Raw genomic sequence first — 41,344 nt, forward strand, 5'->3', positions numbered from 1 at the left:
ACCATTACGCCGAGGTTGGATTCGGCGGCTTCGCCGACCTGGTCGACGCGCTGGGTGGGGGCAGCGTGTGCCTGAGCGACCCGATCCGCGATCCATTGGCCGGTGTCGACCTGCCGGTCGGCTGTCAACAACTGGACGGCCGACGGGCGCTGGGTTACGTCCGGTCTCGCGCCACACCGCGGGCCGATCTGGATCGGATGCTCAACCAACGCCAGTTCATGGCAGCGCTGCTGCACCGCGCCGCCAGCCCCGCGGTATGGCTCAACCCATGGCGTTGGTACGCGGTGCCACACGCAGCCGCCCGGGCGCTGACCGTCGACCAGGCCACCCATGTCTTCGACCTGGCACGCCTGGTCTGGGCGCTGCACGGGCACACCACCGCGCTGACGGTTCCGATCGGCGAGTTCACCGACAGCGACGTCGGCTCGGTGGTGGTATGGAATCACGACGCGGCCCGGGAATTGTTCGACGCGCTCGCGTCGGATGCTCCGGTGCCGACTTCCGCGATCGACGGGCAACCATAGTGACTTCACCGGGTGTGCAGGACGCGTCGAACGTGAACCGGCCGCGACGACACGCCGGTGCTCAGCGCCCCCTGTTCACGCTGGGCGCGAGGAAGTCGTGGCGCCCCGTATCGTTTGTAGCGACAGCCACCCGCAATAACGCCTAGCGGAATTATTTCAGTTAGGCAAACCTGGCCTGATAAAGAGCGTTATTGACGGCCCCGGAACACTTAGGAAACGCTGTCCTCACTAAGTGATGCCTTTGTTGCGGACCAGGTCCTACCTGCATTAATCTGACCTCATGACTGACTACGACGGACACAAGACCAAATTCCACGCGTTAATGCAAGAGCAAATCTTCAACGAATTCACCACCGCACAGCAATATATTGCGATCGCGGTCTATTTCGACAGCGAGGACTTGCCACAATTGGCGAAGCATTTCTATGGCCAGGCGGTCGAAGAACGCAATCACGCGATGATGCTGGTGCAACATCTGCTCGACCGCGGCCTTCGCGTCGAAATACCGGGCATCGACACCGTCCGAAACCAGTTCGACAAACCGCGTGATGCGCTGGCGCTGGCACTCGACCAGGAACGTGCCGTCACCGACCAGGTCGGCCGGCTGGCGGCGGTGGCCCGCGACGAGGGCGACTTCCTCGGCGAGCAGTTCATGCAGTGGTTCCTGCAAGAACAGGTCGAAGAGATGTCGCTGATGTCCACCCTGCTGCGGATCGCGGACCGGGCCGGATCCAACCTGTTCGAGCTCGAGAACTTCGTCGCCCGCGAGGTGGGCCGGGCGCCGTCCGCCTCAGGCGCCCCGCGCGCCGCCGGCGGTAGTCTCTAGCCGCCGGCCTGGCCGGCGCGCCCCTGCTGTAGCCAGGCCTTCGTGCGGGCGGGGTGGTGAGTGGCCATCCACGCCACCCCGACCTCACGGCAGAATTCGACGTCGTCGTATTCGTCGACGTTCCAGCAGTAAACCGCCCGTCCCTGGGCCGCCGCACGGTCGACGAGTTGCGGGTAGTCCTTCAACGCCGGCAGCGACGGTCCCACCGCGGTCGCCCCGACGGCGGTGGCCGCGCTGCTGGCCAGGTACCGTCCGGTCTTGCCGAGCAGCACCGTCGGCAACAGCGGCGCGGCCCGCCGGATCCGCCAGACCGCCGCGGCCGAGAACGACATGACGACGGCGCGCGACCGGTCGGCGGAGGCCGGCGCGGCAATGCCGAAGCGGTGCAGAAGTGCCAGCACCTTGTTTTCGACCAGCGATCCGTATCGGACCGGGTGCTTGGTCTCGATGAAGATCTTCACCGGCCGGTTCCAGTCCAGCACCAGCGCGACCAGCGCATCCAGGGTCAGCAGGCTGGTGTCGCCGTGAGTGCCGTCCGCACGCCAGCTTTCGTGCCAGGCGCCGTACTCCAGCTCGCGCAGCTCGGCCAGCGTCATCGTGCTGACCAGCCCGACTCCGGTCGAGGTCCGGTCCAAGCGCCGGTCGTGTACACAGACGAGGTGGCCATCGCGGGTTAGCCGCACGTCGCATTCCACGCCGTCGGCGCCCTCCTTGAGCGCCAGGTCGTAGGCGGCCAGCGTGTGTTCCGGTCGAGCAGCGGACGCGCCACGGTGGGCAACCACAAACGGATGCCCGGCGATCACCTCGTCGGCCCAGGTCATGCCCATTATGCTGCCGGTTCTTGGCCTTGCAGCTCAACTGCCCCGGCAGCAACCGGGGCGGGTTGCGGGGGCGGGCCATCCGGGCGCACCACGAGCCACCGGTGCGCCGGCCGTTCGACCGGTTTGCGCTCCAACCCTTCGAACACCCGCCCGGCAGCGGCCACGGCGGCCGCGGCCAACGCGTAGCCAACGACCGTCATCACCGTGTTGTTGGCGATGCCCTGGGCGTCGCCGGCAAAGCTGGTGGCGATGGCGAAGATCGACACCGCATTGCTGACCCCCCAGGTGATCCACCACACCACGATGGGCCGGCGCAGCCGGTGGTAGTGGTCTTCGACCACCGCGAGTTCGATGACGTACACCGGCGCCCACAACACGTTGGCCAACGGCAGCAGACAGCCGGCCCACAACTGCCGCGCCGAGCGGTGCTCGGGCAGGCCGTGATGGGCGAACGCGGCAGCCCGACGAGCGATCAGCCAGCGAATGAGCACGACGAAACAGCCGATCGTCGCGACGAGCGCGGCAATGCTGGCCAGCACCCCCAACCACAGCGCGGCCCCGGCCACCAGGGAGTTAAGCAATAGGCTGCGGTTGACGATGAGGAGCACGTATCGCACCGCATAGACCAATGCGGCGATACCGAGCACCACGATCGTGGCGAACAGCGCGGCGCGCACCGTGGGTGCGGCCGGCCCGGACTTTTCCGGTATCGCCGCCGGCGACGGTGCGGTCGAAGGGAGTCGGTCCGCCAGACCCCAACGCGGCATCACGGCATAGCGCGGCGTGGGCCCGCGGAATCGTCGCCAGGTCCGCGGTGGCGGCGGGGCGCCCGGGCGTACCGCGATCCAGCGAAACCCGGGTGGGAGCCGCGGCGGAGTGCGCTGCATGAGGTGAGGCGCCGGCTGAGGGCCCACCGCCGAAGGCCACCGCGGGTCACCCGCCGACGGGTCGGCCAGCGGCGCCATCAGGGTCCCCCGGCAACGTGGACACCACACCCGCTGACGATCGCGGACGTTCCACCGAGTGCCGCATTGGGAGCACACCTGGATCACCGGACCAGCCTAATAGCCTGCCGACACCACGGCACAGCACGGCGTCAAAGCGGATCGGGGAAGCACCTTGCGTGCGCGGGGCGGTGCGGGACCGCGGCGGCCCGGGCCCCCGGCGAGGCAGTCTGCGCGACCCCTGGACGGGACCTGGCCAGAACCTGGACAGCTACTAAGGCCCAACCGCGACCTATCCACAGTTTCCACAGCTTTATCCACAGTCGGCTGTCCGTCTCGATGCCGCCTCTATCGGCCCGGTTCGCGTCGAACTGTGGATAACATGGCGCTCCCGGGACGCGCCGATCGACAGCCCGGAGGCGCCGCGAGCGAAGTGCGGGGCTGCGTCGGGCCAAGCTTTTCCGCGGTCCGGTTAACGACTTGCCGGCGCTGCGGTGGCGAACCGTCAGAGGTTGTCCGGCCCGGCTCGGTCGCGCGGCCGCAGGCAGTGGTTTTCGACGGCCGGCTGGTGCGGTCTTGCCATCATCTGGCCATCACCCGGCGACACTGCCGGCGTTGTTCGTCGCGCAATTTTTCAACTAGTGCACCAGGCGTTATGATCTGCGACGCGATGTTCATTGTGACTCACCTCACTGAGGCGGGATGACCATGCCGGGGGAAGGCGTTTGATGGCGACACACTCCTACGGTCCGGGGTCGCCGCCACCGTCGAATTCGCGCTCGGGTTCGCCCGCCTGGAACCACGCCTATGTCATCGCCGCCCTTCGTGCCGGACTGATCGCGCTCGCGCTGCTCGCGGTGCTGGTCTTCCTGGTTGTGTATTAAGTCCCCGGCGCCCGGGTATGCCCTGAGAAATTCAAGGAACTGCTCGAGCCGTTCCGGATGATGGGGGCTGTTCTTGCGGCACGCGCGGTCATGCAGCAGGGTTGACTACGTCAGCCCGCCGCGTGGCGGAACCCACGCGAATGACGTGTCAGACGATTGAAGGAGGGAACGCCGTGGCCGAATACGCTTTGCCCGATCTGGATTGGGACTACGGGGCGCTGGAACCACACATCTCGGGTCAGATCAACGAACTTCACCACAGTAAGCACCACGCCACCTACGTCAAGGGCGCCAACGATGCGGTCGCCAAACTCGAAGAGGCGCGCGCCAAGGAAGACCACTCGGCGATCTTGCTGAACGAGAAGAACTTGGCCTTCAACCTCGCCGGCCACGTCAACCACACGATCTGGTGGAAGAACCTTTCTCCCAACGGAGGCGACAAGCCGACCGGCGAACTCGCCGCGGCCATCGACGAGGCGTTCGGGTCCTTCGACAAGTTTCGTGCCCAATTCCACGCCGCCGCCACCACGGTGCAGGGGTCGGGCTGGGCGGCGCTGGGCTGGGACACTCTCGGCAACAAGCTCCTGATATTCCAGGTCTACGACCACCAGACGAACTTTCCGCTCGGAATCATTCCGTTACTGCTGCTCGACATGTGGGAACACGCCTTCTACCTCCAGTACAAGAATGTCAAGGTCGACTTCGCCAAAGCATTCTGGAATGTCGTGAACTGGGCCGATGTGCAGGCGCGCTACGAGGCGGCCACCTCGAAAACGCAGGGCCTGATCTTCGGCTGACTCCAGCATTTTCAGCGCCTGGGCGCCGCGCAGTATTGCGCGGCGCCCAGGTCTTTGGCCGGTTTCGATATCGCGACTTCTCGACGACACCGCGATCGTGGCGAGGGGTTAGCCGTGTCGGGTTGCGCAGCGCCAAATCCCCGCGCATGCTTGATTATTGAAACTAGACGGTTGTTCGAGCTAGCAGCGCGGTTATTTCGGATGGAGGCATCTCGGAGGGCGGCATGAATGCTGGGTCAGATAGACCGATAGGGGTTGCTCCCTTTCATTCTCGTGGTGCCCTGAAAGGGTTTGTCATCTCTGGACGCTGGCCTGATTCGACCAAAGAATGGGCGCAGCTGCTGATGGTCGCCGTCCGGGTCGCGTCGTGGCCCGGACTGCTTTCCACGACAACCGTATTCGGTGCCCGCGAAGAATTGCCCGACGAACCCGCGCCCGGAACCGTCGGCCTGGTGCTGGCCGAGGGCACGGTGTTCGGCGAATCCGCCATCCGACCCGGATATTTCGCCGATCATCAGCCCCCGGCATTGCTGATGTTGCATCCGCCCTCGGAAACAACGCCGTCGCTACCGGAATGCACCGGCGCGGCGTCGGGCTGCGTCCTACTGCCCGGGTTGCCGCATCTGGGTCTGGAGCACCGGGCCGCCTGGGTGGAGGCCGAAGCGGACGGCACCATCACATCAATGGTGAGTCGCGTCGGTGTCGACCCCATCAGCCACCCCGACACCGCAATCCTGGCGATGCTGCTTGCCGCATAAGCCAATTCGAAACCATAGTTTCGGCCAGCGAATCCGAGAATGCGACTGGCCGAACTCTGTCGTCGCCCTGGCGCGCCCGGAAACCGGCCGCTAGCCTGGGGTTCGTTAGCGAAGGGGAGTAGCCCCGAATCGTCGGGTCGACATACTGGCGAAAGCCCGGCCGGCGAACCGTCGTGCAGACGGTGGGCGAGACCTTCGACCGATGTTCGATGACCACGGCGTCATCGGCCACGTGTCGAAAGGTCGTCCCCAATGCTCGCAGCCACACTCCTGAGTCTCGGAGTCGTTTTCGTCGCCGAACTCGGCGACAGATCCCAACTCGTGACCATGACCTATGCGTTGCGGTTTCGCTGGTGGGTGGTGATGGCCGGCGTGGCGATCGCGTCTTTCACGGTGCACGGGGTCTCGGTGGCGATCGGCCACTTCCTGGGCGCCACGCTCCCGGCGCGGCCGATGGCTTTCGCGGGCGCGATCGCGTTCCTACTGTTCGCGGTGTGGGCCTGGCGAGAAAGCGCGGCCGGTGACGACAAGCCCGCGACCCCACCCCATCCACGGTTCGCGCTGCTGACCGTGGTGTCATCGTTCGTGCTGGCCGAGCTCAGCGACAAGACGACGCTGGCAACGGTGACCCTGGCCAGCGATCACGACTGGGTCGGTGTGTGGATCGGCTCCACCCTGGGCATGATCTTGGCCGACGGCCTGGCAATCGGTGCGGGACTACTGCTGCACCAGCGGCTGCCCGAGCAGCTGCTGCATGTGCTGGCCAGCCTGTTGTTCCTGCTGTTCGGCTTGTGGATGCTGTTCGACGGCGCCCTCGGGTGGCGCTCGGTCGCCATCGGTGTGACGGCGGCGGTGGCGATCGTCGCGGCGGCCGGGGTTACGGCGCAAACTCTTCGCCGGCGTCGCAGTGCCTCCGCGGTGACCACCAGGTCCGCCCAGCCCGGTTGAACCTCTGCTGAACGGCGGCTACCGGACCCCGTACGGTTCGGCGATGCGGACGACAGGTCGCGGGCGGCTCCGGTGCACCGGCGGCGACGTCGCCGGTGCGCGCCGCCCCCCGCAGTGGAGCTCGACAGCAAAGGAGCGGCCGAGCATTGCGCCGTTAGGGGTTGGTTGCCCGACTTTGAATGCATTCACCTGGCGAGGTGCGCGTAAACCGATCCCGGACGGCCGGCCTGATAGCTCGCCGAGCACCGCCAGGCAATGTATTCTGCGGATAGCCTGTGAAATCCGTTCATTCTGTGGACACCTCACCGAATCGGTTGGACGCTCGTCAAGGGCATCCTGATCGCGCCTCCAGCACGCCGGTACGCAATCCGCTCAGGTTTGCACTTGGTTGTGGACATAACTGTCGCTACCATGATCAGCAAATAAAGATAGGTAACCGTTCGATCTTGCAGCCCGGTGGAGGTCATATCGATGAGCACGACGTTCGCTGCCCGCCTAAACCGTCTGTTCGACACGGTGTATCCACCCGGACGCGGGCCGCACACCTCCGCGGAGGTGATCGCCGCGCTCAAGGCGGAGGGCATCACGATGTCGGCTCCCTACCTGTCCCAGCTACGCTCGGGCAACCGCACCAATCCGTCGTCGGCGACCATGGCCGCCCTCGCCAACTTCTTCCGCATCAGGGCGGCCTACTTCACCGACGACGACTACTACGCAAAAATCGACAAGGAATTGCAGTGGCTGGCCGCGATGCGGGACGACGGCGTGCGCCGCATCGCGGAGCGCTCCCATGGATTGTCGGCGCAGGCGCAGCAACAGATCGTCGACCGGATCGACGAACTGCGCCGCGCGGAGCGGCTCGACGCGTAACAGCCGGCAGCCACCGACCTGACGGGTCGCCCGGGCCCAACGCGGATTAGGGTTGGCCCAACGATCGCGCACGCACCGCGATAGTCCACGAGAACCGGGAGGCGGCCGGGAATGGGCCTGTTCCGCAAGCGAAAGAGCCGGGTGATTCGTCGCGCCGAAGCCCGCGCGATCAAGGCCCGCGCCAAGCTCGAGGCCAAGCTGTCGGCGAAGAACGCGGCGCGTCACCTCAAGTACGAGCGCAAGGCGGCGGACAAGGCCCTCAAGGCACAGCTCAAGGCGCAGCGGGACAGCGATCGCGCGGCACTCAAGGTCGCCGAGACCCAGCTCAAAGCGGCACGCGAGGGTAAGTTGCTGTCGCCCACCCGAATCCGCCGGGCGCTGACGGTGTCGCGGCTGTTGGCCCCGATATTGGCGCCGGTGATATACCGGGCGGCCATTGCCGCGCGCGGGCTGATCGATCAGCGTCGTGCCGACCAACTCGGGGTTCCGCTGGCTCAGGTCGGACAATTCTCCGGGCACGGCGCCCGGCTGTCGGCCAGGATCGCCGGTTCGGAGCAGTCGCTGCGGATGGTCCAGGAAAACAAGCCGAAGGACGCGGAGACCAAGCAATTCGTCGCGGCCATCAGTGAACGGCTCACCGAGCTGTCAGCGGCCATCACAGCCGCGGAGAACATGCCTGCGCAACGGCGCCGGGCCGCCCACACCGCGATCTCCGCACAGCTCGACGGCATCGAGGCCGACCTGATGGCCCGGCTAGGGCTGACCTGAAATGCGGCGATCATGAAGCAGCTGCTCGGTCTCGCATGGTCGGCGCTGCTGCTGATCGCCCTGACGCTCACCGCGCCCTCGACGGTGGATGGCGCCAGCGGTGACCCCGTCCGCGCGTCTGCGGGCCCGACCCGGATGAGCCTGACCGGCATCCAGCGTCCGGGCACCGGGTGGCCCACCGCCGAGCCGGTGACGACCGGCCCGGCCGTCACCGGGCGGCCACAGCTGCTGCGCGCCAGCTACCCGGTGACGGTAGCCCGGGCCGACACCGACGCCGACATTCCTACCTGGCCTTTCGCCGTCGGTGCGATAGCCGCGGTGGCCGCCGGAGCACTATGGGCGCTGCGGCGCCGCCCCTAGCCCGCCCGCGCGCCCAGGTAGCCGAGACGGCGGCATACCGGGTCCTGGCATGATGGGACCCGAATGCTTCGCGACCCAGTGAGCGACCCCACGCAAACAGAGAAGCTGCAAAGGAGCGGCCGCATGGCAGACCCGCAGGATCGACCCGACGGCGAACCCGACGGCACACCGAGACCACCGGCCAAGAAGCAGCCCGCCAAGAAGGCCGCGAAAGCGCCCGCCAAAAAAGCGCCCGCCAAAAAAACCCCAGCCAAAAAAACGCCGGCCAAAAAAGCCCCCGCCAAGAAAACGCCCGCCGGCAACCCGGAACCCGCGGCCGCCGCGATGGCCGCCCAGCCACCCGGACTCGAGCAGCACGCGAAATCCAATGGTGAACTTGCCGCCGCCGCCAAAGACGCCGCAGCACAAGCGAAGTCAGCTGTCGACCGGGCCAACGACCCACTTTCCCGGGACGTGGAGCAGGCGTCAAACAACTTCACCGTTCCACTGCTGGTCGCCGTCGTGCTAAGCCTGCTGGCGATGCTGCTGGTCCGGCAGCTGCGCCGCCGCTAGGTCGATGCACAACGTGTCGTTTCGGCCGACGGCCGATTTGGTCGACGATATCGGGCCCGACGTGCGCAGCTGCGATCTGCAATTCCGCCAGTTCGGCGGGCGCCCGGAGTTCGCCGGGCCGATCAGCACGGTGCGCTGCTTTCAAGACAACGCCCTGCTGAAATCCGTGCTCTCGCAGCCGGGTGCCGGCGGCGTACTGGTCATCGACGGCGCCGGTTCGTTACACAGCGCGCTGGTCGGCGACGTGATCGCCGAATTGGCCCGATCCAACGGCTGGGCGGGCCTGGTGGTACACGGCGCGGTACGTGATTCGGCCGCACTGCGCGGCATCGACATCGGCATCAAGGCGCTGGGCACCAATCCCCGTAAGAGCACCAAGACCGGCGCCGGGGAACGCGACGTCGACGTTACCCTGGGCGGCGTGACATTCGTGCCGGGCGAAGTCCTCTACAGCGACGACGACGGCATTGTCGTGGTCTGCCCGTGAAAACCTAAACCCGCACGGGGGCACGCTTTTTGGAGAAGCGCAGCCCTTCGTCGTCGATCTTGCCCCTTCTGATCAGATGGATGTCGCGCAGATAGTTCTGATTGAGCCGCCACGGCTTTCGTGAGCCCTGCTTCGGCAGTTCGTCGATCGAGCGCAGCACGTAGCCCGGAGTGAACTCCATGAACGGCCGTTCCTCGACATCCGGACCCGGATGCTCGGCCATCACCGTGTCAAAACCATTGGCGTCCATGTAGTTCAGCACACGGCAGACGAACTCCGACACCAGGTCGGCCTTCAGGGTCCACGAGGCATTGGTGTAGCCGACCGTGTACGCCATATTGGGAATCCCGGACAGCATCATGCCCTTGTAGGCCATCGTCTTGGTGAGATCCACCGGTTCGCCGTCGACGGAGGCGGTCGCCCCGCCGAAGAGTTGTAGATTCAAACCCGTCGCGGTGACGATGATGTCGGCCGGAAGTTCACGTCCGGAATTCAGCCGGATTCCGGCAGGGGTAAACCGATCGATGGTGTCGGTGACCACCTCGACCTTCCCGTGGCGAATGGCACGGAACAGGTCGCCGTTTGGCACCAGGCACAACCGCTGGTCCCACGGATTGTAGTGCGGGCCAAAGTGCTTGCGTACGTCGTAACCTTCGGGCAGTTGGCGCGCAGCCAAGCCCATGAACATCTTGCGCATCCGCCGCGGCCACTTCTGGCAGGCCCCGTACACCGCCGCCTGACGCAACACGTTCTTCCACCGGACCGCGAAGTAGGCCAGGTTTTCCGGCAGCCACCGGTTGAGCCTGTCGGCGATGCTGTCACTGTCCGGTTGCGAGACAATGTAGGTCGGCGAACGTTGCAGCATCGTGACGTGGTTGGCACCCGAATCCGCCAGCGCCGGAACGAGAGTGACGGCTGTGGCGCCACTGCCGATCACGACGATGTTCTTGCCTTCGTAGTCGAGGTCCTCGGGCCAGTGCTGTGGATGGATGATGGCACCGGTGAAGTCCGCCGCGCCGGGGAATTTCGGCGAATAGCCTTGGTCGTAGTTGTAATAGCCGCTGCACAGAAACAGGAACGAGCAGCTGAGCTGGCTGCGGGTGCCATTGGTCTCGATGTTGACGGTCCAGCGGTTTTCGGCCGTCGACCAGTCGGCGCTGACGACTTTCTGGTTGAACCGGATGTGCTTGTCGATGCCATACATGGCCGCGGTGCCCTTGACGTAGTCGAGGATCGGCTTGCCGTCGGCAATGGCCTGACGCTCGGTCCAGGGGCGGAACCTGAAGCCCAGGGTGTGCATATCGGAGTCGGAGCGAATGCCGGGATAGCGAAACAGGTCCCAGGTGCCGCCCATGGCGGAACGCTTTTCCAGGATGGCGTAGCTCTTGGTGGGGCAGCGGTCCTGCAGATGCCAGGCCGCACTCACGCCGGAAATCCCCGCGCCCACGATGACGACGTCAAGATGCTCGGTCATGGAACCACGCTATCAACGCGATGTTGAGTGCGTCAACGTAGTGTCGAAATTATCGACACACGGTAAGCTGCGGTTCGTGGCCACTTCCCCGACCGGTCAGGCGTCGTTGCATCGCGGCCGGCGCACCGCGCGGCCATCCGGCGACGATCGAGAACTGGCCATCCTGGTCACCGCTGAAAAGCTGCTGGAATCGCGTCCCCTGGCCGACATCTCGGTCGACGACCTGGCCAAGGGGGCAGGAATCTCCCGGCCGACCTTCTACTTCTATTTCCCCTCCAAGGAAGCGGTGCTGTTGACGCTGCTGGACCGGGTGGTCACCGAGGCCGACACCGCGCTGGAAAACCTGATCCAGGCCCCGGACGCCGACCGCGACACCATGTGGCGTACCGGGATCAACGTTTTCTTCGAGACGTTCGGTTCGCATAAGGCGGTCACCCGGGCTGGTCAGGCCGCTCGGGCGACCAGCGCCGAGGTCCGGGACCTGTGGTCGACGTTCATGCAGAAATGGATCTCCTACACCGCCGAGGTGATCGAGACCGAACGCGACCGCGGCGCCGCGCCGGTCACCGTGCCCGCCATGGAACTGGCCACCGCGCTGAATCTGATGAATGAACGGACGCTGTTCGCGTCCTTTGCCGCCGAACAACCCTGCATCCCGGAAGCGCGCGTGCTGGACACGCTGGTGCACATCTGGGTCAGCAGCATCTACGGGCAGGGGCGTTAACCGCGGCGGTCAATCGTGGCGTAACCGGTTCCGCACGGTTGTGATGGCGTCGTGAATGCCGCGGCGGGTTCGGCCCGAGGCAGGTCCGGCCAGCTGGTCCAGCAACTGAGCGGCGACATCGCGCAATTTGGTGATGGTGTCCTGCGACAACGTCACCAGCATGTCGAAGGCTTCCTGAGCGGTAACGCCGAAGCCGTGCATGAGCGCGCCCTTGACTTGCTCAATGGTCGCCCGGCTCTCCACATGCTGGTCGTTCTGCGGTTGTGACCAGCCGTCGTCGTCACAGTCGGCGGGCAGCTCCAGTCGGACGCGGGCGAAATCGAGCACGCCGAAGAGGCGGATGGCAGCGGATTGGTCGGTGCGCAGCAGCACATCGCGGTTACCGGAGCGCGCGCAGCGATCCAGGATGTCCAGCTGGCGGTGGCTGCTGAATTCCAGCCCTTGCGCGTCGATGACCAACGTGTCGTCGCCGGTCAGCGGCCAGGTGCGGTGCAGCGTGGCGGCGAAGAGCGACTCGCTTGCGGCATCGATCTCACCGGCCAGCGCAAAGCCGCATCCCGGCGCGGCGTAGAGCCGGAAACTGGGCCCGTGCGGACCCATGTAGGGGTGCAGGCACATCAGTTCGGCCGCATCGTTTCTCACCTGTCCGGTGTCGTAGGCGCACAGCGCAGACACCGGAAGCACGGCCATCTTCTGGTCGATCAGGAACTCGAAGCAGGCGAACGCGTCGAGTTGGTCGGGCCTGCGTGCCACCGCGGTGCAATCCACGACGGCCCCGGAAGCCCGAGTAGCCGTCGGCGAGCGCCTTCTCGACCGCCTCGACGCGCTGGGCCATTGAAGCCCCGGGATCCACCACGTCAGTGCCGGGCCGAAAGGTATAGAACTCTGCGACCGGCGTCACGCCGATGCCGTCGATATCGGATCTCGGACAGGGCGGGCATGGCTGCGAATTCGGAGCGCAATTCGTCGCGGCTGCGGGCGCCGACGTACTCGACCCATTGATTCTGCAGCCGTCCGTCCACGATGTATTCGGCGGCACGTGCGCGAAATTGCGCTTGCTCGCTGTAACCCCACCCCAGATGCCCGAAGGGGACCAGGCCCGCGGCCGATGCGACGACACCATGTTGTCGGATCATGCGATCCCCCGTTTCGATGAGTCCCTCCGCAGGCACGCCTGGATAGTGGTGCCGCTGACGCCGTTATGGGTACGCACCAGATCGGCCAGGGCGTTGACCAGAAACAGGCCGCGGCCCCCGGCGACGCCGCGGACCGGAGGACGCCGCCCGGCCAGAGGATCGGCGAACCGGCCGCGGTCGCTCACCTCGCAGACCACATACCCGTTGTGCTGCCAGAAGGCCGGCCGGCATGCGCTGCCGGCGTGTTCGAGGCTGTTGGTAGCCAACTCCGTGGCGATCAGCTCGAGATTGGCTATCGTCGCGGCGGGCAGGCCCAGCCCGTTCCCATACCAGGAAGCGACCGAGCGGGCGGGTCGAAGATCATTGGCGGACCGAATCGTATAGGTGACCGCTATCGGGTTGGCGGGCAGCGGCCGGTTGTAGCGCGCCAGCGCGTCATCCGGCGCATACTCGGCACTTCGGTCCGCCGAACCGTCCGACCACACCAGCGGGTGGGTCATCCGGGCGTCGGCGACCACGTCAGCGCTCAGTCCGCGGGCGTCGTAGGGGCACAGCACCGTCGCGTCGCGTCCGGCAAACGCCGCATTGACCAACGCCTCGTGCTGCACGCATGCCGGATATTCGTCGTCGGTGCGGCCCGGCCATCCCGGCTCACCGACGATCCGGACCGGGCGGCCCTCGTGCCCGGCGGCGAAAGCACTCTCCACCCCGAGAATCCGGCCGGGGTTTTGGCCGACGTCGGTCAAGTCGGCCAACGCCCCTCTTGGCAGGCGCGGGCCAACGTGGTGCGTAGCACAGCAAGCTTGCGTTCCGGGACTGCGACCAGCACCGGCTCGTCGTTGACCAGTCCGTCGAGAACAAACGGCACCACCGCGTCGAGGTACTCCGGCTCAGAGCGATAGAACAGCGCGAAATGCGCCAGGCCGGGAGGCTTTGCATGGGTGCTCGTGGTCATGCGGCCATCACCTTGATCCGCTAGAGGTCCTCCCCGTCCCCGACTGCCGATGCTACCGCGACGCGGCCGGCGTGCCGGCCGCGCCACCTTCGGCTGTCATACCCGGCTGCGAACATATGCTCGTGCGGAATGAGGCTTCCATCCTGCACGCGGACCTGGATTCGTTCTACGCCTCCGTCGAGCAGCGTGACGACCCCGCACTGCGGGGCCGCCCGGTGATCGTCGGCGGCGGAGTCGTGCTGGCGGCCAGCTACGAGGCCAAGGCCTACGGCGTGCGCACCGCGATGGGTGGCGCTCAGGCGCGCCGGTTGTGTCCACACGCCGTGGTGGTGCCGCCGCGGATGAGCGCATACACCCGGGCCAGCGAGGCGGTGTTCGCGGTGTTTCGCCATTGCACACCGGTGGTGGAACCGCTCTCGGTGGACGAGGCGTTCCTCGATGTCGGCGGGCTGCGCCGGCTCTGCGGGACCCCGGTCGAGATCGCGGCGCGGCTGCGCGCCGACGTGCGTGAGCAGGTCGGCCTGCCCATCACCGTCGGAGTGGCCCGGACTAAGTTCCTCGCCAAGGTCGCCAGCCAGGAGGCCAAGCCCGACGGATTGCTCCTGGTGCCGCCGGATCGGGAACTGGCATTTCTGCATCCGCTGCCGGTGCGCCGGTTGTGGGGTGTGGGCGCGGTGACCGCCGACAAGCTGCACGCCCACGGCATTCATACAGTCGCCGACGTCGCCGAGCTCAGCGAGTCCACGCTGGGCTCGATGGTCGGCGGCGCGATGGGCCGCCAACTGTATGCCTTGTCGCGCAATATCGACCGCCGCCGGGTGACCGTCGGCGTGCGGCGACGCTCGGTGGGCGCCCAACGAGCGCTCGGACGAACCGGCAGCAGCATGTCATCCGCCGAGATCGACGCGGTGGTGGTCACCCTGGTCGACCGGATCACCGGCCGGATGCGCGCCGCCGGACGCGCCGGCCGAACCGTGGTGTTGCGCCTGCGATTCGACGACTTCAGCCGCGCCACCCGGTCACACACGCTGCCGTGGGCGACGGCGGCGACGCAGCCGATCCTGGCCGCCGCCCGGCGGCTGGTCGCGGCGGCCGCGCCGGACATCGCCCGGCGGGGACTGACCCTGGTCGGCTTTGCGGTCTCCGGTATCGACCCCAGCGGCGCCCAGCAGCTGATGCTGCCGTTTGACGGCGAGCCGCCGGACGTACTCGACCAGGCGGTGGACCAGATCCGGCGGCGCTTCGGCAAATCCGCGCTGACCCGCGCGGTGTTGATGGGCCGCGACCCGGGCGTGGAAATGCCGCGGCTACCGGATTGACACCCACTCCAGCAGCTGATCGGCCGGCCAGGCGTTGATCACGCGGTCGACCGGAACACCGGCATCGAGGGCACGTTGCGCACCGTAGCCAAGGAAATCCAGCTGGCCGGGTGCGTGCGCATCGGTGTCGATGCTGAACACGCAACCGATCTCCAAGGCCAGATTGAGCAACCGCGTCGGCGGATCCCGGCGCTCGGGGCGGGAGTTGATCTCTACCGCGGTGCCGTGGTCGCGGCAGGCGGTGAACACCGCCTCGACGTCGAACTTCGATTCGGGCCGGATACCGCGGTTGCCGGAGACCAGCCGGCCCGTGCAATGGCCCAGTACGTCGACGTGGCCGTTGCAAACAGCACGGACCATCCGCCGGGTCATCGCGGCCGCATCCATCGCCAGCTTCGAGTGCACGCTGGCCACCACGATGTCGAGCCGATCCAGCAGCTCCGGCTCTTGGTCGAGGCTGCCGTCCTCCAGGATGTCGACCTCGATTCCGGTGAGGATGCGCATCGGGGCGAACTTGTCGCGCAGCTCGTCGATGACGTCGAGTTGTTTGCGCAACCGTTCCGGGGACAGGCCGTTGGCGATCGTCAGCCGCGGCGAATGGTCGGTCAGCGCGCAGTATTCATGGCCCAGGCCGGCCGCGGTGGCCATCATCTCCTCGATCGGAGCCGACCCGTCCGACCAGTTCGAATGCAGGTGCAAATCGCCCCGCAGTGCGGCGCGCACCGCTCCCCCACCGAGATCCTCAGCGGCTGAACGTAATTCGATGAGAAGGTCGGGTTCGCGGCCGGACCAGGCCTGGTCGATGACCTTGGCGGTTTTCGGCCCGATGCCCGGCAGCGACTGCCAGCTGTTGGCCTGACCGTGCCGCTCGAGCGCGGCGTCGTCCAGTTTCTCGATGACGTCGGCGGCGTTGCGATACGCCATGACGCGCCTCGGGTCATGACGGCTTCGGTCCTTGTAGTAGGCGATCTGGCGCAGCGCGGTTACCGGATCCATCTAACTCAACTGCCCCGCGATGAAGCCGACGAAAACCACGGCGAAACCGCCGATTTCGCCGAGAATGAGCAAGGCCATCCCCAGCCGGGTTCCCGGCGCCGGAGGGTCGAATTGGTTTTCGGTGTCGCGCCGGGCGCCGTGCCAGACGTAACTGCCGATCGCGGCGACGAAAAAGAACACCACCACCATCGCTGCCGTCAGGTTGAGCCACGCCGGCCAGACGCTGAGTTCGACGAAGACCGCGATCAACAGCGTCGCAAACGCATACAGCAGCGCCGCCCGGTGAGCGATGTCGACGTAAACATGCGCCCGGCGGTCATCGGAGATCATGATCTGCCGGTACTTCCACACCCCGAGGACAAGCGCCAACAAGAAGATCAGTCCGGCCGCCAGCAGGGTGAGTTTGGTGTCGATTCCCGGGGCGTAGCACATCGTTGCCTCGAGTGTAGTTGCGCTTCCGGACGCTGGACTACCGTCAGCCTCATGCGATTCGCATTCAAGACCTCACCGCAAAACACCACGTGGGCACAGATGCTGGCGGTCTGGCAGGAAGCCGACGGCATCGACGTCTACGAATCCGGATGGACCTTCGATCACTTTTACCCGATCTTTTCCGACCCGAACGGCCCGTGCCTGGAAGGCTGGACGACTCTGACCGCGCTCGCGCAGGCCAGCGGAGGCTGCGCCTGGGCACCCTGGTCACCGGCATCCATCACCGGCACCCGGCGGTGCTGGCCAATATGGCCGCCGCCCTGGACATCATCTCCAACGGACGGCTCGAATTGGGCATCGGCGCCAACCGCGCGCTATGCCCAGCACTGGAATTTCGTCGGCGTTCCGCCCGAGGAGTTCCACCCCCCGACCCCGCGGTCCTTCAGCCGCTGGCGGAGGCGATCCGGGAATCGGGGCTGCTTTCGCAATGCGGGCCCAGATAACAATTCGATATCGTTGAGCAAACTCGTTGCGCCCGAGCGGGGGCAACAGCTGGCGATCACATCGCGAAGCGGAGCAACTCTTCAGCGGTGACCAGACGCTCGTTTCTTGCGGGAAACTCGTGACTCTTTACCGGGTGACGAAACCACGACCAGGCGATTCGCCCCACCCGTGACCGGGGTACTGGGTTGCTACGCACAGCGACACTCCCTGCGATCGGACAACTCGGGCGGAACTCCACAACGCATCGCTGTGACGGAGCCCACAGAGCCCCATTAGACACCCGGCGTCTGGCAAACAACAGACGACGCGCCGAGCAATCAACGGCGTGTTTCTGGTGTTACTGGTGTGGTTATTGAAGCGGCACAGCCGTCGGCTTGATCGGTGCCGGAAGCGCGGTGGAGCCCATCAGATAGCGGTCCACACCCGCGGCTGCGGCCCGGCCTTCGGCGATCGCCCACACGATCAACGATTGGCCTCGCCCCATGTCACCGGCCACGAAAACACCCGGAACCGAGGTTTCGTAGTCGTCGCCGCGCGCCACGTTCCCGCGGTCGGTGAACTCGACCCCGAGATCGCTGAGCAGACCGGGCTTCTCCGGGCCGACGAATCCCATCGCCAGCAAAACCAGATCCGCCTCGAGTTCGAAGTCCGAACCTTTGACCTTGACGAACTTGCCGTCCTGCATGGTCACCTCGTGCGCCTTGAGCGCGGTCACATGCCCATCGACACCGACGAATTCCTCGGTGTTGACCGAAAACACCCGCTCGCCGCCTTCTTCATGGGCCGCAGAGACCCGATACATCAGCGGGTAGGTCGGCCACGGGGTCGAGGGCGCGCGGCTGTCCGGTGGGCGCGCCATGATCTCGAACTGGTGGACGTTGACCGCGCCTTGGCGATGCGCGGTACCCAGGCAGTCGGCCCCGGTGTCGCCACCGCCGATGATGACGACCTTCTTCCCCTTGGCGGTAATCGGCGGCTGCCCATCGGGCCCCAGGACGTCATCACCCTCTTGGACCCGATTGGCCCACGGCAGGTATTCCATCGCCTGGTGGACGCCATCCAGATCACGACCGGGAATGGGCAGGTCGCGCCAGGCGGTGGCGCCACCGGCCAGCACTACCGCGTCGAACTCGGCGCGCAGCTGCTCGGCGGTGATGTCGACCCCGACATTGACGCTGGCGCGGAACTCGGTCCCTTCGGCCCGCATCTGCTCCAGCCGCCGATCCAGGACACGCTTTTCCATCTTGAACTCGGGGATGCCGTAGCGCAGCAGGCCGCCGATCCGGTCGTCGCGCTCGAAGACGGTCACTGTGTGTCCCGCACGGGTGAGCTGCTGCGCGGCGGCCAGGCCTGCAGGGCCCGAACCGACGACGGCAACCGACTTGCCGGTCAGCGTGTGCGGCGGCAGTGGCTCGACGAAGCCTTCCTCGAAGGCATTGTCGATGATCTCCAGCTCGATCTGTTTGATGGTCACCGGATCCTGGTTGATCCCGAGCACGCATGCCGGTTCGCACGGCGCCGGACACAGCCGGCCGGTGAAGTCCGGGAAGTTGTTGGTGGCGTGCAACCGTTCGATCGCGTCGCGCCAACGGCCCCGGCGCACCAGGTCATTCCATTCCGGGATCAAGTTGCCCAGCGGACAGCCGTTGTGGCAGAAGGGAATACCGCAGTCCATGCAGCGAGTTGCCTGCTGACGCAGCGTCTCGTTGTCGAACTCCTCGTAGACCTCTTTCCAGTCGCGCAGGCGCAGCGGAACAGGTCGACGCTTCGGCAATTTCCGGTGTGTGTATTTGAGGAAGCCGGTCGGGTCAGCCATGCGCAGCCGCCATGATCGCCTTGTCCACATCCACTCCGTCACGCTCGGCCTCGGTGATGGCTTGCAACACCCGTTTGTAGTCGCGGGGCATCACCTTGACGAAATGCCGCTGCTGCCCATGCCAGTCGGCCAAAATGCGTTGGCCGACCGGGGAATCGGTGGCGTCGACGTGCGCGGCGATGATGCCCTGCAGGAAGTCCGCGTCATCGGTGTCGAGCGTCTCGACGTCGACCATCTCGGTGTTGAGGTTGTCGGGTAGCTCGCCGTGCGGGTCGTAGACATAGGCGATCCCGCCCGACATACCGGCGGCGAAGTTGCGGCCGGTACGACCCAGGATGACCACCCGACCGCCGGTCATGTATTCGCACCCGTGATCGCCCACACCCTCGACCACGGCATGCGCCCCGGAATTGCGGACCGCGAATCGTTCACCGACCACGCCACGCAGGAAGACCTCGCCGTTGGTGGCGCCGAACAGGATCACGTTGCCCCCGATGATGTTGTCCTCGGCGACATAGTCCGGCGGCGCGTTGTCCGACGGCCGCACCACGATCCGGCCGCCGGACAGACCCTTGCCAACGTAGTCGTTGGCATCGCCGTAGATGCGCAATGTGATCCCCTTGGGCACAAACGCACCGAAGCTGTTACCGGCTGACCCTTCGAATGTGATGTCGATGGTGCCGTCCGGCAAACCTTGGCCACCATAGGCTTTCGTCACCTCGTGACCCAGCATGGTGCCCACCGTGCGGTTGACGTTGCTGATGGTGGTCGAAAAACGAACGGGCGAACCGGAATCCAGCGCCTCGCGGCTCATCACGATCAGCTGCTGATCGAGCGCCTTGTCCAGACCGTGATCCTGACGCGAACTGCAGTACAGGTCCTGGTTCATGAACGCCGACTCGGGCTCATGCAGCACCGGCGTCAGATCCAGGCGGTGCGCCTTCCAGTGGGCCCGCGCCAGCGTGGTGTCCAGCGATCCGACCTGGCCGACGGCCTCGTTGAAGGTGCGGAAGCCCAACTGCGCCATGTATTCCCGCACTTCTTCGGCGATGAACATGAAGAAGTTCTCCACGAACTCGGCCTTGCCGGTGAACCGTTCCCGCAGCACCGGGTTCTGAGTGGCCACACCGACCGGGCAGGTGTCCAGATGGCACACCCGCATCATGATGCAGCCCGCCACCACCAGCGGCGCAGTGGAAAAGCCGAATTCCTCCGCGCCGAGCAGCGCCGCGATCATCACGTCACGACCGGTCTTGAGCTGGCCGTCCACCTGGACCACGATCCGGTCACGTAAACCGTTGAGCAGCAACGTCTGCTGCGTCTCGGCCAGACCCAATTCCCACGGCGCACCAGCATGCTTCATCGACGTCAACGGGGTCGCCCCGGTACCGCCGTCGTGCCCCGAGATCAGGACCACGTCGGCGTGCGCCTTGGAGACACCCGCGGCCACGGTGCCGACGCCGTTTTCGGAGACCAGCTTGACGTGCACCCGCGCGGACGGGTTGGCGTTCTTCAGGTCATAGATCAGCTGCGCCAGATCCTCGATGGAGTAGATGTCGTGATGCGGCGGCGGTGAAATGAGGCCCACACCGGGCGTGGAGTGCCGGACGTCGGCCACCCACGGGTACACCTTGTGACCCGGAAGCTGGCCGCCCTCACCGGGTTTGGCGCCCTGGGCCATCTTGATCTGGATGTCGGTACAGTTGGTCAGATAGTGCGAGGTGACACCGAAACGGGCCGAGGCGACCTGCTTGATGGCGCTGCGGCGCCAATCCCCGTTGGCATCGCGCTCGAAACGGCGGACGTCCTCGCCGCCTTCACCGCTGTTGGAGCGGGCACCCAGCCGGTTCATCGCGATCGCCAGCGTCTCGTGCGCCTCAGCGGAGATCGAGCCGTAGCTCATCGCCCCTGTCGCGAAGCGCTTGACGATCTCGCTGGCGGGCTCGACCTCCTCCAGCGGCACCGGAGGCCGCACGCCCGCGCGGAATTTGAGCAAGCCGCGCAGTGAGGCCATCCGCTCGCTCTGATCGTCGACCAGGCGGGTGTACTCCTTGAAAATCTTGTATTGCCCGGTGCGGGTGGAGTGTTGCAGCTTGAACACCGTCTCCGGGTTGAACAGGTGGTATTCGCCTTCCCGGCGCCACTGGTACTCCCCGCCCACTTCGAGCTCGCGATGCGCCCGTTCGTCCGGCCGGTCCAGGTAGGCCAGCGAGTGACGAGTGGCAACGTCTGCGGCGATGTCGTCGAGGGTGATGCCGCCGGTAGGGCAGGTCAGCCCGGTGAAGTACTCGTCGAGCACGTCCTCGGAGATGCCGACGGCCTGGAACAATTGCGCGCCGGTATAGGACGCCAGCGTCGAAATGCCCATCTTGGACATCACTTTCAGCACACCCTTGCCCGCGGCCTTGATGTAGTTGTTGAGCGCCTTCTTGCGGTCGATGCCGTCCCCGAGGCCTTCCAGGGCGCCCCGGTCGAGCATGTCTTCGATCGACTCGAACGCCAGGTAGGGGTTGACCGCGGCGGCCCCGCAGCCCAGCAGCATCGCCATGTGGTGGACTTCGCGGGCGTCACCGGATTCGACGACCAGGCCCACATGGGTGCGGGTCCGTTCGCGCACCAGGTGGTGGTGCACCCCGGCGACGGCGAGCAGCGACGGTATCGGCGCCAGCTTCTCGTCGGAGTTGCGATCGGACAAGATGATGACCCGCGCGCCGTCGGCAATGGCCGCCGACGCCTGGGCACGCACGTCTGCCATGGCGGCCGCCAGCCCGCTACCGCCCTCGGCCACCGGGTATAGACACCGAATGACCTTGGAGCGCATGCCGTGCGGGCGTCCGTTGACCTCGGTGTCCGGGTCGAGGTTGATCAGCTTGGCCAGCTCGTAGTTACGCAGAATCGGCTGGGGCAGCACGATCTGGTGACAGGAGTTCTCGTCCGGGTTCAGCAAGTCGCGCTCGCCGCCGGTGGTGCCCTGCAAGCTGGTCACCACCTCCTCACGGATGGCGTCCAGCGGTGGGTTGGTCACTTGGGCGAACAACTGGTGGAAGTAGTCGTACAGCATCCGCGGACGCCGGGACAGCACGGCGATCGGTGTATCGGTGCCCATCGAGCCGATCGGCTCCGCGCCGGTCCGGACCATGGGCGCCACCAGCAGGTTCAGTTCCTCGTAGGTGTAACCGAAGGTCAACTGCCGCACCACCAGCCGGTCGTGGGGCATCCGCACGTATTTGCCCGCCGGTAATGCGTCCAGCGGAACCAGGTTGCGGTCCAGCCATTCCTGATATGGGTGCTCGGCGGCCAGCTCGGCCTTGATCTCCTCGTCGGAGACGATGCGGCCCTGCGCGGTGTCGACCAGGAACATCCGGCCCGGCTGCAGCCGCATCCGGCGGACCACCGTCGACGGGTCGAGATCCAGCACGCCGGCCTCGGAGGCCATCACCACCAGGCCGTCGTCGGTAACCCAGATCCGCGACGGCCGCAGGCCGTTGCGGTCCAGCACCGCGCCCACGATGGTGCCGTCGGTGAACGTCATCGACGCCGGGCCGTCCCAGGGCTCCATCAGCGAGGCGTGGTACTGATAAAACGCCCGACGAGCCGGGTCCATGCTCTCGTGGCGCTCCCAGGCCTCGGGAATCATCATCAGCACGGCGTGCGCCAGGCTGCGCCCACCCAGGTGCAGCAGCTCGAGCACCTCGTCGAACCGCGCCGTGTCGGAGGCTCCCGGGGTGCAGATCGGGAACAGCTTTTCCAAGCTATTCGCCGAGTCGGACTCGGCCTTGAACACGTCGGTCTTGATCAACGCCTCGCGGGCGCGCATCCAGTTCTCGTTGCCGGTGACGGTGTTGATCTCGCCGTTGTGAGCGATCCGCCGAAACGGGTGCGCCAGCGGCCAGGACGGAAAGGTGTTGGTGGAGAACCGCGAGTGCACGATACCCAGGGCGCTCGTCAGCCGGTCGTCCTGCAGGTCGAGGTAGAACGCCTTCAGTTGCGGCGTGGTCAGCATGCCCTTGTAGACGAACGTCTGGCCGGACAGGCTGGGAAAGTAGACGGTCTCCCGGCCGGGGCCGTCCTGGCCGGGGCCTTTGGTGCCGAGTTCATGCTCGGCCCGCTTGCGAATCACGTAGGCACGGCGCTCCAGCGTCATGCCGGAGGCGCCCGACATGAAAACCTGACGGAAGGTGGGCATCGCGTCGCGGGAGAGGGCACCCAGGGACGAGTCGTCGGTGGGCACGTTCCGCCAGCCCAGCACGTGCAAGCCCTCGGCCTCGGCGATCTTCTCCACCGCTGCACAGGCAGCCGACGCATCCTTGGACGACTGCGGCAAAAAGGCGATACCGGTGGCGTAACTGCCCGGAGCCGGCAACTCGAAGTCGACGACTTCTCGCAGGAACGCATCCGGCACCTGAATGAGGATGCCCGCGCCGTCGCCGCTGCGCGGCTCGGCGCCGGCGGCACCGCGATGTTCGAGGTTCAGCAGCGCAGTGATCGCCTTGTCCACAATGTCGCGGCTACGCCGGCCGTGCATGTCGACGACCATGGCTACCCCGCACGAATCGTGTTCGAATGCGGGGTTGTATAGCCCGACGCGCTTGGGCGCCATACCCACCTAACCCTTCAGCAGACTTCCTGCGCGGCCTCACCAGCAGCTCCGACGGCGCCATGCCGTGACGTTGCGGGCGTTGACCCCTCCGGTCTTGTCGATAGGCTGTCCGTCCAGCGGAATGATCAGGCCGGTGATTCGTCCGTGCAGCGCTGAACGGTGCCCCGGTACCGATCTCGACAAGTCGTAAAACGATATGACAATACCCGCCTGACATGCCAACTTCCTCAATGGTAACCCGCCCACCGGCGGTGCCGTGGGTACCGCCGGACCGGCCTCCGAGGACATCCTCACCTGCCGTTTTGGGAGCGCGAACCCACGCCCTCGCCAGCCTCGGAAGTGCTGCCGGTGGCCACAGTAACTACTTAGACTAATTTGCTGGTGCGGCCGGTCAGCAGCCGCAGGGGCCACGGTTAGGCGCTCACACCGCCGTCACACCGGTAACACGCTCGGTGATAAAGCATGGCAGCCATGGTGCGGAAACCGCCGGGTCGGGCGTCGACGGCCCGAGGAGAGCGCTGCCGCCATGCCAGGGTGGCCCGGCGCCGAGTTTGCACAATATTAATAGGAGTCTAAAACCGCTTGTGACAGGCCGGCCGACCGCAAGCCCGGTCCACCAGGTGAGGCAGCCCGGCCGGTGCCCGATACTGGGACGGATACTGGTCGGTGTCCGGCGTTGGTGGTCCGACTCGACTGAGGAGCTTATGAACGAGCGCGACGAATTCCTTCGGGATCGGATGCGGCCGACTCGGCCCGCCGGCCCGGGCAGTAGCCAGACCGGTCCGCAGTCCGAAGTTCCGCATTCGGCACCCTCGCGGGCCCCGGTGGCGCCTCCTCGCGTGCCTGGGGCGCATCCACCCGCTGCGCCGCGCCCGCCGACATCTGCGCCGGCGCCATCGCAGCCGCCGGCCCCTCATCGCGTGGCTGGCCCGCATTCACCCGCTCCGCGGCGCCCGCCGACAACTCCGCCACCGCATCCGCCGGCGTTCGCATATGGTCCGCCGCCACCGGCTTCAGCCCAACCCCCGCGCCCGGCCGAACCGGCGCAGCCACGACCGGACGCACCGCAATCAGCGTTGCCGCCGCACCCGCTCGCACCGTCCGATGTCCCGGTCCCACCGGGTATTCGGGCCGAGGGCGCCCTCGCATCCGCAACCGGTTCCGGGGGTGTACCCGCCGACCACGGCTGGCGACGTCTCGTTCGAGTGGTGTCCTTCGGCCTGATCAATCCCGGTCCGTCCGCCGCGCAACGCGAGGCAGCCGATTTCGAAGCCGCCATCCGAACCGCCCTGCGCGGCAGCCACAAGCTCGGCGTCCTGGGCAAGGGCGGCGTCGGCAAGACCTCGGTCGCGGCCAGCATCGGATCCATCTTCGCCGAACTGCGCCAGCAGGACCGCGTGGTGGCGATCGACGCCGATACCGCCTTCGGCCGGTTGAGCAGCAGGATCGATCCGGCCGCGCATGGGTCGTTCTGGGATCTGACCGCAGCCAAAGACCTGCCGTCGTTCGCCGAGATAGTCGCTCGGCTGGGCCGTAACTCCGTGGGCCTGCACGTGCTACCCGGCGAACCGATGGCCGGGGGACGCAGGGTGCTCGACCCTGCGATCTACCGGGAGGCCGCGCTGCGCCTGGACCGCCACTTCGCGATCTCGGTGATCGACTGCGGTTCGACGATGGACGCCCCGCTGACCCAGGAAGTGCTGCGCGACCTCGACGCGCTGATAGTGGTGTCCTCGCCGTGGGCGGACGGGGCCTCCGCTGCGGCAAAGACGATGGAGTGGCTGTCAGACCGCAGGCTGACGGATCTGTTGCGGCGCAGCATCGTGGTGCTCAACGACTCCGATGGCCATTCCGACAAACGCACTCGCTCGGTGCTTGCCCGCGAGTTCGTCGAGCATGGGCAGCGGGTTGTCGAGGTGCCCTTCGATCCGCATCTGAGGCCGGGCGGCGTCATCGACGTGCGCCGCGAGCTGGCGCCGGCGACGCGGCTGAAATTTCTCCAGATCGCGGCGATCATCGTGGAGTATTTTGCATCGCGACCCGACGAGCGCCGAGCCTCCCGCCCTGAGGCGGCGACGCCAGCGCACTGACCGCCGGCGGACTCAGCGCGACTCGGCTGCCCGTTTTAGGCCGTTGCTTTCCATGTCGACATACGACCGAACCCGCGAACCCGCGGTGAGGCTTGCCAACCACGCCAGTGGTCCGGTCATGATCAATTCGAGCGTGGTGCGCACGCCGTCCCCGTCTTCGTCAATGCGATGCACCGCCTCGATCGAAAGACCGGGCTGGGTTGCCACCCAGGTGAACGTGCGCATCGGCTTCAGTTCGGTGACCGTCCACACCATCGGACGACCTTTCGGCTGAGTTACCCGGGACCGGCTGCCCACTGCCAATGGACCGGTTTCCAGGCGCTCGATCTCGCGCATCGACTTCGTCCAGGCCGGCCAGCCCTCGACGTCGACGAGCAGTTCCCATACCCGCGCCGCCGGTGCGTGCACGATTTCCTCACGCATGTACCGCATCCGCCACCTCCCTTTCGACCGGCATCATCGCACCGACGAGCCGGGTGGCTCCGGGTGGCCCGGCACGGTAGGTCGCCGAATCGAGCTCAGGGCGGCCGTCTTTGCCGCTTGCCGGCGGGCAGCGGACAACGCAAACAGCGCGAGAAATCTTTCGATTTCTCGCGCTGTCTACGTGTGGCAACAGCTGACCGCACCGCACCGCAGACCCCTCGAAGCAGCGGCTCGGATCGCGGCAGGCTTATGCCGATTGGGCGACGACCCGCTCGCGCACGGGGTAACCGTTGCGCTCCGCCAGCGACCGCAGTTGGCCCAGCGCGAACGCCCGGGCCCGGCCTGACTCAGGAATTACCACACCGGCCCAAAGACCTTCCGCGCCCGGGGATTCGACGGCGTCCCGGGCGCACGCCCAGCGCCGCGGGCAGGCCCGGCACATCGCCTTGGCCTCGTTGTCGGGTGTCGTTGTCCAGCGGTCGGGGTCCTGCGTGCAGACGCCCAGCGGGACCTCGTGCAGAGCCGTTGCGGTCATATCGTTGCGCTCCTCTTAAAGCGTTGCAGGTCGGTAGCCTCCCAAGCAGTAGCGTATAGCACTAACCGTTGCAGTGCAACAGTTGGAACCGGTGAGCCCCGCCGAAGCACGCTACGGCTGCCCGCAGTGATTGCTTCGGAGCTCGCCGATGCGGGCCATCACCAGGCGTTACACTCACAATTTCACGTGCTGCCGCCGCCCGGGCAGGTCAAAACCGGGCCAAGCCATTGCGCAAACCGTTACGGCTTGCAATACTTCTGCCGGGCAGAACCGTAGCATTTATCGCGGTTTTGCCGCAGCAGTACCCGCCGCTGACCCCCGACAACCATGGTCCGAAAAACGTAGCAAAAGCGTAGCGTTGGAAGAGCGCAACGGTTAGGATGGTGGTCGGCGGAAGGCGTCCTGCTGACCGCACCACTACCCGCCAGCTAAGACGTGCCCCGGAAAAGTGAGGAAGCGACGCAGATGCCCAACGCCGATTCACCTGTCGGGCCGGTTCTGCTGGTCGCCCACAGCGGCGAACCGTCGCACGCGATCGCCCCCGGCCGTGACGTCGTGACCATTGGTCGCACACCCCAAGCCGGTGTCCAGGTTGATGATCCGGACGTTTCGCAGGCACATCTGCGCGCAGTGTCCGAAGATGGACCGTGGCGCATCCTCGGCAACGGCCCGAGCGGTATGTTCGTCGACGGACGACGCAAAGGATCTGCGACCGTCAGCGACAAGACCATCGTCCGGTTCGGCGATCCCACTGGAGGCAAGGCGTTGACGTTCGAAGTCGTCAGGCCGTCGAATTCGCCTGAAGAGCAGCGCCGTGAACAACGACCGGCGGACCAGTCGGATGGCCAGACCAGCGAACCCGATCCCGGCGTGGTCCGCGCCGGCGCGGCCGCTGCGGCAAGGCGACGTGAGCTCGACATCAGTCAGCGCAGCCTCGCGGCCGACGGGATCATCAATGCGGGCGCATTGATCGCCTTCGAGAAAGGCCGTAGCTGGCCACGGGAACGGACCCGGGCCAAGCTCGAGGAAGTGCTGCAATGGCCGCCCGGGACCATCGCCCGGATCCGCCAGGGCGAGCCCGCCGGACAGCAGGCGGCGCTACCGACCTTCGAGGCAGATGCCGAGGTACCGCCCGCCGAGGGCCCGGCATCGTTGATCGCGCAGGCGGTGGCGGCGGCCGTCGACACCTGCAGCCTGGCCATCGCCGCGTTACCGCCGCCCGAGGACCCCGAGTTCACCGAGCGGGCAGCGCCGATCCTCGCCGACTTGCGTCAACTCGAGGGCATCGCCGTACAGGCGACTCGCATCAGTCGTATTACCCCCGAACTGATCAAGGCACTGGGCGCGGTCCGCCGTTACCACGACAAATTGATGACGCTGGGGGCCACCGCCCCGGGAGCCACGCTGGCGCAGCGTTTATATGCCGCGCGCCGGCGCGCCAATCTTTCCGCATCCGAAACTGCACAGGCAGCCGGAGTGGCAGAAGAAATGATTGTCCGCGCCGAAGCCGAGGAAGCTTTGCCAGCCGAAGCCGCCGAAGCAATCGAAGCGCTTATCCGTCAAATCAATTGAGTCGACTCCGGGGGCCGCAACACAATGGAGCGCTCGAGTTCAATCGTCCGGGGAACGGCACCGTCGCCCGGTCGGCCGGCTGCGCGGCTACGTCACGCGTTGCGCACGAAATCGCCCGGCTCACCAAAAAATTCGTGCATCTACCGCCACCACAGCGCTGCTAAGCTCAACGTGCGGTGTAAAGGTGCACAACAGTCAGTGCACAGAATCAGCGAGTGTGAGGAAAGACGTAAATGAAGGGCAGCGACCTTTGCAAGAACACCAGTAACTTCATTTGGGGCCAGTTGCTCTTGCTCGGCGAGGGCATCCCCGACCCAGGTGATGTCTTCAACACGGGCGCGACGCTGTTCAAGCAAATCAGCGACAAGATGGGGCTCGCCATTCCGGGCGCCAACTGGATCGGCCAAGCCGCCGACGCTTATTTGAACCAGAACATTGCGCAGCAACTTCGCGCAAAGGTGATGGGCGACATCGACTCTTTGACCGGCAACATGATTTCAAACCAGGCCAAGTACGTCTCCAACACGCGCGACGTCCTGCGGGCGATGAAGAAGATGATCGACGGTGTTTACAAGGTCTGCAGGGGGCTGGAAAAGGTTCCGCTGCTGGGTTGGCTGTGGTCGTGGGAACTCGCACTGCCGATGTCCGGCATTGCCATGGCTACCGTCGGCGGCGCACTTCTGTACCTGACGATCATGACGCTGATGAACGTGACCAACCTGCAGGGTCTGCTCGGTCGGCTCATCGAGATGTTGACGACGCTGCCTAAGTTCCCGGGTCTGCCCATCCCCAGCATCCCCGACATCATCGACGGCCTCTGGCCGCCGAAACTGCCCGACATTCCGATCCCGGGCCTGCCCGACATCCCGGGCTTGCCGGACTTCAAGTGGCCGCCCGTCCCGGGTATACCGGACTTCAACTTGCCGATTCCGGGTCTGCCCGACTTCGAGTGGCCGTCCATCCCGGGCCTGCCCGACTTCGGCTTGCCGAACCTGCCCGGCCTGCCCGGCCTGCCCGGTCTGCCCGGCCTGCCGAGCTTCCCTGGCTTGCCCATCCCCGGATTCCCGAGCCTGCCCGGCCTGCCCAGCATCCCGAACTTGTTCCCCGGCTTACCGAGCCTGGGCGACTTGATCCCGGGAATCGGCAACCTCGGCAAGTTGCCAACCTGGACGGAGTTGGCCGCCCTGCCCGATTTCTTGGGCGGCTTCGCCGGCCTGCCCAGCCTCAGCTTCAGCGACCTGATGTCGTTTGCCCAACTGCCCAACGTCAGTTCGCTCACGGCGACGATGGGTCAGCTGCAGCACCTGGTGTCAGCTGGCGGTGGGCCGGGCCAGCTCGGCAGCATGGCCGGCCAACAGGCGCAGATGATCTCCTCGCAGGCCCAGCAGGGCGGCCAGCAGCAGGCCACCCTCGTCAGCGACAAGCGGGAAGAAGACGAGGAAGGCGCCGCCGCGGGAGCAGGTGCCGAGCGCGCTCCGATCGACGCCGGGGCCGCCGGCGGCCAGCAGCGCCAGGGTCCGCCGCCCAGGCCCGCGCCGAGTGGGCTGGTTTGATGCGCCTGCCGTATCAAAGCCAAGCGCACCAAAGCCATAGCGAGTAAAAAGAAGAACGTAGCGGAAAGGTCCACCCATGACAGGAATACTCGGCGTCGTACCGTCCTTTCTGAAGGTACTGGCGGGTATGCACAACGAGATCGTCGGCCAACTCAAATCGGCCACCTCGGCACCCAGCGGAATCAGCCAGCGCGTCCAGATCACCCACGGTTCATTCACGTCGAAATTCAACGACACGTTGCAACAGTTCGAGACGACCCGCAACAGCACCGGCACTGGGCTGCAAGGGGTCACTAGCGGGCTGGCTAACAATCTGCTCTCGGCGGCCGGGGCCTACCTGAATTCCGACCAAGGTCTGGCCGGCGTCATCGACAAGATCTTCGGTTGATATGACCGGTCCGCTCGCTACCGGCCGCGCGGGCCTCGTCGACGACGTCGTCGGCGTCGAGGTCACCATCGACGGCATGCTGGTACTCGCGGACCGGTTACACCTGGTCGATTTCCCAGTGGCGCTGGGCATCCGGCCGAACATCCCGCAAGACGATCTGCGGGAAGTCGTCTGGGACCAGGTGCGGCGTGACCTCACCGCGCAAGGCGTCCTGGACCACAACGGCTACCCGCATCCGACGGTCGCCTCGATGGTGGACACCCTGAGTCGGCCGGACCGCACCCTCGAAGCTCGCTGGTGGCGCCGCGACGTCGGCGGCGTCATGGTGCGGTTTGTGGTGTGCCGCAAGGACGATCGCCATGTCATCGCAGTGCGCAACGGTGACCTGCTGGTGCTTCAGCTGGTGGCCCCGCAGGTCGGCCTGGCGGGCATGGTGACCGCGGTGCTGGGTTCCGCGGACCCGGCGAACGTGGAACCGCTCACCGGCATCGCGAGCGAACTGGCCGAGTGCACCACCGCGGCTCAGCTGACCCGCTACGGCCTGGCGCCCACCGCGGCCCGCATCTACACCGAAATCGTGAACAATCCGGACAGCTGGGTGGAAATCGTCGCGAGCCAACGCCATCCGGGAGGCACGACGACGCACACCAAGGCGGCCGCCGGTGTCCTCGACTCGGCGCACGGCAGGCTGGTCTCACTTCCCCGCATCGTCAGCGGTGAACTGTACGGCAGCTTTCTCCCGGGCACGCCGCAGAACCTGCAGCGCTCGTTGGACGCCCTGGTGGAGCTTCTCCCAGCGGCCTCCTGGTTAGATCACGCCTCGGATCACACCCAAGCCTCCGCCCGAGGCTGACTGCTCAATCCCCGTCACGAGTCAGAAAGGGAGCCATAGTGGACCTGCCCGGGAACGACTACGTCAGCGACGATTTCGACGCGCTGGATTTCACCGCCGGTGCGGCCGAGGAATCCTCACTCGACGCGCTCGATGAGTACGCGCCGGCCGAGCCGGCGGACACCGCGGGAGCCGACCTGGACGCCCTGCACGGGCTGACCGAGAAGGAAGAAGAGTCCGAGCTCGAGTTGTTCACGGTAACCAACCCGCAGGGCAGCGTGTCGGTCACTGCGATGATGGGCGGCATCATCCAGAAGATCACGGTCACTGACAAGGCATCGCGCATGACCGAATCAGGGCTTGCCGAGGAGATCTTCGTCATCGCCGACCTGGCCCGGCAAAAAGCCCGGGCAGCCCAGCACACCTTCATGATGGAGAGCATGAATGAATTGGCGGGCGACGGCGAGGAGGCGAATGCCCTGCTTCGCGAGTTCGTGGGGATGACGCTGAATTTGCCGACGCCCGAAGAAGCCGCCGCAGCCGAAGCCGAGGTGTTCGCCACTCGCTACGAGGTCGATTACACCTCTCGGTACAACGAACGGTGATACATGACTGATCGCCTGGCCGGTCTGTTCGAAAGTGCCGTCGGCATGCTGCCGTTGTCTGAGGCACGGTCGCTGGACCTGTTCACCGAAATCACCAATGACGACGAGTCGGCGTGCGATGCGTGGGTCGGCCGGATCAGATGCGGTGACCTGGACCGGGTGACACTGTTCCGAGCCTGGTATTCGCGCCGGAACTTCGGCCGATTGGCGGGTTCGGCGCAGATCTCGATGAGCACCCTGGGCGCCAGAGTCCCCATCGGCGGCCTGTACGGAGATATCACCTACCCCGTCGCATCGCCCCTGGCCATCACCATGGGTTTCGCCGCATCCGAAGCGGCCCAAGGCAATTACGCCGACGCCATGGAAGCCATCGAGGCCAGCGCGGTCGCCGGGTCCGAGCATCTGGTGTCGTGGCTCAAAGCCGTGATCTACGGCGCCGCCGAGCGCTGGACCGATGTGATTGACGAGGTCAAAAGCGGCGCGAAATGGCCGGACAAGTTTTTGGCCGGTGCTGCCGGTGTGGCGCACGGTGTGGCGGCGGCGAACCTGGGCTTGTTCACCGAAGCCGAACGCCGCCTCACCGAAGCCAACGACTCGCCGGCCGGTGAAGCGTGCGCACGCGCCATCGCCTGGTATCTGGCCATGGCGCGTCGCTCCCAGGGCAACGAAGACGCCGCGGTGGCACTGCTGGAATGGTTGCAGACCACCCATCCGGATCCGAAAGTGTCAGCGGCGCTGAAGGATTCATCGTATCGTTTGAAGACGACCACGGCCGAGCAGATCGCCTCCCGCTCCGATCCGTGGGATCCGAGCAGCGTGGTGACCGACAACACCGGTCGCGAGCGGCTGCTGGCCGAAGCCCAGGCCGAGCTGGACCGCCAGATCGGACTCACCCGCGTCAAGGCTCAGATCGAGCGATACCGCGCGGCGACCATGATGGCCCGGGTTCGGGCTGCCAAGGGAATGAAAGTCGCCCAGCCCAGCAAGCACATGATCTTCACCGGACCGCCCGGTACCGGCAAGACCACGATCGCCCGCGTGGTCGCCAACATTCTCGCCGGTTTGGGTGTCATCGCCGAACCCAAGCTAGTCGAGACCTCACGCAAGGACTTCGTCGCCGAATACGAGGGGCAGTCCGCGGTCAAGACCGCCAAGACGATCGATCAGGCCCTGGGCGGCGTGCTGTTCATCGACGAGGCCTACGCGCTGGTTCAGGAACGGGATGGACGTACCGACCCGTTCGGGCAGGAGGCGATGGACACTCTGCTGGCCCGCATGGAAAACGACCGTGACCGGCTGGTGGTGATCATCGCCGGTTACAGTTCGGACATCGACCGGCTGCTGGAAACAAACGAAGGCTTGCGGTCCCGCTTCGCCACCCGCATCGAGTTCGACACCTACAGCCCCGAAGAGCTCCTGGAAATCGCGAAAGTTATTGCCAATGCCAATGATTCGATGCTGAGCGCCGAAGCCGCCGACGAGTTCCTGCGAGCCGCCAAGACGCTGCACGAGCGGACGTTGCGCGGCCGCCCGGCCCTCGACATCGCCGGGAACGGCCGCTACGCACGGCAATTGGTCGAAGCTGCCGAGCAATACCGGGACATGCGCCTGGCGCAGGGCATCGACATCGAATCTCTGGATGTGGACCGGCTGCAAGAGATCAACGGGTCAGACATGGCCGAGGCGATCGCCTCTGTGCATGCGCACCTCAACATGAGAGAGTGAACCATGGGGCTTCGCCTCACCACCAAGGTTCAGGTCAGCGGCTGGCGCTTCCTGCTTCGCCGCCTTGAGCACGCCATCGTGCGGCGTGACACCCGCATGTTCGACGATCCGCTGCAGTTCTACAGCCGTTCGGTCGGGCTCGGCATCGTCATCGCGGTCTTGATCCTGCTCGGGGCCGGGCTGCTGGCCTTCTTCAAACCCCAGGGAAAGCTCGGCGCCAGCAGCCTTCTGACCGACCGGGCGACCAACCAGCTGTATGTGATCGTGTCGGGACAGTTGCACCCCGTCTACAACCTGACCTCGGCGCGGCTGGTGCTGGGCAACCCGGCCAACCCCGCCACAGTCAAATCCTCGGAACTGAGCAGGATGCCGTTGGGTCAGACCATCGGAATCCCCGGCGCCCCTTACGCGACACCGGTTTCCGGGGACACCACCTCGACGTGGACCCTGTGCGACACCGTCGTCCGGCCCGGCGCCGCCTCCGCCGCGGTTCAGACGTCGGTCCTGGTGATGCCGTTACTGATCGATTCGTCGATAAACCCAATCGAGGCCAACGAGGCAACGCTGGCGACCTACCAGGGTCAAACCTGGATCGTCACCGCCAAGGGGCGCCACTCGATCGACCTCAGCGACCGCGCTCTCACTTCAGCCATGGGGATCCCCGTCACCGCCCAGCCGGTCCCGATGTCGGAGGGCATGTTCAATGCACTGCCCGCGATGGGCGCCTGGCAGCTGCCGCCAATACCCGGCGCGGGAACGCCGAATACCCTTGGGCTGCCGGATGATCTGGTAATCGGCTCGGTATTTCAGATCCACACCGACAAAGGGCCGCAATACTACGTAGTGCTGCCCGACGGCATCGCCGCCGTGAACGCGACGACGGCGGCGGCGCTGCGCGCGACCCAGTCGCATGGACTGGTGGCGCCTCCGGCGGTGGTGCCGAGCCTGGTCGTGCGCATTCCCGAACGCGTTTACGACTCACCGCTGCCCGCCGAGCAGCTCAAGATCATGTCCCGGCCGGACGAACCCACCCTGTGCTGGATGTGGGAACGCCGAGCCGGTGATCAGTCGCCGAAGACGACGGTCCTGTCCGGACGGCATCTGCCGATCCCGCCGTCGGCGATGAACAGCGGTATCAAGCAGATCCAGGGCACCGCAACGGTGTACATCGACGGTGGCAAGTTCGTCCAGTTGCAGTCCCCAGATCCCCGCTACGGCGAATCGATGTATTACATCGACCCGGAGGGGGTCCGCTACGGCGTCCCCAACGCCGATGCCGCCAAGGCGCTGGGCCTGGGTTCCCCGAAAACCGCTCCCTGGGAGGCGGTTCGGCTGCTCGTTGACGGGCCGGTGCTGTCCAAAGACGCCGCCCTGTTAGAGCACGAAACGCTTCCCGCCGATCCCAGTCCACGAAAAGTGCCCGCCGGAACACCCGGAGTCCCCTGATGACGACGAAGAAATTCACCCCGACCATCACTCGCGGCCCGCGGCTGACCCCGGGCGAGATCAGCCTCACGCCACCCGACGATCTCGGTATCGACATTCCGCCCTCGGGCGTTCAGAAAGTTTTGCCCTACGTGATGGGTGGCGCCATGCTCGGCATGATCGCGATCATGTTCGCCGGCGGTAGGCAGCTATCGCCCTACATGCTGATGATGCCGCTGATGATGATCGTGATGATGGTCGGCTCGCTGGCCGGGGGTTCCGGCGGCGGTGGCAAGAAGGTGCCGGAAATCAACGCCGACCGCAAGGAATACTTGCGTTACCTGGCCGGGCTCCGCGGACGGGTGACGTCCTCGGCCACCTCACAGGTGGCGTTCTTCGGTTACCACGCCCCGCATCCCGACGATCTGCTGTCGCTCATCGGCACCCAGCGGCAGTGGTCCCGGCCGGCCAACAGCGACTTCTACGCGGCCACCCGGATCGGGATCGGCGACCAGCCGGCCGTGGATCGATTGCTGAAACCAGCCGTCGGTGGCGAATTGGCCGCAACCTCCGCGGCACCGCAACCGTATCTCGAGCCGGTCAGCCACATGTGGGTGGTCAAGTTCCTGCGCACCCATGGGCTGATCCACGACTGCCCGAAATTGCTGCAGTTGCGCACCTTTCCCACCATCGCGATCGGCGGCGCGCGGCCGGGCGCTGACCGGTTGCTGACGGCCATGATCTGCCATCTGGCGGTGTTCCATCCGCCGGACCTGTTGCAGATCCGGGTCCTCACCGAAGATCCCGAGGACCCGGATTGGTCCTGGCTCAAATGGTTGCCGCACGTTCAACATCAGACCGATACCGACGCTGCCGGACCGGTCCGGATGATCTACACCCGCCCGGACGGTCTGGCCGACCTGGCCGCGCGCGGGCCGCACGCCCCCGACACGCTTCCCACCGGCCCCTATGTCGTCGTCGTGGACCTCACCGGCGGTAAGGCCGGATTCCCGCCCGACGGCCGGGCCGGTGTGACGGTGCTCACCCTGGGCAACCACCGCGGCTCGGCTTACCGCATCCGGGTCGCCGACGACGGGACCGCTGACGACCGTCTGCCGGGCCAGCAGTTTCGCCTGGTGACCTCGGTCGCCGACAGCATGTCACCGCAAGAGGCGGCCCGCCTTGCCCGCAAGCTGGCCGGCTGGTCGATCACGGGCACCATCCTGGACAAGACGTCGCGCGTCCAGAAGAAGGTCGCAACCGAATGGCATCAGCTGGTGGGCGCCAAGACCGTCGAGGAAATCACCCCCTCCCGCTGGCGGATGTACACCGACACCGACCGTGATCGACTCAAGATTCCCTTCGGCCACGAACTCAAGACCGGCAACGTCATGTACCTGGATATCAAGGAGGGTGCGGAGTTCGGCGGCGGGCCGCACGGGATGCTGATCGGCACCACAGGGTCCGGGAAATCCGAATTTCTGCGCACGCTGATCCTGTCGTTGGTGGCCATGACCCACCCGGATCAGGTCAACCTGCTGCTCACCGACTTCAAAGGCGGCTCGACCTTCCTGGGAATGGAAAAGCTTCCGCACACCGCCGCCGTCATCACCAACATGGCCGAGGAAGCCGAGCTCGTCAGCCGGATGGGCGAGGTGTTGACCGGCGAACTGGACCGCCGCCAGTCGATTCTGCGTCAGGCCGGGATAAAGGTCGGCGCGTCCGGCGCCCTCTCCGGAGTGGCCGAGTACGAGAAATACCGGGAACGTGGCGCCGACCTTCCGCCGCTGCCAACGCTTTTCGTCGTCGTTGACGAGTTCGCCGAGCTGCTGCAAAGTCATCCCGACTTCATCGGCCTGTTCGACCGGATTTGCCGGGTGGGCCGGTCACTGCGGGTGCATTTGTTGCTGGCCACTCAGTCGCTGCAGACCGGCGGTGTTCGCATCGACAAACTGGAACCCAACCTGACCTACCGAATCGCATTGCGCACCACCAGCTCCCATGAGTCCAAGGCGGTGATCGGGACTCCGGAAGCGGTCTACATCACCAACAAAGAGAGCGGTGTCGGGTTTCTACGGGTGGGCATGGAAGACCCCGTCAAGTTCAGCACGTTTTATATCAGTGGGCCGTATGTTCCGCCGGCGGGGGTCGACGCCAATGGCGACGGCAGCAAGGCCGGTCCGCAGATTCCCAAGCAGGCGTTGCGAATCCGACCGTTCACCGCAGCCCCGGTGCTTGAGGAGGCCTTGACGTCATGACCAGTACCGAGACACGCACGTTGCGCGAGGTCATCCTGGACCAACTCAGCACAGCCGAGTCGCGGGCGTACAAGATGTGGCTGCCACCGCTGACCGATCCCACACCGCTCGACGAGCTGGTCGCCCGCGACCGGCGCCAACCGCTGCGCTTCGCCCTGGGCATCATGGACGAACCGCGCCGCCACCTCCAGGACGTCTGGGGAGTCGACGTATCCGGCGCCGGCGGGAACATAGGTATCGGCGGCGCGCCGCAGACCGGGAAGTCCACCCTGCTGCAGACGCTGGTGATGTCGGCGGCTGCCACCCACTCACCGCGCAATGTCCAGTTCTATTGCATCGACCTCGGCGGCGGCGGTCTGATCTACCTGGAAAACCTGCCGCACGTCGGCGGGGTGGCCAGCCGCTCCGAGCCCGACAAGGTCAACCGGGTGGTCGCCGAGATGCAATCCGTGCTGCGGCAACGAGAAGCCACCTTCAAGGAACACCGGGTGGGTTCTATCGCCATGTACCGACAGTTGCGTGACGATCCGAACCAGCCCGTCGCGGCCGACCCCTATGGTGACGTATTTCTCATCATCGACGGGTGGCCGGCGTTCGTCAGCGAGTTTCCCGACCTGGAATTGCAGGTCCAGGACTTGGCCGCGCAGGGGTTGTCGTTCGGTGTGCACGTGATCATCTCGACGCCGCGGTGGACGGAGCTGAAGTCACGGGTCCGTGACTACCTGGGCACCAAGATCGAGTTCCGGCTCGGCGACGTTAACGAAACCCAGATCGACCGGATTGCCCGGGAGATCCCGGCGAATCGTCCGGGCCGGGCGGTGTCGATGGAAAAGCACCACTTGATGATCGGGGCGCCCAGGTTGGACGGCGTGCACAGCACCGACAACCTGGTGGAGGCGATGACCGCGGGGGTCGCGCAGATCGCGGCCCAGCACACCGACCAGGCGCCGCCGGTCCGGGTCCTGCCCGAGCGGATTCACCTGTACGAGCTCGACCCGAACCCGCCCGGGCCGGAGTCCGATTACCGCACTCGCTGGGAGATCCCGATCGGATTGCGCGAGACGGATCTGTCGGTGGCCCACGCGCACATGCACTCGAACCCGCACCTGTTGATCTTCGGTGCGGCCAAGTCCGGCAAGACCACCATTGCCCACGCCATCGCCCGAGCGATCTGTGCCCGCAACAGTCCCGATCAGGTGCGGTTCATGCTCGCGGACTACCGCTCGGGCCTGCTTGACGCGGTGCCCGACAGCCACCTGCTTTCCGCCGGTGCGATCAACCGCAACAGCGCAAGTCTGGACGAGGCGGTCAAGGCCCTGGCAGTCAACTTGAAGAAGCGGCTGCCGCCCACCGACCTGACGACGGCACAATTGCGCTCGCGTTCGTGGTGGAGCGGATTCGATGTCGTACTCCTGGTCGATGATTGGCACATGATTGTCGGTGCCGCCGGCGGCATGCCCCCAATGGCACCACTGGCACCGTTATTGCCGGCTGCGACAGATATCGGGCTGCACATCATTGTGACCTGCCAGATGAGCCAGGCATACAAGGCGACCATGGACAAGTTCGTGGGCGCGGCATTCGGGTCGGGCGCCCCCACAATGTTCCTTTCGGGCGAGAAGCAGGAATTCCCGTCGAGCGAGTTCAAGGTCAAGCGGAGGCCCCCTGGCCAGGCATTTCTGGTCTCACCGGAAGGCAAAGAGGTCATCCAGGCCCCCTACATCGAGCCTCCAGAAGAAGTGTTCGCAGCACCCCCAACCCCCGGTTAAGATTATTTCAATCGCGGCGAGGAGGTCCCGAGACCGCGGTAATCGGAGCCCAGCGCGGTGCTCTTCGTCGGGGTTTGTTTCCGGCTATAACTAAACGGTTTAACGGCTAGACGGTAAATACCAGGAGAAGAAATCGGCAAATGGAAGAAATGTCACACGCCGCCGCCGCTGCCGACATTGGCGGGCAAGTGAGCGATAACGCGCTCGGTGGTGTGGCAGCGGGTGCGACGGCGGTGATGTCGGTGACCGGGCTGGTGCCCGCGGGCGCCGACGAGGTCTCGGCCCAGGCGGCCGCGGCGTTCGCCTCCGCGGGCGCGCAGATGCTGGCTTCCAACAGCTCGGCCCAGGCCGAACTGCAACGGGCCGGAGACGCGGTCCAGGACATCGCCCGGACTTATTCGCAAGTGGACGACGGCGCCGCCGGCGTCATCGCCTAACAGGTCAACCAACCGACAGAGACAGCGCAACCAAAAGGAGTGATCGCCATGTGGTGGCACGCAATGCCGCCGGAGTTGAACACCGCGCGGCTGATGGCCGGCGCGGGCCCGGCTCCGATGCTGGCCGCAGCCACGGGCTGGGCAGCGTTCGCGGCCGCCTTGGATGCTCAGGCCGTCGAATTGACTGCTCGCTTGAACTCGCTGGGTGAAGCGTGGACGGGCGGAGGCAGCGACAAGGCGATCGCGGCTGCCCTGCCGATGGTGACCTGGCTGCAGACCGCCTCAACGCAGGCCAAAACGCGGGGCCTACAGGCCACGGCGCAGGCGGCCGCATACACGCAGGCGATGGCGACCACGCCGTCGCTGGCCGAGATCGCGGCCAACCACATCACCACCGCGATTCTGATGGCGACCAATTTCTTCGGCATCAACACCGTGCCTATCGCCTTCAATGAGATGGACTACTTCATCCGCATGTGGACTCAGGCCGCCCTGGCGATGGACGTCTACCAGGCCGAGACCCTGGCTAACACGCTCTTCGAAAAGCTCGAGCCGATGACCGCGATCCTCGACCCGGGCATGAGCGGCCAGAGCATGGTGGCGAGCCCGGTCTTCGATATGGCGTCACAGGTCACCGGCGTACCGGCCAGCCAGCTTCAGGCGACGGCGGGCCAGCTCGCCGAGGCGAGCGGGCCCATGCAGCAGCTGACCCAGCCGATGCAACAGTTGACGTCGATGTTCAGCCAGACCGGCGGCATGGCCGGCAGCAATCCGGCCGACGACGAGGCTTTGCAGATGGGCTTGGTCGGCACCAGTCCGCTGTCCAACCATCCGCTGGCCGGCGGATCCGGCGCCAGTATGGGTGCAGGTTTGCTACGCGGGGAAGCGCTGCCCGGCGCCGGCGGGACGTTGGCCCGCACCCCGCTCATGAGCGAGCTACTCGATAAGCCTGTCGGCCCGGCCGTGCAACCGGCCGCCGCTGCGGGGTCCTCAGCGACCAGCGGAGCGGCCCCGGTCGGCGCGGGCGCGATGGGGCAGGGAGCACAAACCGGCGGTTCTTCCCGACCGGGAATGGCCGCACCGGCCACGCTCACCCAGGAGCGCAACGACGCAGACGAAGACGACTGGGACGACGAGGACGACTGGTGACCGTCGCCGCAGACAACAGACTTCCCGGCCACCCGGGCCGGAAGACTTGCCAACATTTTGGCGAGGAAAAGAAAGAGAGAAAGTAGTCCAGCATGGCAGAGATGAAGACCGATGCCGCTACCCTCGCGCAGGAGGCAGGTAACTTCGAGCGGATCTCCGGTGACCTGAAGACGCAGATCGACCAGGTCGAGTCAACCGCTGCTTCGCTGCAGGCCCAATGGCGTGGTGCGGCGGGCACGGCGGCCCAGGCCGCGGTGGTGCGCTTCCAAGAGGCGGCCAACAAACAAAAGGCTGAGCTCGAGGAAATTTCGACGAACATTCGTCAGGCCGGCGTCCAATACTCGAAGGCCGACGAGGAGCAGCAGCAGGCGCTGTCCTCACAAATGGGCTTCTGACCCCCAATTACCACAAAGAAACGGAGCAATAGGACATGACAGAGCAGCAGTGGAATTTCGCGGGCATCGAGGCCGCGGCCAGCGCAATTCAGGGGAATGTCACCAGCATTCATTCCCTTCTCGACGAAGGCAAGCAGTCTTTGACCAAACTGGCTGCGGCCTGGGGCGGTAGCGGTTCGGAGGCCTACCAGGGTGTCCAGCAGAAGTGGGACGCCACCGCGCAGGAGCTGAACAACGCGCTGCAGAACCTCTCGCGCACGATCAGCGAAGCCGGTCAGGCCATGGCCTCGACCGAGGGCAACGTAACGGGGATGTTCGCATAGGTAACACCCTATTCGCGTACAATACCGAAGCACGAGATCGGGCGAGTTCAACCCTTTTGGGGATCTCGCCCCTTCTCGTGCTTTGTCCTATTATTGGCGAACTTCTGAGAGGTTCTCATGCCGGCCGACTATGACAAACTCTTTCGGCCCGCTGAAGGTTCGGAGCCACCAGAAGAAGAGCACACGGAATCGTACTTCGATGCGAGTTCGCCGTATCCACCGCCCGCCAAACCCAATGGCGACACTCCGGCGACGCCGATCGACTGGTCGCAGCCGTTTGCCCCGGCCGCAGCGACCCCGCCGGCACCGTCGGTAGCGACGCCACCGCCGCCACCGAAACCGCCGCTGCCCCCCATGCCCATCGGCGGAC

The 41,344-nt window shown here is 65.8% G+C and carries 41 protein-coding genes and 1 pseudogene (1 of these 42 running past the window's edge); 29 read left to right on the forward strand and 13 right to left on the reverse strand.

What is annotated here, in order from left to right:
- Window positions 1-524: the 3' end of an LCP family protein gene (locus BST40_RS31025; RefSeq protein WP_083153551.1), read on the forward strand. 718 nt of this gene lie to the left of the window's left edge; 524 of the gene's 1,242 nt are visible here — the last part of the coding sequence; its start codon lies beyond the left edge, outside the window; the stop codon is at window positions 522-524.
- 280 nt (window positions 525-804) lie between these two features.
- A complete protein-coding gene (locus tag BST40_RS04190) occupies window positions 805-1,350 on the forward strand; it encodes a ferritin (protein WP_075549760.1) in 546 nt (181 codons plus the stop codon).
- On the opposite strand, the gene BST40_RS04195 is transcribed toward BST40_RS04190, so the two are convergent.
- A complete protein-coding gene (locus tag BST40_RS04195) occupies window positions 1,347-2,171 on the reverse strand; it encodes a glycerophosphodiester phosphodiesterase (protein ID WP_075549830.1) in 825 nt (274 codons plus the stop codon). The two genes, BST40_RS04190 and BST40_RS04195, sit on opposite strands and share 4 nt — an antisense overlap.
- Before the next feature lie 5 nt (window positions 2,172-2,176).
- Complete coding sequence (locus BST40_RS04200; protein ID WP_075549759.1) at window positions 2,177-3,223, reverse strand: DUF4328 domain-containing protein; 1,047 nt, start codon at window positions 3,221-3,223, stop codon at window positions 2,177-2,179.
- Between the two features lie 620 nt (window positions 3,224-3,843).
- On the opposite strand from BST40_RS04200, the gene BST40_RS30700 reads away from it, so the two are divergent.
- From BST40_RS30700 to rraA, 9 genes are all read left to right on the forward strand, one after another.
- On the forward strand, window positions 3,844-3,999 hold the full coding sequence (locus tag BST40_RS30700; protein WP_162877319.1) for a hypothetical protein: 156 nt from the start codon (window positions 3,844-3,846) through the stop codon (window positions 3,997-3,999).
- A 173-nt stretch (window positions 4,000-4,172) separates the two neighbouring features.
- A complete protein-coding gene (locus BST40_RS04205; protein WP_023368896.1) occupies window positions 4,173-4,796 on the forward strand; it encodes a superoxide dismutase in 624 nt (207 codons plus the stop codon).
- A 224-nt stretch (window positions 4,797-5,020) separates the two neighbouring features.
- Window positions 5,021-5,554, forward strand: a complete 534-nt coding sequence (locus BST40_RS04210) for a hypothetical protein (RefSeq protein WP_023368897.1) — start codon at window positions 5,021-5,023, stop codon at window positions 5,552-5,554.
- Between the two features lie 252 nt (window positions 5,555-5,806).
- Complete coding sequence (locus tag BST40_RS04220; RefSeq protein ID WP_075549758.1) at window positions 5,807-6,502, forward strand: TMEM165/GDT1 family protein; 696 nt, start codon at window positions 5,807-5,809, stop codon at window positions 6,500-6,502.
- A gap of 471 nt (window positions 6,503-6,973) precedes the next feature.
- Entirely contained in the window at window positions 6,974-7,372 is a 399-nt protein-coding gene (locus tag BST40_RS04225; protein ID WP_036404886.1) for a hypothetical protein, read from the forward strand.
- Between the two features lie 111 nt (window positions 7,373-7,483).
- A complete protein-coding gene (locus BST40_RS04230; RefSeq protein ID WP_075549757.1) occupies window positions 7,484-8,140 on the forward strand; it encodes a DUF6474 family protein in 657 nt (218 codons plus the stop codon).
- 12 nt (window positions 8,141-8,152) lie between these two features.
- Complete coding sequence (locus BST40_RS04235) at window positions 8,153-8,500, forward strand: hypothetical protein (protein WP_075549756.1); 348 nt, start codon at window positions 8,153-8,155, stop codon at window positions 8,498-8,500.
- Between the two features lie 123 nt (window positions 8,501-8,623).
- Window positions 8,624-9,052, forward strand: coding sequence for an Rv3852 family protein (locus BST40_RS32440; RefSeq protein ID WP_083153553.1), 429 nt, complete (start codon window positions 8,624-8,626; stop codon window positions 9,050-9,052).
- Window positions 9,053-9,056: 4 nt separating this feature from the next.
- Window positions 9,057-9,539: a ribonuclease E activity regulator RraA gene (gene rraA / locus BST40_RS04245; RefSeq protein WP_075549754.1), complete on the forward strand. Its 483-nt coding sequence runs from the start codon at window positions 9,057-9,059 to the stop codon at window positions 9,537-9,539.
- A 4-nt stretch (window positions 9,540-9,543) separates the two neighbouring features.
- On the opposite strand, the gene BST40_RS04250 is transcribed toward rraA, so the two are convergent.
- Window positions 9,544-11,013 (reverse strand): flavin-containing monooxygenase, encoded by a 1,470-nt coding sequence (locus BST40_RS04250; RefSeq protein WP_075549753.1) that lies wholly within the window; start codon window positions 11,011-11,013, stop codon window positions 9,544-9,546.
- Between the two features lie 76 nt (window positions 11,014-11,089).
- On the opposite strand from BST40_RS04250, the gene BST40_RS04255 reads away from it, so the two are divergent.
- Window positions 11,090-11,737: a TetR/AcrR family transcriptional regulator gene (locus tag BST40_RS04255; protein ID WP_075549829.1), complete on the forward strand. Its 648-nt coding sequence runs from the start codon at window positions 11,090-11,092 to the stop codon at window positions 11,735-11,737.
- Window positions 11,738-11,746: 9 nt separating this feature from the next.
- Here the strand turns inward: BST40_RS04255 and BST40_RS04260 are convergent, their stop codons facing one another.
- From BST40_RS04260 to BST40_RS32445, 4 genes are all read right to left on the reverse strand, one after another.
- A complete protein-coding gene (locus tag BST40_RS04260; RefSeq protein WP_142276708.1) occupies window positions 11,747-12,490 on the reverse strand; it encodes an ANTAR domain-containing protein in 744 nt (247 codons plus the stop codon).
- Between the two features lie 104 nt (window positions 12,491-12,594).
- A complete protein-coding gene (locus tag BST40_RS04265; RefSeq protein ID WP_075549751.1) occupies window positions 12,595-12,873 on the reverse strand; it encodes a hypothetical protein in 279 nt (92 codons plus the stop codon).
- Complete coding sequence (locus tag BST40_RS31420; RefSeq protein WP_279629013.1) at window positions 12,870-13,628, reverse strand: anti-sigma factor RsbA family regulatory protein; 759 nt, start codon at window positions 13,626-13,628, stop codon at window positions 12,870-12,872. Before BST40_RS31420 ends, BST40_RS04265 begins: the two co-directional genes overlap by 4 nt.
- Window positions 13,616-13,828, reverse strand: a complete 213-nt coding sequence (locus tag BST40_RS32445; protein ID WP_255245920.1) for an MEDS domain-containing protein — start codon at window positions 13,826-13,828, stop codon at window positions 13,616-13,618. Before BST40_RS32445 ends, BST40_RS31420 begins: the two co-directional genes overlap by 13 nt.
- 116 nt (window positions 13,829-13,944) lie before the next feature.
- On the opposite strand from BST40_RS32445, the gene dinB reads away from it, so the two are divergent.
- Window positions 13,945-15,147 carry a DNA polymerase IV gene (gene dinB / locus BST40_RS04275; protein ID WP_083153557.1) on the forward strand — a complete coding sequence of 401 codons (1,203 nt, stop codon included), beginning with the start codon at window positions 13,945-13,947 and terminating at the stop codon, window positions 15,145-15,147.
- Here the strand turns inward: dinB and BST40_RS04280 are convergent.
- Both BST40_RS04280 and BST40_RS04285 read right to left on the reverse strand, forming a co-directional pair.
- Window positions 15,136-16,143 (reverse strand): PHP domain-containing protein, encoded by a 1,008-nt coding sequence (locus BST40_RS04280; RefSeq protein WP_075549749.1) that lies wholly within the window; start codon window positions 16,141-16,143, stop codon window positions 15,136-15,138. The genes dinB and BST40_RS04280 overlap by 12 nt on opposite strands.
- Window positions 16,144-16,575: a hypothetical protein gene (locus BST40_RS04285; RefSeq protein WP_075549748.1), complete on the reverse strand. Its 432-nt coding sequence runs from the start codon at window positions 16,573-16,575 to the stop codon at window positions 16,144-16,146. It lies immediately after the preceding gene.
- 51 nt (window positions 16,576-16,626) lie between these two features.
- Here BST40_RS04285 and BST40_RS04290 point away from each other — a divergent pair.
- Window positions 16,627-16,940, forward strand: a pseudogene (locus BST40_RS04290) (LLM class flavin-dependent oxidoreductase); the annotation flags it as partial.
- 488 nt (window positions 16,941-17,428) lie between these two features.
- On the opposite strand, the gene BST40_RS04295 reads toward BST40_RS04290, so the two are convergent.
- Together BST40_RS04295 and gltB are read right to left on the reverse strand one after the other, a co-directional pair.
- Window positions 17,429-18,895, reverse strand: a complete 1,467-nt coding sequence (locus BST40_RS04295; RefSeq protein ID WP_083153559.1) for a glutamate synthase subunit beta — start codon at window positions 18,893-18,895, stop codon at window positions 17,429-17,431.
- Complete coding sequence (gene gltB / locus BST40_RS04300) at window positions 18,888-23,495, reverse strand: glutamate synthase large subunit (RefSeq protein WP_075549746.1); 4,608 nt, start codon at window positions 23,493-23,495, stop codon at window positions 18,888-18,890. Before gltB ends, BST40_RS04295 begins: the two co-directional genes overlap by 8 nt.
- Window positions 23,496-24,199: 704 nt before the next feature.
- Here gltB and BST40_RS04310 point away from each other — a divergent pair.
- Complete coding sequence (locus BST40_RS04310) at window positions 24,200-25,585, forward strand: MinD/ParA family ATP-binding protein (RefSeq protein WP_244174286.1); 1,386 nt, start codon at window positions 24,200-24,202, stop codon at window positions 25,583-25,585.
- Window positions 25,586-25,597: 12 nt separating this feature from the next.
- On the opposite strand, the gene BST40_RS04315 is transcribed toward BST40_RS04310, so the two are convergent.
- Both BST40_RS04315 and BST40_RS04320 read right to left on the reverse strand, forming a co-directional pair.
- Window positions 25,598-26,017 carry an SRPBCC family protein gene (locus BST40_RS04315; protein ID WP_075549744.1) on the reverse strand — a complete coding sequence of 140 codons (420 nt, stop codon included), beginning with the start codon at window positions 26,015-26,017 and terminating at the stop codon, window positions 25,598-25,600.
- Between the two features lie 238 nt (window positions 26,018-26,255).
- Window positions 26,256-26,543, reverse strand: coding sequence for a WhiB family transcriptional regulator (locus BST40_RS04320; protein WP_075549743.1), 288 nt, complete (start codon window positions 26,541-26,543; stop codon window positions 26,256-26,258).
- Window positions 26,544-27,008: 465 nt separating this feature from the next.
- On the opposite strand from BST40_RS04320, the gene espM reads away from it, so the two are divergent.
- From espM to BST40_RS31030, 14 genes are all read left to right on the forward strand, one after another.
- Complete coding sequence (gene espM / locus BST40_RS32810) at window positions 27,009-28,115, forward strand: ESX-1 type VII secretion system transcriptional regulator EspM (RefSeq protein ID WP_083153563.1); 1,107 nt, start codon at window positions 27,009-27,011, stop codon at window positions 28,113-28,115.
- Window positions 28,116-28,348: 233 nt separating this feature from the next.
- Entirely contained in the window at window positions 28,349-29,668 is a 1,320-nt protein-coding gene (locus tag BST40_RS04330; protein ID WP_083153565.1) for an EspA/EspE family type VII secretion system effector, read from the forward strand.
- 76 nt (window positions 29,669-29,744) lie between these two features.
- Window positions 29,745-30,056 (forward strand): ESX-1 secretion-associated protein, encoded by a 312-nt coding sequence (locus BST40_RS04335; RefSeq protein WP_075549740.1) that lies wholly within the window; start codon window positions 29,745-29,747, stop codon window positions 30,054-30,056.
- A gap of 1 nt (window position 30,057) precedes the next feature.
- Entirely contained in the window at window positions 30,058-30,909 is an 852-nt protein-coding gene (locus tag BST40_RS04340) for an ESX secretion-associated protein EspG (RefSeq protein ID WP_075549739.1), read from the forward strand.
- Window positions 30,910-30,947: 38 nt separating this feature from the next.
- Window positions 30,948-31,493 carry a DUF2694 domain-containing protein gene (locus BST40_RS04345; RefSeq protein ID WP_075549738.1) on the forward strand — a complete coding sequence of 182 codons (546 nt, stop codon included), beginning with the start codon at window positions 30,948-30,950 and terminating at the stop codon, window positions 31,491-31,493.
- Between the two features lie 3 nt (window positions 31,494-31,496).
- A complete protein-coding gene (gene eccA, locus BST40_RS04350; RefSeq protein WP_075549737.1) occupies window positions 31,497-33,218 on the forward strand; it encodes a type VII secretion AAA-ATPase EccA in 1,722 nt (573 codons plus the stop codon).
- Window positions 33,219-33,221: 3 nt separating this feature from the next.
- Window positions 33,222-34,664, forward strand: coding sequence for a type VII secretion protein EccB (eccB, locus tag BST40_RS04355; protein ID WP_075549736.1), 1,443 nt, complete (start codon window positions 33,222-33,224; stop codon window positions 34,662-34,664).
- Window positions 34,664-36,901: a type VII secretion protein EccCa gene (gene eccCa / locus BST40_RS04360; protein WP_075549735.1), complete on the forward strand. Its 2,238-nt coding sequence runs from the start codon at window positions 34,664-34,666 to the stop codon at window positions 36,899-36,901. The genes eccB and eccCa overlap by 1 nt, the downstream gene beginning before the upstream one ends.
- Window positions 36,898-38,670, forward strand: coding sequence for a type VII secretion protein EccCb (gene eccCb, locus BST40_RS04365; protein WP_083153567.1), 1,773 nt, complete (start codon window positions 36,898-36,900; stop codon window positions 38,668-38,670). Before eccCa ends, eccCb begins: the two co-directional genes overlap by 4 nt.
- A gap of 140 nt (window positions 38,671-38,810) precedes the next feature.
- Window positions 38,811-39,107 (forward strand): PE domain-containing protein, encoded by a 297-nt coding sequence (locus BST40_RS04370; RefSeq protein WP_075549733.1) that lies wholly within the window; start codon window positions 38,811-38,813, stop codon window positions 39,105-39,107.
- A gap of 48 nt (window positions 39,108-39,155) precedes the next feature.
- The gene (locus BST40_RS04375) at window positions 39,156-40,256 is read left to right on the forward strand and encodes a PPE family protein (RefSeq protein WP_075549827.1); all 1,101 of its coding nucleotides are present in this window, start codon (window positions 39,156-39,158) and stop codon (window positions 40,254-40,256) included.
- Window positions 40,257-40,348: 92 nt separating this feature from the next.
- Window positions 40,349-40,651 carry a type VII secretion system ESX-1 WXG100 family target CFP-10 gene (esxB, locus tag BST40_RS04380; RefSeq protein WP_023368929.1) on the forward strand — a complete coding sequence of 101 codons (303 nt, stop codon included), beginning with the start codon at window positions 40,349-40,351 and terminating at the stop codon, window positions 40,649-40,651.
- Window positions 40,652-40,686: 35 nt separating this feature from the next.
- Window positions 40,687-40,974, forward strand: coding sequence for a type VII secretion system ESX-1 WXG100 family target ESAT-6 (gene esxA, locus BST40_RS04385; protein WP_023368930.1), 288 nt, complete (start codon window positions 40,687-40,689; stop codon window positions 40,972-40,974).
- Window positions 40,975-41,091: 117 nt separating this feature from the next.
- Window positions 41,092-41,344: ESX-1 associated ATP-binding protein EpsI N-terminal domain-containing protein (locus tag BST40_RS31030; protein WP_425270690.1), on the forward strand; the 253-nt coding region annotated here is incomplete at its 3' end.

Origin of the sequence: Mycobacterium persicum, assembly GCF_002086675.1 — a bacterium.
GTDB classification, from domain to species: domain Bacteria; phylum Actinomycetota; class Actinomycetes; order Mycobacteriales; family Mycobacteriaceae; genus Mycobacterium; species Mycobacterium persicum.

Bases quoted from the DNA above. Each gene is read 5' to 3' on its own strand.
- BST40_RS04280 (WP_075549749.1), bottom strand. From the start codon at position 16,143: ATGGATCCGGTAACCGCGCTGCGCCAGATCGCCTACTACAAGGACCGA.
- BST40_RS04330 (WP_083153565.1), top strand. From the start codon at position 28,349: ATGAAGGGCAGCGACCTTTGCAAGAACACCAGTAACTTCATTTGGGGC.
- BST40_RS04315 (WP_075549744.1), bottom strand. From the start codon at position 26,017: ATGCGGTACATGCGTGAGGAAATCGTGCACGCACCGGCGGCGCGGGTA.
- esxB (WP_023368929.1), top strand. From the start codon at position 40,349: ATGGCAGAGATGAAGACCGATGCCGCTACCCTCGCGCAGGAGGCAGGT.
- BST40_RS04210 (WP_023368897.1), top strand. From the start codon at position 5,021: ATGAATGCTGGGTCAGATAGACCGATAGGGGTTGCTCCCTTTCATTCT.
- BST40_RS32440 (WP_083153553.1), top strand. From the start codon at position 8,624: ATGGCAGACCCGCAGGATCGACCCGACGGCGAACCCGACGGCACACCG.
- gltB (WP_075549746.1), bottom strand. From the start codon at position 23,495: ATGGCGCCCAAGCGCGTCGGGCTATACAACCCCGCATTCGAACACGAT.
- BST40_RS04265 (WP_075549751.1), bottom strand. From the start codon at position 12,873: ATGATCCGACAACATGGTGTCGTCGCATCGGCCGCGGGCCTGGTCCCC.
- eccCa (WP_075549735.1), top strand. From the start codon at position 34,664: ATGACGACGAAGAAATTCACCCCGACCATCACTCGCGGCCCGCGGCTG.
- espM (WP_083153563.1), top strand. From the start codon at position 27,009: ATGCCCAACGCCGATTCACCTGTCGGGCCGGTTCTGCTGGTCGCCCAC.
- BST40_RS04370 (WP_075549733.1), top strand. From the start codon at position 38,811: ATGGAAGAAATGTCACACGCCGCCGCCGCTGCCGACATTGGCGGGCAA.
- BST40_RS04220 (WP_075549758.1), top strand. From the start codon at position 5,807: ATGCTCGCAGCCACACTCCTGAGTCTCGGAGTCGTTTTCGTCGCCGAA.
- BST40_RS04230 (WP_075549757.1), top strand. From the start codon at position 7,484: ATGGGCCTGTTCCGCAAGCGAAAGAGCCGGGTGATTCGTCGCGCCGAA.
- eccCb (WP_083153567.1), top strand. From the start codon at position 36,898: ATGACCAGTACCGAGACACGCACGTTGCGCGAGGTCATCCTGGACCAA.
- rraA (WP_075549754.1), top strand. From the start codon at position 9,057: ATGCACAACGTGTCGTTTCGGCCGACGGCCGATTTGGTCGACGATATC.
- BST40_RS04225 (WP_036404886.1), top strand. From the start codon at position 6,974: ATGAGCACGACGTTCGCTGCCCGCCTAAACCGTCTGTTCGACACGGTG.
- dinB (WP_083153557.1), top strand. From the start codon at position 13,945: ATGCTCGTGCGGAATGAGGCTTCCATCCTGCACGCGGACCTGGATTCG.
- BST40_RS30700 (WP_162877319.1), top strand. From the start codon at position 3,844: ATGGCGACACACTCCTACGGTCCGGGGTCGCCGCCACCGTCGAATTCG.
- BST40_RS04310 (WP_244174286.1), top strand. From the start codon at position 24,200: ATGAACGAGCGCGACGAATTCCTTCGGGATCGGATGCGGCCGACTCGG.
- eccA (WP_075549737.1), top strand. From the start codon at position 31,497: ATGACTGATCGCCTGGCCGGTCTGTTCGAAAGTGCCGTCGGCATGCTG.
- BST40_RS04335 (WP_075549740.1), top strand. From the start codon at position 29,745: ATGACAGGAATACTCGGCGTCGTACCGTCCTTTCTGAAGGTACTGGCG.
- BST40_RS04375 (WP_075549827.1), top strand. From the start codon at position 39,156: ATGTGGTGGCACGCAATGCCGCCGGAGTTGAACACCGCGCGGCTGATG.
- BST40_RS04295 (WP_083153559.1), bottom strand. From the start codon at position 18,895: ATGGCTGACCCGACCGGCTTCCTCAAATACACACACCGGAAATTGCCG.
- BST40_RS04190 (WP_075549760.1), top strand. From the start codon at position 805: ATGACTGACTACGACGGACACAAGACCAAATTCCACGCGTTAATGCAA.
- BST40_RS04250 (WP_075549753.1), bottom strand. From the start codon at position 11,013: ATGACCGAGCATCTTGACGTCGTCATCGTGGGCGCGGGGATTTCCGGC.
- BST40_RS04285 (WP_075549748.1), bottom strand. From the start codon at position 16,575: ATGTGCTACGCCCCGGGAATCGACACCAAACTCACCCTGCTGGCGGCC.
- BST40_RS04195 (WP_075549830.1), bottom strand. From the start codon at position 2,171: ATGACCTGGGCCGACGAGGTGATCGCCGGGCATCCGTTTGTGGTTGCC.
- eccB (WP_075549736.1), top strand. From the start codon at position 33,222: ATGGGGCTTCGCCTCACCACCAAGGTTCAGGTCAGCGGCTGGCGCTTC.
- BST40_RS04320 (WP_075549743.1), bottom strand. From the start codon at position 26,543: ATGACCGCAACGGCTCTGCACGAGGTCCCGCTGGGCGTCTGCACGCAG.
- BST40_RS04235 (WP_075549756.1), top strand. From the start codon at position 8,153: ATGAAGCAGCTGCTCGGTCTCGCATGGTCGGCGCTGCTGCTGATCGCC.
- esxA (WP_023368930.1), top strand. From the start codon at position 40,687: ATGACAGAGCAGCAGTGGAATTTCGCGGGCATCGAGGCCGCGGCCAGC.
- BST40_RS04340 (WP_075549739.1), top strand. From the start codon at position 30,058: ATGACCGGTCCGCTCGCTACCGGCCGCGCGGGCCTCGTCGACGACGTC.
- BST40_RS32445 (WP_255245920.1), bottom strand. From the start codon at position 13,828: ATGACCACGAGCACCCATGCAAAGCCTCCCGGCCTGGCGCATTTCGCG.